We start from the raw sequence: 44,503 nt of genomic DNA, 5'->3' as shown, positions 1-44,503 counted from the left end.
ATATTTCTTTTTGAGTTCTTCGATCGCTCCTTCTTTATCACCCATCCCGGTTCACCTCCTTTGGTTTTACTTAGTATAAGGAACTGGTCTTACTTTGTCCAAAGGAATTAGGGGGCCGGAGAGTTATAAGGGCGTGATTAATCTTTGTAAGCTTTTGTCACCGGTGAATTAATCATTATACACCCGCCATTAATCTTCAGAAAGGTTATCTCGGGGCCGGGTTCCCGATACTCCACTCGTCCGTTATTTATGAAATAATATAATCATCCGGCCAGAAACCATCGGGACTACTATGCAAAAAGAGGAGAGAACTATGAAAAATGCCATTCGAAAACAGCTTTTTGAAAGTGTAGATACCAACTATCAAAAATTTGCGGCTTCACTGATACCAAATGTCGATAACGTGCTGGGTGTAAGGCTGCCGGAACTTCGAAAAATCGCCAAAGAAACAGCCAAAAAGGACTGGCGCACATATCTTGAAGAAAACGAAGATGAATACTTTGAAGAAACGATGCTTCAGGGCATGATTATTGGATACGCAGACGCCGAAGTGGAAGACAAGCTGTATTACGTTGCAGCTTTCGTTCCCAAAATTAATAACTGGTCCGTATGTGACAGCTTCTGCTCCAGCCTTAAATTCACCAAGAATAATAAAGAGCGCGTCTGGAAGTTTATTCAGCCGTATTTAGTTTCTGAAAGAGAATATGAGGTGCGTTTCGGCGTTGTTATGCTTTTGAATTTTTACGTGGAGGAGAATTATTTAGATAGTGTCTTAAATCACCTGGACCAGATAAACCATGAAGGGTTTTATGCAAAAATGGCCGTGGCCTGGGCGGTATCGATTTGTTACATCAAATTTCCGGACAGCACCGGGGAATTTTTGAAAAACAATACGTTGGATGATTTTACGCACAATAAATCTTTGCAGAAAATTACAGAATCCACGCGTGTCAGTAAGGAAACGAAAATGTCTATCCGGAAAATGAAACGGCGCTGAAAAAGAGGTTATCGTTCAATTCATGAAAATCTCTTCAGAGAATACGTATAGGTAAAATCAGGCGAAAAACGCAGGCGGGGCATTTGGAGCTCCGTCTGCGTTTTTAGCATTAAAAATTAATAGCAAAATAAAAAAAGCTCAAGAAGCTTATCCGTACCTAATCATATAACACATATCTTAAAATATACCAAAATCGAATATTATGACGGTTTTTCCTTTCGTGGCGGGGTTTTAAGAGTGTTTAAGAAGCCTGGTGATCAAAAATTAATTATAAAAAATTAAGGTGCCGAATGCAGGGCCCTGGTTTATCCATACTATAGTAGCGTGCGAGCCGGAGACTGCAGGGAAACCATTATTTACTTATGTTCTGCTCACCCATTAACACGAAAAATAAAATATACCAAAATCGAATATTTAGTCAACTTTTCCTATTATGACAGTGTTTTAAGAGTGCTCAACGAAGTTTAAGGCCAAAACATTTAAAAATTAAACGGTAAATCTACTGCCATGCAAGTTTCCTGATTTAAGAAATGAAGGTAAGAGCGGGCAGATAGTTCATTAACATAAAAATAAAAATATACCAAAATCGAATATTATACCGATTTTTACTGGTGTGACGGTATTTAAAGGGGATTTAAGGAAAATCATAGCTAAAAAAATTTATAAATAAATTTAAACAGTAATTATAGGACGCTCGAAAGTCCACAGATCCAGAGAAGAAATGGAGACTGGGAAGCATTATTTGTCCGCAAAATTTCACCTCTATATAACACAATAAAAGAAATATACCAAAATCGAATATTAAGTCGGTTTTTCCTGTCATAGCGGGCATTTAAGGTGTTTAGAGAACTTCATAACCGAAAAAAATATTTTCAAAAGAAATTTAAATCAGGGATGTGGCTTCCTTAAGATTCTTGCTGAAAATACAGATACTGTGAGAGTGGGCACTTATATTTTCGCCTTTTAACACAATAAATAAAATATACCAAAATCGAATATTATACCGATTTTCCTTGATGTGAAGGTATTTAAAGAGTGTGCAGGGGGATTCGATCTGTAAATTTTATAAAGAAATTTAATTAATAATTAAGGGACTCTCGAAAGTCCATAGTTTAAGACTGGAAATGGAGACCGGGTGGCTGTGAAATTTTTATCTTCATAACACAAAATAATAAATATACCAAAATCGAATATAAAGTCTATTTTTCCTGTCATGACAGTGTTTTAAAGTGATTAGAGAAATTTGAGGCTAAAAATATTTAAAAATAAACGTAGGATCTACTGCCCTGTAAGCCTCTTTATATCAGAAGTGGAGGCGAGAGCTGGTGCAGAGAATTCATTAACATAAATATAGAAATATACCAAAATCGAATATTATATCAATTTTCCCTGGTGTAACAGCGTTTTAAAGTGTTAGTGGAGATTGACGAAATAAAAAATTAATCATAGGGCACTCGGGGGTCTGTAGTTAAAGAAAAATGTTAGGGTGGGAAATCTCAGTTATTCGAAAAAAGACTAAATATTATAACATAAAATTATAAATATACCAAAATCGAATATTACGCCGATTTTCCCCTCTGTGGCGGGCATTCAAGGTGTTTAGGGGAACTTCATAACCGAAAAATTTTTAAAAATAAATATAATTGAAGGATGTGTCTCCTTGAAAATATGGCAGCGGCAGCTTGGGTGATTATCTATTCGTCATTTAACATAAAACGTTAAATATACCAAAATCGAATATTTTGTGGATTTTTCCTTTCGTGGCGGGGTTTCAGGTTGTTCAGGGGATTTGTTGTTCAAAAAAAATTTATGAAAAATTTGAACGGCAAACGTGCTGTTCCCGGAATGTCCATGATGTAGAAATTCTACTGTCCGTTTTTTGGACATATCTCCTCCTTAAGCTAAGAAATAAAAGCTGGTTTTCTTTATCTATAAAAAAGTTTTTCCTTTTCACTACTCTGTCCGCAGTAAATGTGGGAATGATCATCTTTCCTTTTAAAAAACTGGTACGGAAATTGCATTATTTATTAGTGGGAACAGTGAAATATTTAATAGGAGGGGAAAAAAATGAATATTAATGATTCCATTGCGGTAGTAACAGGCGGTGCTTCCGGACTCGGTGAGGCCGTAGTGAGAAATATTATCGGAAATCGTGGCAGAGCGGCAATTTTGGATTTAAATACCGAAAAAGGAGAAAACTTAGCAGAGGAGTTAGGCGAAAACGTTATTTTTATTGAAACGGATGTGACAGATGAAGATAGTGTTCAGCAAGCTTTGACACAAACGATAGACAAGTTTGGATCCATTAACACAGTAGTAAACTGTGCGGGACTCGGCGTGGCGAAAAAAGTGTACGGCAGGAAGGGAGTGCACGATCTGCAGTCATTTACTAAAGTAATCCAGGTGAACTTAATAGGAACTTTTAATGTAATAAGGCTGGCAGCGGAACATATGGCAAATAATAAGTTACTTGAAAAGGGGAAAGAAGGAGTAATTATTAATACGGCATCTGTGGCCGCTTTTGAAGGTCAGATCGGACAGGCTGCCTACAGCGCTTCCAAAGGTGGAATCGTCGGCTTAACATTACCAACAGCCCGTGAACTCGCTGTCCACGGAATAAGAGTAATGGCGATTGCCCCTGGAATATTTAATACGCCGATGTTTTCCTCCCTTCCTGAAGAAGCAAAAGATGCTTTAGGAGCGATGACGCCATACCCTTCCCGCCTTGGCGAACCAGCTGAGTACGCTAAGTTAGCCCAGTCCATCATCGAAAATTCCATGCTGAATGGAGAAGTAATCCGGCTTGACGGAGCGATCAGAATGCAGCCAAAATAATAATTTGATTAAAAACAGAGAGATCAATAAGTCTCTCTGTTTTTTTATTATAGTAATCGGATTCATCATAGTTTTTAATAGGAAGGCTATTTTAAAGTTTCTGGTGGAAGTAAGTGTTTCTGTACCTCTTTCTTTCTTCGACTGCCGCAGAAAAACGGCAGGTCTTAAGCAGAGTTTTTCCTGTTCTCATCAACATCGATTTAACAGAAAAAATGAACAAGTGTTATTAATTTTTCTGTATCTCATAAAGATATTAATAATTGATCGCAGTGAAGAATGGCGACTCCCGGAGGATGAAGCGCAGTCTGAGGATCCACTTTTGCGAAAGAATTTTTTCGCGAAAGTTAGCTGAAGACAAGCCCTCGGGAAAGCGTCCATTGGAAACGGAGATCTCTTCACCCACTCGTGTCGTGCATTTCCAGATGTACAAAGAATTCTCCCTGTAAATAATAATTTAATTCTTACCGGAAAAGCTGCAGAAACATTCTAATGAAAGCGATTTCTTTGTTATAATATGGTAGGAGAGAAGTTGCAAAGGAGGGTGGTAATGTGGCTGACCTGAAAGAAATAATGACACCCGTTCATCGTACAATAAATAAAACGGCTTCCTTGAATGAAGCGGTGGAAATAATGAATGAAACAAAGTGGAATATCATTCCTGTGACGGACTCTGATGGGAAGCTTGAAGGGGTTTTTACAAAAAGCAGACTGTTTCAAATGGTACTGGAGGAGAAAGCACTTACTGAACCCATTGGAGCGTACATAAAAAAAGATACAGTTACTATTTCCCATACTGCTTCCTATGAGTATCTGAAAGAAATAGTGGAAAAAAGCGAGGTAGGGACAGGAATTGTAGTAGACAGCGACGAGCGTGTGATCGGCCTGCTGAGAAAAACGGATATGGTAAAAGCACTGCTCCGCTCTTCCAACATGCTGAAAGAGCAGCTGGAAACGATTTTAGAAAGCTCACAGCTTGGCGTAGTAATGACTGACGGAGAAAAGAGAATCATTTATGTGAATGATAAATTTTCCTCTATGAGTAAACAAACGAAAGAAGATCTGGCCGGTCAGTCTTTTCCTGTTCTTTTCCCAAAGGTAAATACAAACATTGAAAATTCAAGTTATGTACCGAAAGTGTCTGTAGGAGAAGACCAGACAATGCTCCGGCTGTCCAGATATAAAACAGTAACCGGGTCAAAAGGGATGATCGCGCTGTTTCAGACTACGACGGAAGTAGAGCAGATGGCGGAAGAACTGCAGACAGTGAAAAATTTAAAACAGACGCTGGATACGGCTATTGATTCGGCTTATGACGGCATGCTGATGATTAACACTAAAAACAAAGTGACGATGGCCAGTCCGCCGCTTTTGGATTTATTTAATTTAAACCGGGAGCAGCTGCTCCACAAATCTATCAATAAAGTACTGCCACAGTTAAATTTAGGTACGGTTTTTAAATCAGGAGAAGCCGAGCTGAGTGATTTCATGGAGATAAACGGGATTAAGTATATCATTAATAAGATCCCAATTAAGCAGGACGGAGAGATAATAGGCGTCTTAGGTAAAGTGATGTTCCGGCAGTTAAACGAAGTGAGTGCATTACTGAAGAAAATAGAAAAGGTCGAAAATAAGGCAGCCTATTATCAAAAACAATTACAGCAGTCAGAGACGTCCCGTTTTACGTGGGATCAAATTATCAGCAATGATCCATATGTAGAAAAATTGAAAAAAAGTGCAGATAAAGCAGCGAAAGGACGATCCACTGTTTTAATACGCGGTGAAAGCGGCACGGGAAAAGAGCTGTTTGCCCACGCCATTCACAGCAGCAGTGTACGGAGGGACGGGAAATTTGTCATCGTCAACTGTGCAGCGATACCGGAACACCTCCTTGAGTCAGAGTTTTTTGGATATGAGGACGGAGCATTTACAGGTGCCAGGCAGAAAGGGAAAATCGGAAAATTCGACCTGGCGGATGGGGGCACACTTTTTCTGGATGAAATCGGTGACATGTCCTATGGGCTGCAGTCGAAATTACTGCGGGTGCTGCAGGAGCGTGAATTTTACCGTGTAGGTGGAACGGAGCGGGTGCATGTAGACGTACGGATTATTGCTGCTACAAACCGGCCGCTCGAAGAAATGGTGGAAACGGGCGAATTTCGTGAAGACTTATACTACAGATTAAACGTTATTTCTCTGCAGATCCCTCCTCTGCGGGAACGTAAGAACGATATTCTTTTATTAACAGAAGTATTAATGGAAAGTTTAAACCGCATGCTTGGCTCCAGTATTACCGGAATAGAGGAAGAAGCGCAGCATGTACTGATCAATTATGACTGGCCGGGAAATGTAAGGGAGTTAAGAAACGTGTTGGAACGGGCGATGACGTTTGCGGAAAACGGCAAAATACAGGTGGAAGATATCACGGAATACATCGTTGATAAAGTAAAGCAGGCAGGTAATGGGGATCCATCCATCAAGATGGCAGCATCGGCTGAACGTACTGCGGTTGAAAAAGCAATTTTTGCAGCGGACGGAAATAAAACAAAAGCAGCCCGTCTGTTAGGTATCAGCCGTTCAGGTTTATACGAAAAACTAAAAAAATACCAATTGCAGTAAAGTGTCCATATTATGGACGCTTTTTTTCTTTGTTGTTTTATTTTACTGCAGTATAAAACAGGGAGCAGCAAATTATTAATGGCGGGAGTCTCGGATGATTTGAGTGAAATTCCCGTTAACAAAGCGGAGTCAGCCGGCTGAGTGTCCGTGAGAAAACGGGAGGATTATCATTTCAAATTATTGGCATAGTACTTGCATAATAAATAATATGTATCCGCTTACATTTGAACTCTTTCGTAAAAATATTGATAACAATGACAAACTGAAAGGAGGCAGACGATTGGACATTGGCTCCTACTTATCAGTAAACGCCCGTAACTTTGGTGAAAGACCTGCTCTCAGCTGTGAAGGAAGAGACTACAGCTATTTTCAGTTTAACGAGGAGGTGAATAAATTAGCCCATGGACTGCTTCATCATACAAATATTAATAAGGGTGAAAAAGCCGCCTTACTCATGAAAAACTCGGATTACTTTGTCTTTGCCTATTTCGCACTGGCTAAACTGGGAGCGGTCATCGTACCGGTGAATTTCAGGCTGACAAAAGACGAAGTGCAGTATATTTTTCAGCAGTCTGAAACCGCTGTCGTTATCGGCGATGAAGCATTCGGTGAATTGATTGAGGAAGCATCCAAAAATACAACGATCCGCTCGATCATTACGACAGGAAAACCGAAAGTCCCGACTCATCTCTCCTACAGTTACGTTTTATCGAAGAAAAAAGAAAATCCGGAATTGGAAGTTGCTGAAACGGATGACCTGGAAATTTTGTATACGTCCGGCACAACCGGGAAACCGAAAGGAGCATTGTTTGATCACCGCCGCATATTTAATGTCGGTTTAACGATGATAACAGGGATGGAGATTAATCAGCATGACAGGTTTCTGCATATTGCACCGCTTTTTCATTCGGTTCAGCTGAATCTGTTCCTCGTATCAGGGGTAATTTTAGGGGCCTATCATGTTATTCACCGGGACTTTGATCCAATTAAAACACTGGAAGCGATTGAGGAGCATAAAATCACTCATTTCTTTGGCGTTCCGGCGATGTATAATTTTCTGCTGCAGGTTCCGAATGCACAACATTACGATTTGTCGTCGATCAAGCGCTGCGGCTATGGAGCGGCTCCCATGGCCCCGGAAATCATCAGCCGGAGTATGAAGCTGTTTCAAACAGACCGATTCTTTAACTTATGCGGCTTAACCGAAGCGGGCCCGGGAGGCATACTTCTCGATCCTGAAGGACACAAAAAGCACCTCGGCAAGGGTGGGAAGCCTTTTTTTATGACGGAAGCACGGGTCGTTGATGACACGGGGGAGGACGTGAAACCCGGGTCAGTCGGTGAATTTATTCTCCGCGGGGAAACGATTATGAAAGAGTACTACCGGAAACCGGAAGAAACGAAAAAAGCATTGAGAAATGGATGGCTTCATACAGGGGACCTGGCTGTTAAGGATGACGAAGGATTTATCACGTTAGTCGACCGGAAAAAGGATATGATCATTTCCGGTGGGGAAAATGTATATTCTATCGAAGTGGAAAACGTCCTGTACGAGCATCCTTATGTAATCGACGCAGCCACGATCGGCCTCCCCGATGAAGTGTGGGGGGAAGCAGTGACGGCTGTTGTTGTCCCGAAAGAAGGAGCCGTTATTGACGCACAGGAGCTTAAGCAGTTCTGCAGAAAGAAACTCGCGGGATATAAAGTGCCACGGGAAATTATTATTGAACAGCAGCTCCCGAGAAACGCTTCAGGGAAAATTTTAAAATACCAGCTGCGGACGAAGTTTCAGAAAGCAGAAGCTGAATAATAGTCAGCTGTTTTGGAAAAAGCGGAGCGTGCTTTTTAAGTAAGAGAGCAATTCGTTTATTAAGCTGAAACTCTTTTATTGTAATGGGTGCCTTGAAAAAAATGAACGTCTGCTTTCGTTACCATGGAGAGGCTTTCCAAGCGGTCCGGCATCAGCTAATTCCATTCTCCTCTAGTCGAATGGAATGGATCTTCGGCTCGGCCTTGCTCGCTCTGGAGTCCCTCCATGTTCACTATAGCTTATTATGAAAAAAGACTGCTCATAATCACGCTTCGTTCTATCTGTTTGGATAGGAGAAAACCTTACTGGAGAAGGACCTTATTATTTGTCCAGGTGCAGTGATTGTACATGAGTGTTTCTGTCAAAGCTCCGGGTTCGCCTGCGGCTGTCCTCCGTTTGGGAGTATCTGTGGGCTTCCACAAGCGTCTCTGCCCGGGCATCGGTTTTAAGGAAGAAAGAACAGCGTTCATGAAAAGTAGAACTTTTCTTTTACTGTGAAAAAACGAAGCGGAAACCGGCGGACGCCTGTGGAAGAAGGAGATTGGAAGATCCCGCAGGGCGCAGCCTATCCGAAAATCTCCTCCATAGCAGGCCTGCCGGTTGATAGGGAAGTTTCCTTCAGTAATAACCAGTAAACTTTAACCTATATACATTGAACTTAATATGTATATAGACAGTATGTTTGACCTTGAAAGTAGTCTTCCTTATTAAAGTGCTATCCTTTTGAACGTCAGAGAGTTCCTGCCGGAAGAAACAGATAAGGAGCACAGGCCGCTGGAGAGCTATGGGGCGACTCCGGGGCGAATGAGGTCGAGTCGAAGATCCATCCCGCCCGACCTTAGGGAGGAAGGGATTAGCTGAGGCCGGCCCGCCCGGAAAGCTTCCCCATAGAAACGAAAGCGAGTCGTTACAGAAGCGATACCTGATTATTAAGTTCAACATATTTAGCTGCTATTTGAATCGAAATCGAATGAAATATTGTCGCACTATGTTGTTTAACTTTACTAACTTATTAAAAGACAGATTGGAGATAGGAAAATGGAGCATGCTTATTTAACGGAAGACCACGATATTTTCCGGAAAGGACTGCGTAAGTTTTTAGAACAGGAGGCATATCCTTACTATGAGAAATGGGAAGAGCAGCGTATGATTCCTCGTTCTTTCTGGGAGAAGATGGGGGAGCAGGGGTTTCTTTGTCCCGATATAGACGAAAAATATGGCGGTTCAGGTGTGGACTGGGGCTTTTCAGTAGTTATTAATGAAGAACTGGAGAGGGTCGGAACGAGCATGATCGGCCTCAGCCTTCATAACGACATTGTCATTCCCTACATCACGAGTTACGGGACAGAAGAACAGAAACAGCGCTGGCTGCCGAAAAGTGCTTCCGGCGAAGCAATCACTGCCCTTGCCATGACCGAGCCTGGTACAGGTTCTGACGTGGCTAATATAAAAACGACAGCTATTCTGGAAGGAGATCATTACCGATTAAACGGCCAGAAAACTTTTATAACGAATGGTATTCATTCCGATTTAGTTCTTGTTGCCTGTAAAACAGATCCGCAGGCGGAACCAAAGCATAAAGGGGTGAGCCTGCTTATCGTGGCACGTGACACTCCGGGCTTTTCCAGAGGCAGAAAATTAAATAAAGTCGGCTGCCACAGCCAGGATACAGCAGAGCTGATTTTTGAAGACTGCCTTGTGCCGAAAGAAAATTTGATAGGGGAAGAAGGAAAGGGCTTTAAATACTTAATGGAAAAACTTCAGCAGGAACGGCTTCTCGTTGCGATTTCAGCGCAGGTTTCTGCCGAAAAGATGCTTGAAATGACAAAGGAATACGTGAAATCGAGAAAAGCATTCGGACAGCCGGTAAGTAAATTTCAAAACACCCAGTTCAAGCTGGTGGAGCTGGCTACAGATATTGACATGGGAAGAGTATACCTGGACCAGCTTATCGCCAAACATATGGCAGGGGAAGATATTGTTACACAGGTGTCGATGGCCAAGTGGAAATCCACGGAAGTACTTAACGAAACGGCCGCACAGTGCATGAAGTTACACGGGGGCTACGGTTATATGGAAGAATACGAAATTGCAAGGCGCTTCAAAGACGCCCCGGTCGCAGCAATATACGCCGGAACAAATGAAATTATGAAAACAATCATCGCAAAAAATATGGGGTTATAAAAAACAAAGTAAAAGGAGATTTTTATGATGAGAGAAGCTGTCATTGTGGAAGCAGTCCGGACACCGGTAGGAAAAAGAAAAGGAACACTGCAGCATATCCGTCCGGATGAATTAGCAGCCATTGTGCTGAAAGAAGTAGTGCAGCGCGCGGGCATCTCCGCTGAGCAGGTGGAAGATGTCATTATGGGATGTGTCACGCAGTCCGGCGAACAGGCCGGGGACATAGGAAGAGTCGCAGCGCTTATAGCCGGCTTTCCAAATAAAGTGCCGGGAACAACGATCGACCGGCAGTGCGGCTCCAGCCAGCAGGCTGTTCATTTTGCTTCCCAGGCTATTTTGAGCGGCGACATGGATATCGTGATTGCGGCCGGTGTGGAAAATATGTCCCGAGTACCTATGGGATCCAATTACCAGGAAGCCCCGTTAAGTGAAGAATTAAAAAAACGTCATGAAATCATTCACCAGGGTCTGTCGGCTGAACGAATAGCCGAAAAGTGGAGCTTCACCCGTGATCAATTGGATCAATTCTCATTGGAAAGTCATGAAAAAGCTGTTCAGGCGCAGCAGGAAGGACGGTTTAAAAAAGAAATCGTACCCGTAGAAGTGACTCTTCCCGACGGCTCCACCGTGACGCTTCGTGAAGATGAAGGGACGAGAAAAGATACGTCGAGGGAAAAATTAAGCAGCCTGCAGCCCTCGTTTGATAAAGACGGCGTGATTCACCCGGGAAACTCCAGCCAGATCAGTGATGGAGCCGGGGCCGTCCTGATTATGTCACGGGAGAAAGCCGAAGAACTCGGATTAAAGCCCCGCGCTAAAATCAGTACGAGAGTCGTCGTCGGTTCAGATCCTACGCTGATGCTGACAGGGCCTATTCCGGCAACGGACCTCGCGCTGAAAAAAGCAGGGCTGGCGATCAATGACATTGACGTATTTGAAGTAAATGAGGCCTTTTCTTCGGTGCCGCTTGCATGGCTTGAAGAAACAGAAGCAGATCCGCAGAAACTGAATCCTAATGGAGGAGCGATTGCTTTGGGACATCCTCTTGGGGCAAGCGGTGTCCGGTTAATGATTTCCATGCTTCATGAGCTTGAAAGAACTGGAGGACGTACCGGTCTGCAGACGATGTGTGAAGGGCATGGGATGGCTAACGCCACTATTATTGAAAGGATCGATTAATGCTCGACTGGACAAGCTGCAATTGAATTCGTCGGAAAATTCAGTACTTATAAAAGAGGTGGGAATAAATGACATACGAAGATTTTTCAGAAGGACAGCTGTTCCAGACACCCGCGGTCTTTATGACAAAAGAAGAAATTATGACATTTGCCGACCAGTACGATCCTCAATACTTTCATGTTGATGAAAAGCGCGCAGACAAAAGTCATTTTAACGACATTATTGCTTCCGGCTTTCATACGATAGGGAAAGTCTGGGCCGAGTTTATTAAATTGGATGTGCTTGGAGAAGACTGCATCGGCGGTTTAGGAGCGGATGAGATCCGGTGGAAGAGACCCGTGTATCCGAAAGATTATTTGAAGGCGGACATTCAGGTGACCAAAATAGCAGCTGATGATCAAAAAAACAGAGGCGTTGTCACCTTATATTTTGATGTGAAAAACCAGAAGGAGAAAACAGTTTTGACATTTTTTACGGATGTCGTAGTGGCAGGTTCCCGTGAGCAGTCAAATTAAAAAGTGGAGGGGAAAATTATGTCTACAACAATTGGTACATTATTTGAGCAGACGGTCCAGAAGTACCCTGATAAGGAAGCCCTGTATTATGTTCAGAAAAATATCCGGTACAGCTACAAAGAATGGGACCGGCAGATTAACAAATCAGCCAATGCTCTAATAAAGGCCGGAGTTAATAAGGGAGACCGTGTATCGACATTTTTATTCAATACCGAGGAGCTCGCAACTGTTTACTTTGCCTGTGCAAAAATCGGGGCGGTGTTTAATCCGGTTAACTTCCGTCTGTCCGCTGAGGAACTGAAGTTTATTTTAGAAGACGCGGAGCCGAAGGTCGTTCTATTTGAAAAAGCACTGTTAAAACAAGTGGAAGCGATTCACGCGGAACTCCCGGAAACTTCCTTCTGGTTTGTAGATCAGGAAGTGCCGGATTTCGCAGCAGATTATCATAACGAAGTTGAAAGTGCCCGTGACACCCGCCCGGATATGGAGGTGAATGAAGATGACCTCTACGCCATTATGTACACGAGCGGTACGACAGGCCGTCCGAAAGGGGTGATGCACCGCCATAGGGAGATGGTGGAGCAGAGTCTAATTTTAATATCCGGTACGAAACTTACAGCGAATGACAGGGGACTCGTTACCGCGCCGATGTTTCACTGCGCAGAACTTCATTGTGCTTTCCTTCCGAGAGTCCATATCGGGGCGTCGAATGTTATCACCCATCACTTTGAGCCAAAACAGACACTGCAGCTGATAGAAGAGGAGAAAATTTCTATCTTTTTCTCTGCGCCCACCATGTGGAATATGATGCTTCAGGAAGATCTGTCCAACTATAATCTGAAGTCTTTACGTTTAGGTTTGTACGGAGCAGCGCCGATGGCACCGGCGCTCGTCCACAAAATTCATGAAAAGTTTCAAACGAGCTTGATTCAGGCTTACGGTATGACGGAAATGGGGCCTGCAGTCACTTTTTTAACGGAAGATGAACAGATAACAAAAGCCGGGGCAGCCGGGAAAGCTATTTTAAATCATGAAATCCGTGTTGTACGGCCAAGAGAAGGAGGAAGGTCTGAACCGGATGATACCGTTGAGCCGGGGGAAAACGGAGAAATCATTGTCCGGGGACCGTGCGTTATGCCGGGGTATTTTAATCGGGAAGATGCCACGAAAAACGCTCTTTACGAAGGATGGTATTATTCCGGAGACATTGGAAACTTTGATGAAGACGGGTATTTGTGGATTGCTGACAGAGTGGATGACATGATAATCAGCGGCGGTGAAAACATTTATCCCCGGGAAGTCGAGGATGTTCTCTATACGCATCCTGGGATCCTTGATGCGGCGGTGATAGGGGAGCCTGATGAAACGTGGGGGGAAAAGGTAACAGCAATCATCGTGAAAAAGGATCCGGATCTCACCGAGGAAAAGTTGGACGAATACTGCAGGGACAGTGCAGCTTTAGCCGGGTATAAAAGACCGCGGCGCTATATTTTTATGGAGGAGCTTCCGAGGAATGCGAGCGGGAAAATGCAGAAATTTCTGTTGAGAAAAAAACTGGAGGAAGCAGCATCAAGAGGATAAATGATTGAAGGGACTGCTGAGCTGCATCTTTAAAAGAGAAAGGAGCATGTACATGCTTGATGGTTTACGAGTCATTGATTTCTCCTTCTATCTGCCGGGGCCGTATGCAACGCTTCGTTTAGCAGATCTTGGTGCAGAAATTATCAAAGTAGAGCCGCCAGCTGGAGACCCGGCCCGGAGCATGGGGGGTAAAAAAGATGGTACGGGTCTTGTTTTTCTCGCAAATAACCGCAGTAAAAAAAGCATTACCTTAAATTTAAAAGACACGGACGATCAGGAAACAGCGAGAAGTTTAATTAAAAGTGCCGATGTGGTTATTGAAAGCTTCCGGCCGGGAATTTCCAAAAAACTCGGCATTGATTACCGGCGTGTCAAACAAGAGAACCCCTCCCTGATTTACTGTTCTATTTCCGGATACGGACAGTCCGGGGAAATGAGTTCTCTCGGCAGTCACGACTTAAATTATATGGCTTTAAGCGGAGCTCTGGCCCAGTTAAAATCAAAAAGCGGGGAACCAGTTGATCCTACGAATACATTTGCTGATCTGATCGGCGGCATTGCAGCGAATGAAGCCATTTTAAGTGCTCTGCTGAAAAAAGAACGTACAGGAGAAGGGAGTTATATCGACCTCGCTATTACCGATGTGATGGCTTCCTTTATGACCAATCATCTCCTGTATGATCAGGAAAAGGGGAAGCAGGACGGGATTTCCCTTCTTGGAGGGGAAGTTGTTTCTTATAAAATTTATCAAACGAAAGATGAACGTTTCGTCAGTCTCGCCGCGCTGGAAAAGAAATTCTGGATTAACTTTTGTGAAGGTGTCGGAAGAAAGGATCTGATCGGGAAACATTTAGCTTCTGCAGAAGAAAAGAACGCTGCTTTCCAGGAAATGAAAGAATTATTTGCAGGGAGAAGTTTAAAAGAGTGGACAGAATTCGGCCTGGCAACAGACTGCTGCTTAACACCGGTATTGGAAACAAAGGAGCTGGCTGATTCTGTTTACTTTAGAGGAAGAGGAAGATTCACGGATACAGAGTGGGGTCTCAAGCAGGTACTGACACAGCCCGAACCTTCCTTGAAACAGGCCTCACCTCCGCCCGAATTAGGAGAGCATTCAAAAGAAATAAATGATCTGCTGAATAAAACGGTCGTACCGTGTAAAAAATAGGGGATAGCTTTAAGAGAGCAGTTGAAAGTTTACCCAATTCAATAAAAAACACTGAGGGACAGGGTTATTCCTGCCCCTCACTTCTTTAGTGTAATTGGAAAGCATCTTACCGCCTTTTCACATTATAAATGTTCTGCTAATGTAAATAATGAGGTGATCAAATGCTCGGTATGCCAAAAGGAGAAATCCTTCTCGTTCCATGGTCAAAAGAGTGGGAGAGGGAGTTTTTACAGGAAAAAGAGAAAATCGAAAAGAAGCTTGGTGAACGTATAACCGTAGTTCATCATATTGGCAGTACTGCAGTAGAAAAGTTAAATGCGAAACCGATTATTGATATTGCTGTTGAAGTGGAAGAATTTAAGGACGGGGAAAATTGTATCAGGCCATTAGAAGAGCTCGGCTATACTTATAAAGGAACAGATATTGTGCCGGACAGATATTATTTCAGTAAAGGCGAACCGAGAACGGACCAGATCCATCTGCATGAAAGCGGAAACCCCTACTTGCAGGAGCAGCTCCAGTTCAGAGATCACCTGCGGACAAATGAGCAGGCAAGAATTGACTACGAAGAACTGAAGAAACATCTCGCTTCTGAAGCAGGAGGGGATAAGTATCAGTATAACGAAGGTGAAGACGGCGTTTATTTATAAGATTCTAAATTCAACTCATAATATATAAACTATTTCTGATTCTAATTTGAACAAATAATTACACAAGTCAGTTTTTATAAATAATAACATGCAATAAACTGATGAAAATTTGCAAGTACAGATTTTGTTAAAGAAAAGCCCCTGAAATAACCAAACACTAGTATTTGGTATTATATTTCGTTTAAATTTTATTCTGTGAACAAAATGAACAAAATGCAACTTATGTAAAATAACTGTATATTCTGTTTTTTTGTTTGTTATAATATTCTTTATATTCATATTATAAAGATAATAAATAAAGGAGGTTTTTTTATGAACCAAAAATGTAAGCGCTTTACTAAAGCGGTAGGCATTTCTGTACTTACACTTTCCATTCTCTCAGCATGTGGAGATCCACCAGAGGAACCAAATGATAATGATGGTATGGAAACTAACGAAAATACTGGTGATGCAGAAAATAACACCGTCTCAGAGAACAACGATAATAATGAAGCAGAAGTAAGCGGTGACTGGGAACCTGAAAATGATGTAGAGTACATTGCTCCGGCAGATGCCGGCGGAGGATGGGATACTCTGATAAGGACCACAGCCCAGGTAATTGATCAGGAAGATTTGGCCCCTGTTAATTTCGCTCCGCAGAACATACCAGGAAGCGGGGGGGCTGTTGGTTGGGCGGAAGTAGCTAATTACGATGGAGAACCACAGCCATTGTTCGCTGCAAGTCCACCTATTATTCTTGTTCCTTTGACGGAGACGTCAGAATACGATCATACCGACTTTACGCCGGTAGCTAATTTAATTACAGATTACTCCATAGTGCTCGTAGAGCCGGATTCTGAATACGAAACTATTAATGATCTATTCGAGGATATGGAAGAAGACCCTGGCTCTATTTCCATTGGAGGAGGGTCTGCCGCTGGAAGCATGGATCACATCTCTATTGCCGGTGCGGCAGCAGAGTATGGTCTGAACGCAGGGGATGTAAACTATGTGGCGTTTGCTGGTGGTGGAGAAGCCATGACAAACCTTTTAGGCGGACATGTGGATGTAGTAGTGACAGGAGTTGGTGAATCTACAGGACAAGTTGAATCTGGAGAACTTCGACCAATTGCCTACTCTTCAGAGGAGCCTATTGACTCTCTCGAGGAAGCTGGAGCACAAACGTTTATAGATCAGGATATTGACTATACTTTCGATATCTGGAGAGGAATTATGGGTCCTCCTAATATGCCGGAAGAAGCTGTAGCTTATTACGAGGATATGTATGCAGAAATGATGGAAACTGAAACATGGAGAGAGCAGGCGGATGATTTAGGATGGGTCGATAACTATCAGGACAGCGAAGAGTTTGGAGAATTTTTGGACGAACAGTTTGACCTTTTTGAAGATGTGTTGTCAGATGTAGGTTTAGTTGAATAACTAAATTTAAAGATAAAAAGAATCAGTCCATTTCAGGGATGTTTGGAGAATATTTCAAACATCCCTTGTTTACTTAACTTATGCTTGGAGGTGCTTCTGATGAAATTGACTAGAAAATTACGTCCCAATCAAACGATTGCTATTATCCTGTTTTTATTTTCCTGTTTTTATTTGTACGTTGCTTTTCAAATACCTGTCTATGCTCTGCCACGTCCAATAGATTCAGATCTGTTTCCTCAAATTTTGGGAGGATTAATGTTGTTACTTTCTATTGGGCTTTTCTTCGAAAAAGATGCAGAAACTGACGTCGCTGAGCAAGAAAAAACAAAAGAACATGAATCGTTCTGGGCCCGGCCTAACACCCAGATTGTTGTTACAGCACTAGTTATTGGTGCGTACATCCTGTTATTAGAGAGGGCTGGTTTTGTATTGACCACGTTCGTATTTATTTTTGGTATGACCCGCTATTATGGATATAAAAATTATGTTACTAACTTGATCGTAGCTATTGTGGTCAGTGTAGGTTTCTACATTCTACTCACACGGGGACTTGGAGTGTATCTGCCGCCAGGTCTGCTTCCAGCTTAGAAAAGGGGGGAGTCAATTATGAACGCTTGGGAAAATTTAATGTACGGATTTGAAGTAGCCCTGCAGCCGGAAGCTCTGATGTTTGTATTTATCGGTGTGCTGGCAGGAACAGTAATTGGGATGCTACCGGGCCTTGGCCCAATAAGTGCTCTAGCATTAATGATTCCTGTTACATATGGAATGGATCCCGCCATAGGTATTATTTTAATGGCTGGTGTTTATTATGGAGCAATTTTCGGAGGCTCTACTTCTTCTATTCTTTTAAACGCTCCAGGTGTAGCAGGTACGGTAGCTACTTCTTTTGATGGTTATCCTTTATCAAAGCAAGGGAAAGCCGGTAAAGCGCTGGCCATAGCTGCTTACGCGTCGTTCATTGGGGGAACCATCAGTGTAATTGGATTGATGCTGATTGCCCCGCTGCTTGGTCGCGTCGCAGTTACATTTGGACCTGCAGAATATTTTGCACTAATGGTTTTTGGTTTAACTGCTGTGGTAAGTTTGTCTGACAAATCACTTATAAAAGGGCTAATTGCAGCAGTTTTTGGTGTGATGGTTTCATTAGTGGGGATGGATTTGCAGACCGGTACTGCAAGATATACGTTTGGTAGTGTCAATCTTTTGGATGGAATTGATTTCCTCGTAGTAGCTTTAGGAATTTTTGCGTTAGGTGAAGTATTTGTTCTTCTTAAAAAAAGAACTGGTGCATCTGAACAGAATCCTCTTGGTTCTTTAAAGCTTACGCGTAAGGAAATGAGAGATATAGCCCCTCCTATTGGAAGAAGTTCTATTTTAGGTTTTTTTACAGGAGTTCTGCCAGGAGCAGGAGCTACAATTGGCTCATTCCTAGGTTATTCAATGGAAAAAAGGATTGCGAAAGATGGAGATACTTTCGGAAAGGGTAATATAAAAGGGGTAGCAGCACCTGAAGCTGCTAACAATGCTGCCAGCGGTGGTTCTTTCGTGCCTTTGCTTACTCTTGGAGTTCCGGGGTCAGGTACGACGGCTATTCTTCTTGGGGCTCTGCTTGTTATGGGAGTAACACCAGGCCCTTTAATGCTCGAGGACAGGCCGGATGTGTTCTGGGGAGTAGTAGCCAGTATGTACATTGGTAATGTTTTCTTGTTGATGTTAAATTTACCCCTTATTCCGCTCATATCTAAAATCCTTAATACCCCAAGAGCTATGCTACTCTCACTGATAATTATCTTTTGTATGATTGGAGTATACGGCCTAAGTTTTAATCCATTCGATTTAATGCTTGTTCTTATATTTGGTTTGATTGGTTTCGCGATGCGCATGTATGGATTTCCGGCGGCTCCTCTCATCTTGGCTATGATACTTGGAGCTATTATGGAAGAGAATATGAGGCGTTCATTACAGATTTCTCAAGGGGACTGGATGATATTTATTGATAAACCCGTTTCTTTTTCTCTTTTAATATTAGCAGCTGTTTCTTTATTGCTTCCTTTGATATTAAGATTTATCAAATGGGTCAAGAACAGGTAAATTATAATTTAGGTCTTGAATGCTTAAGAAAGGGGGAAATTGATTTTAATTAAGATCGGAGTCGATATTTATGGTCCGGGCTTTAATAGTAGTGAGCTGCGGTCTGGCCACTGGCTTCATTTTCGATTTTCTGAATGTACCAGCAGGGTGGCTGCTAGGGGCTTTACTTTTTGGTGTTTTTTATGGTCTTTCCCGTTCAGATGTGAAATTCGACGGACTGCCTTTTAAGCTGGCTTTAACTTTAGTAGGAGCAAATATCGGTATATTAATGGAGAGAGAGCTCTTCGGCATAATAAGTACTTATTTTATCCCTTTATTCATAAGCCTAATTCTCACATTTACAGGTAGTTTTTTTCTTGGATGGTTACTGTATAAATGGGCACCTATACTGGATAAGCGTACCGCTTTATTCTGTTGTATTCCGGGCGGAGCATCAGAAATAATCAGTATAAGTGGTGATTACGGAGCAGACAACCGAATTGTAGCGGCATTTCATACGGCGAGAATTACTTTTTTTGTGCTGCTGATCCCTTTGGTTGCAGGGATATGGTCACATGCCGATGAATTTTCTCTGCCTGAGGAAAGTTATCTATTCACGTTTGAACATTTCACATTGTTTTCTATTGTTATTGCAGTGGCAACCTTCTTAAATAATAAGTGGAAAATCCCAGCCGGAGCTCTTCTATACGCGATAATTCTTGGTTTTTTACTAGGAGAATTCGTTTTTGATGTTCGGGAAGTACCTGCTTATGTAGGTGGAATTGGTCAAGGATTGATCGGGGTTATGGTAGGAGTACGCTTTGATAGGAAAACTTTTCTGCGATTGAAACAAATTGGTCTTATTAGTGCCCGAATAATAAGCTTATTTTTAATTTTAGGTTTTCTGTTGGCATATATTTTTTATAGCCTTTCAGAAGCTTCTTACGTTATCAGTTTACTTAGCATAGTACCTGCTGGAGCTGCTGAAATGTCCGCTACTGCTTTTGCACTTGGTTTAGCGCCAACCCTGGTTGCAAGTCTACAGATAGTGAGAGTAATCAGTGTTTTTCTCGCTCTGCCCCTGTTAATAAAGATTATAGAAAGAAGTGATAAGTAACAAAATTCCTTAAAGGTGTATATAAAAGCACCCCGCCTCTTAATAAGGAGGAGATAAATATAATGAAGAAAAGACTGCGTTTGGTAAGGGAGTATTAAGCGGAACCTATAAGAAGCGGTTGGGTAAATTGAAAGCTGAGACTTAAACTGACAGGAGAAGACCTCAGTACAGCGGCTCTAATGTTCTTGCAGATTTGTACTTATCACAGGCGCACAAATACCGCTCCTTCAATTAACAAAAAGAAAGTAATTCAATCGGTAAACTCCTTTATTAATAAAACTGTGATACAATGGAGAAAGTGGATAAATAAGTAAGCGGCCTCAGACCCTGCAGTTTAGTTTTTTGTTTCGATCGAAACATCTTAACTAAGCTGTGGGGTTTTTTCGTGAGTTCATATGGAAAAATATATATTTAATGTAATTAATTTGAAGTAGTGGAATAGATGTTAAAGAAAACAGCTTTAATATACTGCGAGGATAATTTTGGGACGATGGACGGAAAGACGGCGAACGGGCTGATCAGAAGTGCCGGCAACTATACAATTACAGGTGTTATAGACAGTACGAAAACCGGTCAGGATACGGGAGAATACCTGGAAAAGAAAGTGAATTTTATTCCTTTCTTTCAGAATCTGCAGGAAGCAGTCGCCCATCTGGATGCCGTGCCGGATCAATTTATTATCGGGATGGCACCATCTGCCGGACTGTTGAAAGCTGAGGAAAGAAAAGTCGTTATGGAAGCGATGGAGCTCGGGATGAATATCGTCAACCCGCTTCACGAGTTCTTCACGGAAGATGAAGTGTTCATGAATCAGGCCCGAAAGTCCGGAGTGGAAATACAGGATATCCGGAAGCCGCCGGCGAAAAAGGATATGCATTTATTTTCCGGACGCAGTCTGGATATCGAGACGCCGATTGTAGCTGTCCTAGGTACTGATGGTGCGGTAGGAAAGCGGACGACTTCTGTCCTTTTAGAAGAAGCGCTGGAAAAAGAAGGATTGAAAGTCGCGTTCATCGCGACAGGCCAGACTGGGCTCATTCAAGGAAAAAAATACGGTGTAGCGATCGACGCGATTCCTTCCCAGTTTATGACGGGAGAAATTGAACATCAGGTCTTAAGAGCGTACGATGAAATGCAGCCGGATATTATGATCGTAGAAGGACAGGGTGCACTCAGCCACCCGGCGTACATCAGCTCATGTGCGATTATCCGCGGTTCCCGGCCGGGCTCGGTCATTATGCAGCACCCGCCGAAAAGAGAGAATCTCGGAGATTTCAGCTATATACCTATGCCGACGCTGGAAAGTGAAATTGCCTTGATAGAAAGCTTCTCTACTGCAAAAGTAACGGCTGTTTCGATTAATCATGAAAACATGACAGATCAGGAAGTACTTCAAACCATTTCCGATTATGAAGCAAAATACGCGCTGCCAACAACAGACGTACTTCAATTCAGCTGTGATAAGCTAGTCGAAACAATTTTTAAAACATATCCCGAGCTGGAAAAAAAGCGGTCCGCCGTTTACAGTAATTGATCCATCTGTCAGCTCCGAGAGTAGAAGTGGACCTTTCTAAAGTTGCCTATAATGCGGAGCGTGTCGTGCAGCTTTATCATTCAAAAGGCATCCAGATTATGGGGGTCACTAAAGGTGCGGGTGGTTCTCCAGAGGTGGCCGGAGTTTTCTTGAATGCCGGAATAAAAATGCTCGCTGATACTAAGGTGAAAAATTTAGCGGATATGCAGAAAGCAGGTATTAAAGCAGAGTTCGTCCTCTTAAGAACCCCGGGACTGAGCGAAGTGGAGGCGGTGGTAAAGACCGCTGATATTAGTATGAATACAGAGCTCAGCGTATTGAAAGCTCTCTCGAAGGTTTCTTTAAAGCAGGGGAAAATACACCGTGTCGTTCTGATGGTGGAAATGGGGGATCTTCGCGAAGGGATCATGCCGGAGGATCTGGAAGATTTTATCCGGGAGACTCTGGCGTTCAAAGGAATTCAAATCATCGGAATAGGCGCTAACTTTGCCTGTTTCGGCGGTATACGCCCTACGGGTGAAAAAATGATGGAGCTTTCCCGTCTGGCCGACAGGATGGAAGCATTGTTTTCGCTTCATTTCACCTGTATTACCGGCGGAAATTCCGGCAGCTATCAATGGTTTATGGAAACCAGGGATACCGGGAGAATAAATAATTTACGAATCGGCGAATCCATTTTACTCGGATGCGAAACGCTCGACAGGAATGAAATCCCCGGTCTTTATAATGACGCTTTTATATTGATCGCAGAAGTAATCGAAGTAAAGACGAAACCGTCACGTCCTTACGGTGAAGCCGGACAGAACGTGGACGGGGAGTATACCGATTTTAAGGATCAGGGGCTGATGCAGCGGGCCATTCTTGCCGTCGGATCACAGGATGTTCTCGCCGGAGGGCTGAGACCGGTCATCGACATCGATATTCTCGGTTCCAGCGGTGATCATTTAATTGTTAATGCAAAAGAGGAGCCGCTTCAAGTAGGTGATGAAGTCACCTTCCGCCTCAACTACAGCGCGCTGCTTTCCTTAATGACTTCTTCCTACATTTTCAAAAACTATATTATCAGCAAAAAATCTCATTTAAAAATACTTCCTTCTGGATAGGGCTTCCTGATCCAGAAGGATTTTTATGTGGAAAGATTCCAGCATGCGAATACCAAAGAAAAGAACAAGGGTCAGTTATATTTTGGTACTATATTGATAAACAACTAAAAGAGAACGGATGTGAAAAATATGTTCAGCAGTGACGAAAGAGACGCTTTGTATAAAGTTATCTACAACAGGCGGGATATCCGCACCTTTCTGCCTGATCCTGTGCCTGAAAATAAAATCAATAGAATACTCGAGGCCGCTCACCATGCACCGTCTGTAGGTTTTATGCAGCCGTGGAATTTTATTTTGATTTCTTCCGGGGAAATAAAAGAAAAACTCGCCTGGGCAGCTGATAAAGAAAGGCGTGCGCTGGCTATTCATTATGAAGAGGAAAAAGCATCAAAATTTCTCGGTTTAAAAGTGGAGGGGCTAAAAGAAGCGCCTTTGACGATATGCGTCACGTGTGACCCGACGAGGGGAGGTTCCCACGTATTAGGGAGAAACTCCATCCCGGAAACAGATATGATGTCCACAGCCTGCGCGATCCAGAATATGTGGCTCGCAGCCTGTTCGGAAGGACTCGCCATGGGGTGGGTCAGCTTCTATAAGAAAAATGATATCCGGGACATTTTAAACATTCCGCCCCACATCGACCCTCTGGCTCTTATATCGATAGGGTACACCGACAACTATCCGGAAAAACCGATACTGGAAACCGCAGACTGGGAAAAAAGGCGTTCCCTCGACCATCTTATTTTTGAAGATAAGTGGGACCAGCGCTGAAGTTTGCTTTTCACTTTAGTTTCTCCTGGCGCATTGTTTTTTTAGTGGAGAGTGGATATCGATCATTGGAACAGCTTCACCGGTCTGGAAATTTCTCATACAATGTAAAGATATTGACAAAATTCTAAATTTTCTATATATTTAACAGCTGAGTTAATAGTTGGCGTGGAAAATTTAAGAGGCTCATTGAATTACTGCTGACATTCTGGCAGTGAATTAGTGAGCTTTTTTCATGCAGACTGTAAATTTTATTATATTGGAGGGATTTTATAATGATTAAATATGTCGGACCATTCTTTTTAGTAATCATTTTCTTCATTGCATTTCCCGGTCATCTGCAGGCGGAAGTTTCAACAGAAGAGTTTTTACTTGAGCAGGGAGCACCGCCTCCGGGAGCCAATCTTGCAAACTGTGAACCGGATTCAGACAAGCTTAACCCGGTAGTTCTTGTTCCAGGGACGTTTGAAAGAAGTTCGCAGAATTGGCTTACTCTTGCACCTGAGCTTGCTAAGAAAGGGTACTGTGTCTATGCGATGAATTACGGATTAACTCATGCGGGACCTTCCACTGGTGATATTGCAGATTCAGCTTACGAGTTAAAAGAATTTGTAGATAACGTTTTACAATTAACTGGTGCAGACAAAGTGGATATTATTGGGCACAGCCAGGGCGGAATGATGCCGAGGCAATACTTAAAATTTTTAGATGGGGAAAATTATGTGGAAAATTTGATTGCTTTGGTTCCTTCCAATCATGGAACGGCAGGTTTTTTTGGCTTAGAACGGCTCAATTCAGGGACTGCTGATGTTACTTCCTGTAAAGCCTGCCAGCAGCAGCTTACTGGATCTGAGTTTCTGGAAAATCTGAATCAAGGGAATGAGACACCAGGAAATGTCTCCTACACAGTCATTTCTACAAAAACAGACCAAGTAGTTATTCCATATACATCTGCGTTCCTCGACGGACCGGATAAACATATATCAAATATTACCATTCAGGACTACTATCCATTAAATCCTGCCGGCCATCAGGAAATTGTTTACGATCGATTATCGTTTGCTTTTGTTTTTGATGCACTGGAACACGAAGGCCCCGCGGATCCTGAGCGGGCAGTGAAATAGTCGAAATAAATATGCTCGCAGAACTGATAAACAGCAAATGAAAAGGGAGTGGAACGTATGACAAATCATAAACCGGACTTACAGCTAGATCATACAGTACACTACGTCAATGACCTTGAACAGCCGAAAGCTCTTTTTCAGAAACATGGCATCACCGTGTTCCACGGCGGATCCCATAAGCTTTGGGGCACGCACAACGCGCTCGCTTATTTCGGGCTCACCTATTTGGAATTTATCAGCGTGGAAAGTCGGGATGTTGCAGAGAATCCGCCGGAGCCGAACCTGATTGCTCAAAGTGCTCTCACGTATCTTCCGGAAAACGAAGCGCTCACCCGGATCGCCATCCGGACAGAGAATCTGGACGCAACAGCCGAATCCCTGAGGGAAAGTGGCCTCGATGTCTCTCCAATAAAAGAGGGAAAGCGCACGGACAGCGAAGGGAAGCTTATTGAATGGCGCATGCTCACCATTGACGGTGGTTTTCAGGGACTGCTTTATCCTTTTTTCATTGAATGGAAAGACGCCGGCCCTGACCGCCTGGCTGCCCTGCAGAAAAAAGGGCTGACGACACATCCAGCCGGAGAAATCGCCCTTCAGAAAGCTGTCTTTGAAGCAGCCAATCCGGAAGAAAGCGTTGATCACTGGCACGACCTGTTTGGAATCGAAAAAATCTCCCCGGTGGAACTGAAGCTCGGCGGCAAAAAGCTGCTTTTTCAAAAAGGCTCAGCCGGAACACTTATAGAACTGCATTTCCATACAGATAATCCCGACCTCGCCGGAACGGTTATCACCCTCGGAAGCGGCCGCTATGTTTTCACAGATGGTTAAACTGTAGATCAACTGCGCCGCAAGGGAAAGACAGTTTTTGAACATTTTAACTTGCAAAAAACCACCGCTGGATAAGGCGGTGGTTTTTTATTTGTTTATGAAGGAAGGATCCACTTTTTTGTTTTCCAGAGCTCACTTACGAGTGCTTCTGATTCACCGGTATTGGCATTAATATAATAAACTTTCTTAGAACGGTCCGCGTAGACATTTACCTTCCAGAGCGGAAGATAAACGAGTTCGATACTTTCTATTTCATGCCTCGGTTTTTTAAGAATATAGCTTCGGTTAATCTGTTTCTGCTGAATATCAGGTACGTATTTATCGAGCGCCTCCTGCCTGGATATAGTCGGCTCTTGAAGCTGGCGGGAATAAACGTCTGTATGGTTTAATTCCGGAACTTTGGAAAACAGGCCGCGGTACCCCGAGACACTGTCTATAAACAGCATATTCGGCATCACTTTTGAAGGGAAAGGTTTGCGATCGGCGATCACAAGCAGTTTTACGGTCCACATCGGATGAAAAATCAGTTCCGGATCTTTCATTTGTTTTTCGATGGAAGCAGGAGACACTTCCCGCTTCCACTTGTCTGACAGTTTGAGGCTTTTGTAAATATAAGAAGCGAGTTTTTCTTCCTGTATTAAATTCCCGTTTCCTATAAGCTTTACTTTTTCCGGCAGTTCTTCACTTGCCTCCATCAATACACCACCTGCTTTCGTTTAGGAATATCCGTGATAGCGGTCGACTTCCGCCTGCATTTCTTTAGAAGGGGCTTTTGTCAGCAGACTGACAACAATAACAAGAATCGCGGAAACCGGCAGGGCTACAATAGGTTCAGCGACGAGCGCAAACGGAAGAGCAATCATGATGAGAAAGGCGATGCCTCCCCCGATCATCCCGGCGAGAGCACCTGCAAGGTTTGCTCTTTTCCACCAGATACCGAGTACGAGCGGGAAGCCGAAGATGGAAACGAGCGCACCGCCGACCCAGCCGACCATGACGGCAATCAGCTGCGGAGGATCGATCGCAAAATAAATACCGACAAAACTTGCGAGCATCATCACGGCAAATCCAAGCCTCGTAACGGTTTTTTCGGAAGCGTTTTTATTAATATATCCTTTATAAATGTCATGCGCCACACCGGCTGATACTGCGAGCAGCATCGCGTCCGCGGAGGACATAATTGCGGCAAGCAGTCCTGCGAGAAGGATTCCGGCAAGAATAGCCGGCAGGTAATTCTCAATCACGGAAATAAAGATCATGTCCTGATTATCGAGGGAATCGACAATGCCGAGGCTTGCTCCGGCTGAAGCGATGAAAAAGCCGAATACAAAGACAGATAAATAAAGAAAACACGCGCCAAGAGCTGAACGTCGGGCTGTTTTCGCGTCCCGCGACGCAAAATTACGCATCACCGCAGACGGAGAAACGACACCGAACCAGAGAAAAGCGAGAAACAACCCAAAATAGGACATCAACGGCTGGGTCACTGATCCAAAGTCCGGGTCGGCAGCGAGCGCATCCTGAACTAAGTTTGCAACACCCTGATGTTCAAAGAAAATCACGACGGCTAATACAAACAAGCCGACGACCATAATAGCTCCCTGGATAAGATCTGTATATGTAATGGCCCACATGCCGCCGAGTGCGGCATACAGTGTGAATCCTACCCCGAGAAGAATAACAGCAATTTCATAATCGATTCCTAATACATACGATCCGATCAGCCCGGAAGCTGTCAGCTGGGGCACCATGTAAAAGGTCATCGTGACGACAACGACTCCGGCTGCTACTAGCTGCGCGGGCTTTCCGAAGCGGAATTTAAAAAACTCAGGGACCGTTTTTACACCGGAACGGCGGATCTGTGCGGATATTAAAAATAAAGCAAACGAAGGGATGGCCACAGCCCCAAATCCATAAGCAAACAGGAAAGGTACGCCGAGGGCGACCCCGGATCCAACAGCACCCATGAGGGAACTGGAGCTTGCTACTGCAGCAAAGAGTGCAAAAGAACCGACGAAACTGTTAATGTTCCTGCCGGCGGTCCAGTAATCATCTTCGGAAGAGTGGGCTCTTTTTGCAAAAAAGATTCCGATAACGGTCATAAGAATAAGATACAGCGTCAGGATAACCGCTTCCATTATCAGCATAATTTAAGCTCCCTTCCCGTTGTCTTTTTCAATTTTTTCAACCCAGATAACGTGTATCAGCGTCAGCAGCAGCCAGATAAAAAAACAGAGGAACATCAGCCAGGCGACAAGGGAAATGCCCATCCAGTACGTATCAGCCGGCCACCAGATCCATACGATGGCAGAAATAAAAACTAAAATGCCCGTCATAATGATTCCGGGATCTTTCCATTTTGATTTGGTAATTTCCTTCAATTGGTCCATCTCCTCTGCTCGTTTTATTTTCTGTTTTCGTAAAGTGCTCTTACTGTAACGAGATCGAATATGGCGTCACCAACAGATTTGAATATAATCAGCTTATCATTGGGCTGTTCAGGAAAGTAATTTTTTGTGATCAAATCTTTCAGCGTATAGGAAAAGCTTTTTTCCCGGCCGAGTTCCTGCGCCTTCAGCATATCTCCCGATTCCCTGAAAGCACCGTCCGCATCCACGTGGATTTCGTCCGCGTTTTTGAGAATACTATCGGGAATTTCCTGCATGTCCGGGCGGAAAGAACCGACTCCCACGATTAATTTCCCTTTCCAGAGGTCTTTATCCCATTCCGGCAGGACCGGCGTTTTTGACGTCGTTGCTGTCACGATAATATCCGATTGTTGGACAAGTTCTTCTACACTTACCGCTTCTATATGTACATGAGGAAACGCCGATGCCGCTTTTTGAATAAAATCTTCGGCCTTTGCTTTCGTACGGTTAAAGACGTAGACTTTCTCAATGTTTCGGACTGCCAGTGCCGACTGCAGATGGCTCCATCCCTGTGTGCCTGTACCGACAATTCCTAAGTGAACGGCTTTTTTATAAGCCAAGTATTTCATTCCAAGTCCGCCGAGTGCACCTGTCCGCATACTCGTGATCGGCATTGCGTCGCATAAAAGCAGCGGCTCCATCGTACTTCTGTCGTAAAGCGCCATGATGCCGTGGATCGTCGGTTTGTTTAGTTTGGAATTGCCGGGCGCGACACCTACGAGTTTTGTCGCATAGTAATTTTTATAATAGGACGGCATGAGCAGGTTCGTATTATCCCCGTCTTCAATATGCATCCGGTCCGGAGAGCGGATATTACCATCGTCCTTATCGAGATAAAATGCCTCGATCGATTGAATCGTTTTCTCCATTGTTAGTTGTTGTCTTACATCTTCTTCCGAAAGAAATTCCATACAAAGTCCTCCTCTTCATGATATAGACATAACTATTGCATAGTTAATGCACAATTTCAAATTGTGAAATAATTTAGTCGGAGTGTTGATATTGCTTGTATTTCTTATGTGAATAAAGAGCTGTCCTCTAAGGATAGGGGAGACGAATTAGTCAGGATTGTTTCTTATTTGAGAATGAATCAGACGACGAGATTCAATCGAATGAAAATTTATTACAAAGTGTATTCATTATTTGTATCCATGACTTGTGAATTACAGGGAAGTATAAAGAAGTTGTAGAGAGAAGGCGCTGTTTTATGAAAATGTTCAGTTAGTTCCGCAGGCCGTGCTTCCGAAAGATCTGCAATGTTTCAGACAGTTCTTATAAAAGGAATAGCTGAATAGCTCAGAAAAAAGAGGAGGTTTTTCTTATGAGTAAAACGGCAGTTATAACAGGTGCAGGAAGCGGATTGGGGCAATCCACTGCTGTAAAGCTTGCGGAGAAGGGTATTAATATTGTCGTGGTGGATATCAGTGAGGGTGGTGGACAAGAAACAGTTGACTTAGTAAAACAGGCCGGAGCGGATGCATTCTTCGTCAAAGCGGACGTATCTAAAGTGGAAGAAGTGAAAAATTACGTCGGGCAGGCAGTAGAGAAATATGGAACAATCGACTACTTTTTCAATAATGCCGGCATTTCCGGAAGCGGGAAACACTTTCTTGAAACAGAAATGGATGAAATCAATCAAATAGTTGGTATCAATATGCTCGGCGCCTTGTATGGTATGCATTACGTAACTGATGTGATGGTTAAAAACGGTGGAGGATCCATCGTTAACACGTCATCCAGTGCCGGTGTAATCGGTCAGAGTACAGTAGTTACGTACTCTGCGACAAAACACGGAATAGTCGGTATGACGAAAAGTATGGTCGCTGAATATGCAAAAGACGGGCTGCGTGTTAATGCCGTGGCTCCCGGCCCGACAGAAACACCGATGGTCAAAAAATATTTTGAAGACAACCCGGAAATGAAAGAAAGTGCCGAGCAGGGTATTCCTCAGAAGCGTCTTGGTACGTCAGATGAAGTGGCTGAACTCGTCACTTTCCTGCTTACATCTGATGCCCAGTATATTAACGGGGAAGTTATCCGCATTGACGGCGGATTTACGAATACAAAATAAATTTTTATGAGAAGCTGTCCTAACTTAAATGGGGCAGCTTCTAATTATGTGTAAAGATCAGCCGGACCTGCACCGTTTTAATTTCTCACTGCAGGACACTCTGTTCAGGAAATATTCGGTACATATGGAGAAGGGGGTAAAAAGTTATATTATTCTGTCAATTTAAGTGATATTAGGATAAAATGGAAAAGAGGGGTCCGGGATTTCCTTACGAGGAGGAAGACGAATGAGTAAAATACTGCTTGCTTTCACGCTGCTTGTATCCTGTTTTCTTTTCGCTCTGCCGGCAGGAGCTGATTCGCATTTTGAATACGAAAACGATTCTTTCCGTATCCAAAACGTGGAAACTGACGGCCACACGATCCATATTGAAGGAGAAGCCCGTGTTTTCGAAGCCACTGTATCTTACGTTGTCGTAGAAGATGGAGAAGAAATAGATGAAGGTTTTACGACAGCCACTGCAGGAGGACCTGAGTGGGGAGAATTCCATCTGGCGGTTGAAATAGCCGAATTGGAAGAAGGAGAAACACGCCATCTTACTGTCGTCTTATTTGAAGAAAGTGCTGATGATGGCAGCCGGGTGGACGAGCTGGAAATCCCGGTAACAATCGGGGAGGAAGAGGGGGATGAACTTCCCGCCACTTCCACAACATATCCTGCTGCAATGGTAATTGGTGCCGTGATGTTAATAGCAGGAACGCTCATGCTTTCCCGCCGACGTGCCGTGAACTAAAATTCGGGAAGCCGGACCCCCTTTTTTGTTGAAACCGCCGAATGAGTTTCTATTATCTTGATTTTATAACTGTAATGAAACTATAGAAAAATTATCTTTAAAAGAAGCAGCTGGATTTACTTTTTTTGGCAGGTGGGAATTTATGAAATGCATATTATTTTTAATTGTTTTATTTCTATTGGCAGGGTGTAATACCGAACCTCCTGAAGCAGAAGTAATTGTGAATGAAAATACGGAAATATCAACCTTTCGCGGCACTTACCACTGGACAGAAGGTGCTGCAGAATACGATGTCCCACCTCAGTTGGTCGACTCACAGAATATGGAGCCCGTGGAAATGGAGGGCGGTGCAGTTGGCATCGTTACGTTTGATGATGGTTCAGACCCGGCAGTAAGTGTGCGGGAATGGCATAGGAACGAACCAGCAGCTGAATTAGATGTAAGAGACAGGGAAGTCACGTTTCCAGAAGAACCTGGAATGTACATATTAGAAATTTCAGCAGAATGGGAAGGAGAGTTTGCGAAATCTTCCTCCTATACGTTCTATGTTGAAATTGTGCAGGCCTGATGAGGTATTCAGCCGCCCAACGAATATCAACTGTCTCAGCGATAGAAGTAATATTAAAATGTAAAGAACTAAAAGAAGCTCTGCTCAAGAAGCGCTTTTTTTGGCTTTTAAGTTTTTATCTGTGCAGATAGAATTTTGTTCACTATATGAAGCTTATAAATAAGCTATGTTAAAGTTCGCTGACGGCTGGAGAAACACTTCGTTTCCAACCGGCTTGCCGTGGAGGAGATTTTCGGGTAGGCTGCGCCCTATCCTCCAATCTCTTTCTTCCACGGACCGGTTTCCGCTTCGTTTTTTCACAGAAAAAGAAAAATTCTGCTTTCATGAACGCTGCTCTTAATTCCATAAAACCGATGTCCGGGCAGAGACGCCTGCGGAAGCGCGAAGATCCTCCCGGACAAAGGGACAGCCGCAGGCAACCTTCACAAACAACCCGGAGCTTTAACAGTTCCTGAAAATAAAAACGAACGATATGGAGGAAGTGCTTTCTCGTCCAGCAAAAAGACCGAAAGTAGAAGACGGAGACGCCCGGAGAATTCTGTGCAGGTTGAAAATAGACTTACGCAGGATTTTTTGTACAAGTCACATGAAGGCACGTTTTACTCACCATCTATATTTCACAGCTTCAGATTTTATAAAAAATCCCTTTCGATTTTAGTCATATTTTTATTTGTTACTTCTTTTATATATAAATGCAGCTTTCTTTTATCACTTTCCTTATACTTATGAAGATTTTCGATCATCAAATCGAAACCCTCGAAATAATCTCCCTTGTACTCGTAATTATGATAATGCATCAGCAGTTCTTCATAATCCAGTGTATCCATCGTGTTTGCTATCGCCAGCTGAATCGCCTCCCACGTTTTCAATTCCTGCTTCAGTAAAAGAGCAGGGTTCGCTTTACCTGTCTTGTTTATGTCTCCCTTAATGGATTCAACCATATCTTCAGTTTCCAGCAGATGAAAAAACAATTCCTTCTTTTTCATATCTGGCAGTTCGTTGAGAAATTTGGATTTATATTTATTTAATCGGTTTTTCCTGTAGGAAGCTCCGCCGGTCTCCAGTTTTTCCTTCTTTAAGCTCCTTTGCTTCTCAAGAAGATCTTTTGTCGTGTCCGGAAGCTTTTTAAGTCCGGCAGTTACTGCACCAATAATTACAGCCGCCTGCTGCGGATTTTCTTTCATGTATTTCATTACACTTTTTAAAATGGGCTGAATAGGTGGGACAGGCATCAAACATTCCTCCTTTAACTCTTAATACTTCCCTATCTTAAATATTCTATTCGATAAACATATTCCCCTTTACTAAAGATGGTACTCAGCGTGAAAATCGCCGGTTATTGATGAATTTTCTTCCCGGAAAATAACTTTTAATAAAAGTCAAAGAAGGTCAAATAATATATTGACCTTCATTGACCAAAGAGTTATACTATAGTCAGTAAAGGTCAAAGTTGGTCAAACAACCCCTTTAATAGACGAAAAAAGGAGGAATTGAAATGAAATGTCAGCATTGTCATCAAAACGAAGCGACGATTTATTACCGTGTCAATGTGAATGGTGAGGAGCAGTCTGCCCAGCTCTGCAGCAGCTGTTATGAAAGCTTAGCGAAACAGGCACAACAGGGAGGAAGCCATTCTTTTTCTCAGCCGCAGAGTGGATCTTACTCTCAGGCAGCTCCCGCTCAGGAAAAAGAACAGAGCGTACTCGATTCGTTCGGCAGAGACCTTACTTCCCAGGCGAAAAAAGGCTTAATTGATCCAGTTATCGGCAGGGACGATGAAATGGAACAGGTGGCGGAAGTATTAAACCGCCGCAACAAAAACAACCCGGTACTCATCGGGGAGCCAGGGGTCGGAAAAACAGCTATTGCCGAGGGTCTCGCGCTGAAAATCAACGAAGGAGACGTACCGGAAAAACTTCATAATAAGAAACTGATTTCTCTTGATGTGGCGTCCATGCTTTCCGGAACAAGCTACCGCGGACAGTTTGAAGAAAAAATGAAGCAGATCGTCAAAGAACTGGAAGACGACCCTTCTATTATTTTGTTTATTGATGAGATCCATCAGCTTGTCGGCGCCGGGAAAACCGAAGGCTCCACCGATGCCGGAAACATCTTGAAGCCGGCACTTGCTGCAGGACAGATTCAGGTTATCGGCGCGACGACATTCCAGGAGTACCGCACGATAGAAAAAGATGCCGCATTGGAACGCCGTTTTGAACCGATTACTGTCAACGAGCCGAAAGTGGAGGACATGATTGCGATCCTTAAAGGGCTGGCACCGAAATATGAAGCGTATCACGGTGTCCACTATCCGGAAGACGTACTCGAAGCCTGTGCCCGCCTGTCCGACCGTTACATTCAGGACAGAAGAATGCCGGACAAAGCGATTGATTTAATGGACGTATCCGGTGCGAAGCTGAATCTTCGGCACGGTACCGGAAGTAAAGAGGAGCTTGAACGGCGTTTAAAAGAAATTGAGAAAGAAAAACAGCAGGCAGCAGAAGCAGAACAGTATGAAGAAGCAGCACGCCTGCGTCAGGAAGAGTTGAAGCTTCAGGATAAGCTGAACGATCAAGATAAGAAATCCGTACCGGATGTGAAAATTACGGATCTGCAGCAGATTATTGAAAAGAAAACAGGTATCCCAGTACAGAAGCTGGAAGCTTCCGAGCAGAAAAAACTGCAGAACCTGGAAGAGAGACTCGGCTCCCGTGTCATCGGTCAGAAAACAGCTGTGGAAGCTGTGGCAAAAGCTGTCAGGCGCGGCAGAGCAGGTTTCCGCCGGGAAGGGCGTCCGATCGCTTCCTTTTTATTTCACGGCCAGACCGGTGTCGGTAAAACAGAACTGACACGTATTCTGGCTGAAGAAATGTTCGGCAGCCGGGAAGCGATGCTCCGGCTCGATATGAGTGAATATATGGAAAAGCATACGGTATCCAAACTGATCGGGTCTCCGCCGGGCTATGTCGGTCATGAAGAAGCCGGTCAGCTCACAGAGCAGGTCCGCCGCCGTCCGTACTCCATTATTCTGCTTGACGAAATGGAAAAAGCTCACCCGGATGTACAGCATATGTTCCTGCAGGTACTGGAAGACGGCAGGCTGACAGACAGCCACGGCCGTACGGTAAGTTTTAAAGATACGATTATTGTCATGACAACGAACGCCAATCCGCTGGATGCCTACTTTAAGCCGGAATTTCTGAACCGTCTGGACCGCGTTGTTGGCTTTGAAGCACTTGAAAAAGAAGATTTGAAGAAGATTGTTACTCTTATGCTTGAAGAAGTTAAAGAGCACAGTGAAGCCCAGGAAGTGGAAATCACCTTCACAGAAGAAGTGGTCGAGTGGCTCGCCGAACACGGATACGATCCGAAGTATGGCGCCCGGCCGCTCCGCAGAACGATCCAGGAGCATATCGAAGACAAAATTGTCGATGAAATCATTGCCAATGAAAAACTTGCTTCCATCGAAGTAAATGTGACAGCCAATGAAATAACTGTACAGGTACACTAATCAACACCTCCTCTCCGGTTTTAACGGGGAGGAGGTGTTTTTCTATTTGCTACAACCCCCCGGATGTTAAAGAGTATAAAGAGTGCAGCAGTAGGTAGCTGTCGAGGAAGAAAACACAGCTGCTTGTTAACAAAAAAGATAAAGTGCATGGTAATTAATGTTAAAATAGTAACAGTACACCTTGAAGGAGTGAGAATGAATATGGAACTGGACTTTTTCTGGCTCGCTGTCGGCCTCACAGCAGCTGCCTATTTTATCGGAGACGGATTGAAAAACTTTAAAAACCCCAAATCGAAAAGCATGATGGATTACATGTCCGATTATGATCAAAAAGAACTTATTCACGAAAAATACGTTCATCACACGCTTGGTATTGATAAGAAAGATGTACAGTCGTTAGTGATAGAGCATAAAGATATTCCACACATCGTTATTAATAACAATGTCTACTATCCAAAAAAGCGGTTACTCGAATGGGTGGAGAAGCTCGATAAGTAAAATATCAGTTTTAGACAAACTGGTAATTTTCGTATACACACACGGAACATTAAAAAATTGTTTGAAAAACAAAAAAAAATGGAGCATGGTTATTTTATGCCATGTTCCGATTCTTATAATAAAAATTAAAGGTCTTCCTAAAAAAATATATCATTCAATTTTAATTTTCATTAGATTCTATTTCGTTGTCGATAATATACTTTACCATCCTGAAATTATAGCCCCAGTCGTCAAAGGCTTTTTCCATAAGTTTATGTTCTGATTCTGACGTTAGTTCTATTTCTTTTAAATAATTGAAAGCTTCGAGCTGCTCATCCATTACATATTCCTGCATGGCATTATTATCTTCCCAGTCATTTTCTGCCTGGACTTTGATCTCAGCTTCGGCGTCGCTGTCGGAAATTGTGGAAATAACATTCCCGAAAGTGACGTTGTCCCCGATATTATTTTCTTCTTCCCGTACTGATTCAGATGAGGAGGGGACAGGTTCTTCTTCAGGCAGATCTTCTTCTTCAGCATTTTCCTCAGATTGTGAAGCGACAGCTTTTTCCAGTTCCTCCTTTTCAAGTTTTGTATTCTCCAGTTCCTCCAAAGTTTCCTCCAGCTGTATCTCGAGCTGCTTTTTTTCTTCCAGCAGACTCTCGATTTCTGATGACTCATTCTGATTTTCTGCATTTTCCTCTTCTGTACATCCGCTGACAAAAAGTAAAGAGAACCCCAGGAAAAGAACTGCCCATGTTTTCATAAAACCCTCCAGTTATATAATAAGAGAATTTAATATTTAAAATATAATAGAAGAATAAAAAATAGACAAGTAAATAAGTGGATATACAGAATATATAAACTGTTTCTAAGCCCCTGTATCGTTTCAAGTCTTCCAGAGCGGTGGTAAAATTTCAGAAAAAAATTTAAGGCAGGGGAAAAGAACTCCTGTAAAGAATAAGAGTGAGGAACGAATTCTTTAGGCGTGCGAAATTGTCTTTATGATAAATGCTTGGATGAATACATTAAAAGCACACGTAAACGGAGAGGCGGGTATTGCAGATGAAAAAAGCAAACGTGCTCCTCGACAAAGGAGCGGTTATTGCAGAAGTGGATGAAAGGATCTACGGGTCGTTTATTGAACATATGGGACGGGCTGTTTATGGAGGTATTTATGAACCGGACCATCCGGAAGCCGATGAGCAGGGATTCCGTCAGGATGTACTGGCTCTCATCAGACAGCTGCACGTGCCGATTATCCGTTATCCGGGAGGGAATATGGTATCTGCCTATAACTGGGAGGATGGAACGGGGCCGAAAGAAAACCGGCCCCGGAAGCTGGATCCTGCCTGGCAGGTGATAGAAACGAATCAGGTCGGTACGAATGAATTTGCCGATTTTGCAAAGAAAGCAGGATCCGAAGTTATGATGGCCGTAAATCTTGGCACGAGAGGGATCGACGCTGCCAGAAACCTCGTGGAATACTGTAATCATCCCGGGGGATCCTGCTGGAGTGATTTAAGGCAGAAGCACGGATATCCGCTTCCTCATCATATAAAAACGTGGTGTCTCGGAAATGAGATGGACGGACCATGGCAGATCGGACAGAAAACAGCCGGAGAATACGGGCGCATAGCAGCAGAAACTGGAAAAGCGATGAAGCAGATCGATCCTTCGATCGAACTCGTCACGTGCGGAAGCTCCGGAGCAGGGATGCCGACGTTCCCGGAATGGGAGGCAGTTACTCTGGAGCATACATATGAAACTGCTGATTATATTTCCCTGCATCAGTACTTCGGCAATGAGGAAAATGATTCCCAGAACTATCTGGCAAGCACGATAGAACTGGAGCGTTTCATCCGGACAGTCACCTCGGTATGTGATTATTTAAAAGCAAAAAAGCGCAGCCGGAAAACGATGATGCTCAGTTTTGACGAGTGGAATGTCTGGTATCACTCGAAGGAGGCGGACGAAAAGCAGGAGCTGTGGCAGACGGCACCGCCGCAGCTTGAAGACCGCTATAACATGGAGGATGCGCTGCTTGTCGGAGGGGTTCTTATCACTTTTTTGAAGCATGCTGACCGGATCAGGATGGCCTGCCTGGCCCAGCTCGTTAATGTGATTGCCCCGATCGTAACGGAAAACGGGGGAGGGGCCTGGAAGCAGACGATCTATTATCCGTATATGCATGCCTCGGTTTTCGGGAGGGGCGTTTCGCTGCAGGCCGTCGTTTCCTCTCCAGCTTTTGACACGAAAGAATTCACGGATGTTCCTTACGTCGATACAGCCGTTGTCTGGAACGAAGAAAAAGCAGAGCTGACAATTTTTCTTTTAAACAAACATCTCAAGGAAGACGTAGTCGTCCGTTATTCTCTGAAGGATTTTACACATTACCGCGTAATCGAGCACCTCGTACTGGAGCACGGGAACCTCAAAGTGAAAAACACACTGGGGAAGGAAAATGTTAAACCCCACCGGAATGGTCAGTCGGAGTGGGCCGGGACGGATCTTCAAGTAAAAACAAATAAAGCTTCCTGGAATGTCGTACGCCTGCAGCTCTCTGAGTAAAATCATTCTCTGGACATTCCGTTGATCGCTTACGCTCATTTATACAGTTTATTAAGTTATGGTTGTAATTGTAAGAATGTTATGAAAATAATAGAAGTAAGGAGTTTCCAGCTTGAAGAAACAGCTTGAAACCCTTTTATTTCAAACAGATCGATAAGGAGGAGCTGGATGACAAATAAAGTTGTGGAAGTATCCGTTGAAAATCACGTCGGGATAATAACGTTGAACCGGGCGGAAGCAGGAAATGCTATTAATCTGCAGCTCGCACAGGAACTCATGGAGGCAGCTATTTTTTGTTCGGAAAGTGAGGAAGTTCGAGCAGTCGTACTGACCGGTGCAGGAAACAAATTTTCCGTCGGCGGAGATTTAAAAAGTTTTGCCGAAAAAGGGGAGGAAATCGGCTCCCATCTTAAATTCGTCACCGCCTATCTTCATCAGGCAATCTCTCATTTAGCCGGAATGAACAAACCGTGCCTTGGAGCTATTAACGGAACCGCAGCGGGGGGCGGTATGAGTCTTGCTTGCTCCTGTGATCTCGTTTATGCTTCAGATCATGCAAAATTTGTAACAGCTTATAATCAAATAGGATTATCACCCGACGGTTCCGGAAGTTATTTTCTTCCGCGGCTTGTCGGAGTAAGACGGGCTATGGAATTGTTATATACGAACCGCGTATTGGAGGCAAAAGAAGCAGAAGAGTGGGGGCTCATCAACCGCACGGTTCCTCAGGAGGAGCTTATGTCCACCGTCCTCGACCTGGCAGAAAAACTGGCGAAAGGACCAGTAAATGCTTACGGAGCAACCAAAAAACTGCTGTATCATTCGCTTCAGGAAACACTTGAAACCCAGATGAGTAAAGAATCGCTCTCCCTTGCTGAAAGAGCCGGAAGCAGCGAAGGGAAAGAAGGTATTTCTGCTTTTCTGGAAAAGCGGGAAGCGGATTACTTTCACAAATAGCCTCCCGGAAACTGTATTATTTTAAATTAAGTTTAAAAAGAGAGGAGGGACCGGTCTTGGCCAATTACCAAAAACTGCTGGAAGGAATTTTTATGTGCGGGCAGGAGGATGTGAAAAGTGCCGCAGAGGAAGAACATGCCGCAGCGATCATCGATCTTCGGGCAGAAACAGTGGAACCGGTCATGCACGATGATCGTATTGAGTGGATTCACATTCCATTAGTGGATGGAGTCCCCAATCAGACGGAAAAGCTGAAAGAAGCAGTGAACGCTGCATCGGCATTCCACAAAGAAAGGAAAACTGCAATCCTGCATTGAAAAGGTGGGAAAAGCCGCACAGGTAGTGTGGCAGCCGGTGTATTACTGGAGCTCGGATTCGCAGAAACAGTGGATCAGGCAGTGGCCATGGTAAAAGAAATCCGCCCGGAAGTGACTATTCATCCCGAGTTCAAAAAAGATCTGGAGAGACTGTTTGGAACATAGTCTGATATATAAATTCGTACTAAGAATATGGAGAGCCGTTCTTATCAATACACCTAAGCATCGTCAAAGCAGTTCGTCTATTAGGAAAAAGATTGAAAGCTTTCTTTTTTCATCCTTTTGGAAACCGAAAGATTTTCCTGCGATAGTCCACCCCTTACATCAGCCAGGAGCTTTATAAAAAAACAGACAGGGAAGCATTGGGCTCCCGTGTCTGTTTTTTGAATTAAAGTACGTTTATAACTAAGCCGATGGACGCGTAAATAATGACGGTGAAGTAAACGCCGGTCATATGCACGAGGGAAAATAAAAACATTTTGTTCGCCCAGCCTTCAATATCTGTTTTACGGGAACCGAAGATGCTCAATCCGAGCCATAAAAGCCCGAGAAGAAGGGAAACGAGTGTCAGTCCGAGACTCAGCGGCAGAAACAAAAAGCTCGAGAGCACAAGCAGAACTAAGTAAACATTCGTCTGTACGTACGTGCGCTTTGCTCCTTTAATTACCGGGAGCATCGGTATCTTTGCCGCTGTGTAATCCTTCTGTTTGCGGATGGCAATAGCGTAAAAGTGGGGCATCTGCCAGATGACCATTATGAGAAACAGGGCCCAGCACGCCGGATGCCAGATATCCGGGGCAACAGCCGCCCAGCCGATTAACGGGGGCATGGCTCCGGAAATGCTGCCGACTTCAGTATTCCAGATCGTATGACGCTTTGTCCACATCGTGTAAGGAATGACGTAGAAGACGACTCCTAGAAGACCTAAAAAAGAAGCAAGCGGGGAAGCGAAGTACAGAAGCATCAGGCCGATGACTAATAATAATACAGCCACAGTTGAAACTTTTTTCATCGAAATCGAGCCTGTTACGGTCGGACGGATTTTCGTACGGGCCATCAGAGCATCGATGTCACGGTCGTACATATTGTTGAACGCTCCCGCGGCTGCAATAATCGAGGCCGTTCCGAAAATAGCAAAAACGATATTCCAGGTATTCTCCACGAAACTGTATTGATACGTAAATAAAGCGAGCATGAGACCGGCAATCATTGGAATTAAATTTGATTTAATGATCCCGGTTTTGACAACCTGTCCCCACAACGCTTTTTGTAATGGTTTTTCCATAATAGTTTATAGCACCTCTTATACTCCTTAAAGCTGATAAAACCATCATATCATCTTTTTACAAGAAACACATTGGAACAATTTGCAACAATTTCTGCCAGAATGAGAGCAGACATATATTTTTGCACTCCTGGAATAAATCGCAGCTGTTTCTAATTCGATGCTGGACTGGGAAAAGTTTCGAGAGCGGATTATTTTTCTTATTAATGATGAAAACGAAAAGGATTTTCTTCTCATTAATAAAATTTTATTATTACTCCACAAGTAAATAGTATATCAGGTGGCTGCTGATAAACCCTTGACCAGAAGTGAACCTCTTCTGCCCTCCATATCGTATTGCAACACATAAGAATCCCCCCAATTACGCCTGCTTATTCAAGTGTTCCTGAAGGAAAAAAAGAATAGTTTTTAAAATTCATATTTACTTCATAATTATTAATTAAGCTGAAAGAGTGTCCGCTTAGAAGCATGACTGATTCCTGATATAGATGAACATCAATCGTATAAAATCAGGCCGTTAAATATTTATATAGAACGAATCAATTTCATAATATATTTTTAAGTTATTTTAAAGAAGATTTTTCAATTTATAACGTAACTATTTGTATATAAAACCGGATGATTGCAACAGCAGACGGGGACTCCGTCGGGAAGGAGTGAAGTCTGAAGTGAAATTCATTCGCAATATTCGAAAATCCCTGTCCTAAAGCGACTTATGAAATTGATTCGGAACATATAAAAATACTTTCATTTAAAAACTGATACATAATCAGGTTTCCTTAGTGACTGAAAAATAACTTCAAAAAAGCGTTAGAGCCTCTATTCTATAAAGGCAGCCATATAAGCTGATGGTTTTCATGTGATTAACAGCTAATAATTAAAACGTAAACAATTTCCGCTTCTCCAGCGGGTGAAATACGGTCCGCATGTGCAACAGGAAAAAGGGTAGATGAAAGGGAAGCAGGGGGTAGTAAAAGATTGAATGAAACAAAAATAATTAAAGAAATTTATTGGCTGCGAGCGCTGGCTTGTTTGGCAGTAGTTGTGGGGCATGCAATCAATATGACCCTGGAAAATTATAGTTACTCCCTTTCCCCAAGAGAAGAACACTTTTTAATTGGACTGCGCTTTATTTCTTTTTTCGGCACCCCGGCTTTTATATTTATATCAGAAATTCTGCTTGCCCATTCTTACCCGGATAACCTGCCGAAGGGTTTTCTTTGGAAGAGGGTGAAGTTTTTAATCATTCCTTTTGTTTTCATGGGAGGAGTGTTTGCTTTTATAACATCGGAAAGCTTGGTTGAAGCAGTGGAACGTGCCGCTATGAACATTTTTTTAGGAGGTTATACTGGTTACTTCGTATTAATTATCTTTCAATTTTATTTGCTTCACCTTCTGCTCCATAAATACTTGGAAAAAGCTTCCCCTTTGTGGATCATCAGTGGGGCATTTGTAGTCAATACGCTGTATTTGGGTTTCTTTCACCTGACTGAGGCTCCGGATATTATACTTGGTGAATATATTTGGAACCGCGGCTATTGGCTTCCTTTTCTGGGGTGGATTTTTTATTTTGTAATTGGATACTACGGGGGTAGGAACTACCGGTTTTTTATTCAAAAACTTCTTCCTTGGAAACATTTTATTTTAGTGGGGGGAATGGTTAATCTTCTTGTTATTTTTGTATTGACCAGCAGTGATATATTGACAGTCGTTTCTTCTAAACGAGTGGATTATCTCACTTTTACACTGATGATTGTTATGACAGTGCTCCTGTACACTCAAGCTGTTAAAAAGGTTCCTTATATGATCCAGCTTATGAGTAAGTATTCTTTTAATATATATTTACTGCACAACGCATTTTTGTATATGTTCCCTCCAATCGAAGGGATGGCACCTTTCGTCTACTTTCTGCTGTCAATCTTCGTCAGTATAGGATTATCTATATTAGTAGTAAAATTCGCGGCCCCTTTCCGGTGGAGTCCTTATTTTATTGGTAAAACAATTCCAATAAAACAACATTAGTCATTGCACGCTCGATACGCTTAGAAAACAGCTGAAGGTGGAATTAAATGTTTTATCAACTAGTGGAGCAGCTCAGCTCATTTTTCAGAGAGCCTTTCATGAACGCCGCTTCCAGTATGGAAGGCATCCCGGTATTGTTTGCCCTGATGCTGGGAATAGTGGGGGCGGCGGCACCGTGCCAATTCTCCGGCAATGCCAGTGCGATTACCCTTTACGGCTCCAAATCTCTTCAAACGAGAATTTCCTGGTCGAACACTTTCTTTTATACTCTTGGAAAGATCACTGCTTTTACAGCTTTAGGAAGCATTGTCTGGATAATCGGACAGGAATTTCAAAGGGAGTTAACGCCTTATTTTCCCTGGATGAGAAGAATATTAGGTCCTCTTCTCATATTGATTGGACTTTATATGCTTGGGTTATTTTCGATGCAGTGGACGATCAGGTTATGGAAAAAACATAAAAAGCAGAATCCTGAAGATAGGAAAAGTGGAAACTGGGGTGCTTTTATGCTTGGTTTTAGTTTTTCTCTGGCATTCTGTCCTACTATGTTTATCTTATTTTTTATTTTACTCATGCCGGCTACTTTTACCACATCTTACGGCATAGTGCTGCCCGGTGTGTTTGCCATAGGGACATCGATCCCTTTTCTCGCAGTGATTTTTCTCATTTGGTATTTCGGGGCTGGCGGACTCATTTTAAAAAAAGGAAGAAAATTAGGACGGGTAGTACAGCAGTTCGCTGGAGGAATAATGATATTTATTGGAGTGGTCGATATTCTGACGTTTTGGTAATAACCGTAATTATCATGTAGAGAAAGGGAAGGCGGCGATGGAGTACACAATTTTCGTGAGCCGTAGGAATACATCTCTAAATACAGGTTCTACTCCCTGCATCCGGGGCCCTCATTAACTAAGTTAAAGAGAAATATGATTTCTTATATAATTCATTCTTTATTTATTGACAGCTTAGAAACGGTGGTGCAGAAGTAAACATAGGCGGCGAAGAAAGGAGGTACATATGAGTGTTACAGAGACCATAGTACATTTGCCGAGTCTCGAAGAGGGAGATTATATTTATACGTTTTTACTCATGAGTGCAGCTTTTATCGTTGCACAGATAATTATTATTTTGCTGAAAAGCAAGGATAAGAAACTGAAGAAGGCACAGGAGGAAAATAAACAGAAAGAATATAAAAAAAATAACGAAATGCATTTTAAATAAAACAAGCATTTTTCAGGTGCCTCATTCTTTCTACTGGAGTGTGATTCAATGACCCGCTGATTTAATCCGGAAAAACCTGTTTTTATACGTCACTTAGTCTCAGGAGCTTTCTCCCTGCTTCTTGTCTACTTATTTTATCTCTCCTATACTTTCTGGGGAGTCGATCCTGCTCTCTGGCCGGATTGGGGGGGTGATCATCCTTTTTGGCGTGCCTGGGCTCACGCCGCATTTGTGCTGCTGTTTATTACGCTCATTATCTCTCCGACAGCAGTTCTCTGGCAGCCGGCTGCACGTTTTCTGATTTGGAGACGTGAAACAGGAATATGGTTCGCCATTCTTGCTTCCGGGCATGCCTATGCGATCCTGGATCGTTGGGCGCAGTGGGATATGGCAGCGTTGTTCGGTTTCCAGTATGCAGAAGAAATAGGCAGTTATATTCTATTAAGACCTGAAGTCGGAATTATGAATATTATGGGCATGATGGCAGCTCCTATGATCATTCTCCTGGCTCTTACCTCATTTGACAAATCTGTTCAGCTGCTCGGAATCTCTACATGGAAATGGCTCCATAGAGCTCTCATACATGTTATTTTTTACATTGTAATGGTACGGGGCATTTTATATTTATTTTATTTTTTTCAGGTGACTCCCCCCGACTGGTCCCCCTACCCTTCGATCTGGTTTTTGTACGTATTTCTTGGGATGGGGCTGACTGATGCTACTCTAAAAACTGGACACAGCTAATTGGGGGAAAGCATGTATAATGATCTGTACATGGAACCCACATTAGAGGAGTGTTCAAGATGGTAAAACGAAAATATGATAAAGAGTTTAAACTAC

At 43.2% G+C, this 44,503-nt stretch carries 39 protein-coding genes and 1 pseudogene; 33 read left to right on the top strand and 7 right to left on the bottom strand.

The window, feature by feature from the left end; genetic code table 11:
* Positions 1–313 precede the first annotated feature (313 nt).
* The 20 genes and pseudogenes from C6Y45_RS13760 to C6Y45_RS13660 all read left to right on the top strand — a co-directional run bounded on the left by C6Y45_RS13760 (position 314) and on the right by C6Y45_RS13660 (position 25,501).
* A complete protein-coding gene (locus tag C6Y45_RS13760; RefSeq protein WP_107585809.1) occupies positions 314–997 on the top strand; it encodes a DNA alkylation repair protein in 684 nt (227 codons plus the stop codon).
* Positions 998–3,064: 2,067 nt separating this feature from the next.
* Positions 3,065–3,832, top strand: coding sequence for a 3-hydroxyacyl-CoA dehydrogenase (locus C6Y45_RS13750; protein ID WP_107585807.1), 768 nt, complete (start codon positions 3,065–3,067; stop codon positions 3,830–3,832).
* Between the two features lie 549 nt (positions 3,833–4,381).
* Positions 4,382–6,448 (top strand): sigma-54-dependent Fis family transcriptional regulator, encoded by a 2,067-nt coding sequence (locus C6Y45_RS13740; RefSeq protein WP_170098745.1) that lies wholly within the window; start codon positions 4,382–4,384, stop codon positions 6,446–6,448.
* Between the two features lie 280 nt (positions 6,449–6,728).
* The gene (locus C6Y45_RS13735; protein WP_107585805.1) at positions 6,729–8,258 is read left to right on the top strand and encodes a class I adenylate-forming enzyme family protein; all 1,530 of its coding nucleotides are present in this window, start codon (positions 6,729–6,731) and stop codon (positions 8,256–8,258) included.
* 494 nt (positions 8,259–8,752) lie between these two features.
* Entirely contained in the window at positions 8,753–8,893 is a 141-nt protein-coding gene (locus C6Y45_RS17645) for a hypothetical protein (RefSeq protein WP_160058394.1), read from the top strand.
* Between the two features lie 403 nt (positions 8,894–9,296).
* The gene (locus C6Y45_RS13730) at positions 9,297–10,442 is read left to right on the top strand and encodes an acyl-CoA dehydrogenase family protein (RefSeq protein WP_107585804.1); all 1,146 of its coding nucleotides are present in this window, start codon (positions 9,297–9,299) and stop codon (positions 10,440–10,442) included.
* Positions 10,443–10,469: 27 nt separating this feature from the next.
* Positions 10,470–11,621, top strand: coding sequence for a thiolase family protein (locus tag C6Y45_RS13725; protein WP_107585803.1), 1,152 nt, complete (start codon positions 10,470–10,472; stop codon positions 11,619–11,621).
* A 68-nt stretch (positions 11,622–11,689) separates the two neighbouring features.
* The gene (locus C6Y45_RS13720) at positions 11,690–12,136 is read left to right on the top strand and encodes a MaoC/PaaZ C-terminal domain-containing protein (protein WP_107585802.1); all 447 of its coding nucleotides are present in this window, start codon (positions 11,690–11,692) and stop codon (positions 12,134–12,136) included.
* An 18-nt stretch (positions 12,137–12,154) separates the two neighbouring features.
* Positions 12,155–13,717 carry a fatty acid--CoA ligase gene (locus C6Y45_RS13715; RefSeq protein ID WP_107585801.1) on the top strand — a complete coding sequence of 521 codons (1,563 nt, stop codon included), beginning with the start codon at positions 12,155–12,157 and terminating at the stop codon, positions 13,715–13,717.
* 52 nt (positions 13,718–13,769) lie between these two features.
* Positions 13,770–14,885, top strand: coding sequence for a CaiB/BaiF CoA transferase family protein (locus C6Y45_RS13710; RefSeq protein ID WP_107585812.1), 1,116 nt, complete (start codon positions 13,770–13,772; stop codon positions 14,883–14,885).
* Positions 14,886–15,046: 161 nt separating this feature from the next.
* Positions 15,047–15,563: pseudogene (locus C6Y45_RS13705) on the top strand (GrpB family protein).
* 284 nt (positions 15,564–15,847) lie between these two features.
* Complete coding sequence (locus C6Y45_RS13700; protein WP_107585799.1) at positions 15,848–16,954, top strand: tripartite tricarboxylate transporter substrate binding protein; 1,107 nt, start codon at positions 15,848–15,850, stop codon at positions 16,952–16,954.
* A gap of 99 nt (positions 16,955–17,053) precedes the next feature.
* Positions 17,054–17,542, top strand: coding sequence for a tripartite tricarboxylate transporter TctB family protein (locus C6Y45_RS13695; protein ID WP_107585798.1), 489 nt, complete (start codon positions 17,054–17,056; stop codon positions 17,540–17,542).
* Between the two features lie 18 nt (positions 17,543–17,560).
* Entirely contained in the window at positions 17,561–19,048 is a 1,488-nt protein-coding gene (locus tag C6Y45_RS13690) for a tripartite tricarboxylate transporter permease (protein WP_107585797.1), read from the top strand.
* Between the two features lie 70 nt (positions 19,049–19,118).
* A complete protein-coding gene (locus tag C6Y45_RS13685; RefSeq protein ID WP_107585796.1) occupies positions 19,119–20,144 on the top strand; it encodes an AbrB family transcriptional regulator in 1,026 nt (341 codons plus the stop codon).
* A 442-nt stretch (positions 20,145–20,586) separates the two neighbouring features.
* Entirely contained in the window at positions 20,587–21,678 is a 1,092-nt protein-coding gene (locus tag C6Y45_RS13680; RefSeq protein ID WP_107585795.1) for an N-acetyltransferase DgcN family protein, read from the top strand.
* Complete coding sequence (locus C6Y45_RS13675; RefSeq protein WP_107585794.1) at positions 21,675–22,781, top strand: alanine/ornithine racemase family PLP-dependent enzyme; 1,107 nt, start codon at positions 21,675–21,677, stop codon at positions 22,779–22,781. Before C6Y45_RS13680 ends, C6Y45_RS13675 begins: the two co-directional genes overlap by 4 nt.
* A gap of 129 nt (positions 22,782–22,910) precedes the next feature.
* On the top strand, positions 22,911–23,552 hold the full coding sequence (gene bluB, locus C6Y45_RS13670; RefSeq protein ID WP_107585811.1) for a 5,6-dimethylbenzimidazole synthase: 642 nt from the start codon (positions 22,911–22,913) through the stop codon (positions 23,550–23,552).
* A gap of 272 nt (positions 23,553–23,824) precedes the next feature.
* On the top strand, positions 23,825–24,673 hold the full coding sequence (locus tag C6Y45_RS13665) for an esterase/lipase family protein (protein WP_107585793.1): 849 nt from the start codon (positions 23,825–23,827) through the stop codon (positions 24,671–24,673).
* A gap of 57 nt (positions 24,674–24,730) precedes the next feature.
* The gene (locus C6Y45_RS13660; RefSeq protein WP_107585792.1) at positions 24,731–25,501 is read left to right on the top strand and encodes a VOC family protein; all 771 of its coding nucleotides are present in this window, start codon (positions 24,731–24,733) and stop codon (positions 25,499–25,501) included.
* Between the two features lie 95 nt (positions 25,502–25,596).
* Here C6Y45_RS13660 and C6Y45_RS13655 read toward each other — a convergent pair whose 3' ends face one another.
* The 4 genes from C6Y45_RS13655 to C6Y45_RS13640 are packed head-to-tail and all read right to left on the bottom strand — an operon-like array spanning position 25,597 to position 28,841.
* Positions 25,597–26,196, bottom strand: a complete 600-nt coding sequence (locus C6Y45_RS13655; protein ID WP_107585791.1) for a hypothetical protein — start codon at positions 26,194–26,196, stop codon at positions 25,597–25,599.
* A 21-nt stretch (positions 26,197–26,217) separates the two neighbouring features.
* Positions 26,218–27,648: a sodium:solute symporter family protein gene (locus tag C6Y45_RS13650; RefSeq protein ID WP_107585790.1), complete on the bottom strand. Its 1,431-nt coding sequence runs from the start codon at positions 27,646–27,648 to the stop codon at positions 26,218–26,220.
* Between the two features lie 3 nt (positions 27,649–27,651).
* Entirely contained in the window at positions 27,652–27,882 is a 231-nt protein-coding gene (locus C6Y45_RS13645) for a hypothetical protein (protein ID WP_245922663.1), read from the bottom strand.
* Between the two features lie 23 nt (positions 27,883–27,905).
* Positions 27,906–28,841 carry an ornithine cyclodeaminase family protein gene (locus C6Y45_RS13640; RefSeq protein WP_107585788.1) on the bottom strand — a complete coding sequence of 312 codons (936 nt, stop codon included), beginning with the start codon at positions 28,839–28,841 and terminating at the stop codon, positions 27,906–27,908.
* 410 nt (positions 28,842–29,251) lie between these two features.
* Between C6Y45_RS13640 and C6Y45_RS13635 the strand changes: the two genes are divergently transcribed.
* The 3 genes from C6Y45_RS13635 to C6Y45_RS13625 all read left to right on the top strand — a co-directional run bounded on the left by C6Y45_RS13635 (position 29,252) and on the right by C6Y45_RS13625 (position 31,302).
* A complete protein-coding gene (locus C6Y45_RS13635) occupies positions 29,252–30,001 on the top strand; it encodes an SDR family NAD(P)-dependent oxidoreductase (protein WP_107585787.1) in 750 nt (249 codons plus the stop codon).
* A 226-nt stretch (positions 30,002–30,227) separates the two neighbouring features.
* A complete protein-coding gene (locus tag C6Y45_RS13630; protein WP_107585810.1) occupies positions 30,228–30,734 on the top strand; it encodes a Gmad2 immunoglobulin-like domain-containing protein in 507 nt (168 codons plus the stop codon).
* Positions 30,735–30,876: 142 nt separating this feature from the next.
* Positions 30,877–31,302, top strand: coding sequence for a hypothetical protein (locus C6Y45_RS13625; protein WP_107585786.1), 426 nt, complete (start codon positions 30,877–30,879; stop codon positions 31,300–31,302).
* A gap of 632 nt (positions 31,303–31,934) precedes the next feature.
* Here C6Y45_RS13625 and C6Y45_RS13620 read toward each other — a convergent pair.
* Positions 31,935–32,534 (bottom strand): hypothetical protein, encoded by a 600-nt coding sequence (locus C6Y45_RS13620; RefSeq protein ID WP_107585785.1) that lies wholly within the window; start codon positions 32,532–32,534, stop codon positions 31,935–31,937.
* Positions 32,535–32,797: 263 nt separating this feature from the next.
* On the opposite strand from C6Y45_RS13620, the gene C6Y45_RS13615 reads away from it, so the two are divergent.
* Both C6Y45_RS13615 and C6Y45_RS13610 read left to right on the top strand, forming a co-directional pair.
* Positions 32,798–34,813, top strand: a complete 2,016-nt coding sequence (locus C6Y45_RS13615; protein ID WP_107585784.1) for an ATP-dependent Clp protease ATP-binding subunit — start codon at positions 32,798–32,800, stop codon at positions 34,811–34,813.
* 147 nt (positions 34,814–34,960) lie between these two features.
* Positions 34,961–35,311, top strand: a complete 351-nt coding sequence (locus C6Y45_RS13610; protein WP_245922662.1) for a MerR family transcriptional regulator — start codon at positions 34,961–34,963, stop codon at positions 35,309–35,311.
* Positions 35,312–35,471: 160 nt separating this feature from the next.
* Here C6Y45_RS13610 and C6Y45_RS13605 read toward each other — a convergent pair whose 3' ends face one another.
* Positions 35,472–36,056, bottom strand: coding sequence for a hypothetical protein (locus C6Y45_RS13605; RefSeq protein ID WP_107585782.1), 585 nt, complete (start codon positions 36,054–36,056; stop codon positions 35,472–35,474).
* A 299-nt stretch (positions 36,057–36,355) separates the two neighbouring features.
* On the opposite strand from C6Y45_RS13605, the gene arfA reads away from it, so the two are divergent.
* From arfA to C6Y45_RS17795, 4 genes are all read left to right on the top strand, one after another.
* On the top strand, positions 36,356–37,861 hold the full coding sequence (arfA, locus tag C6Y45_RS13600) for an arabinosylfuranosidase ArfA (protein ID WP_107585781.1): 1,506 nt from the start codon (positions 36,356–36,358) through the stop codon (positions 37,859–37,861).
* A 168-nt stretch (positions 37,862–38,029) separates the two neighbouring features.
* Complete coding sequence (locus tag C6Y45_RS13595) at positions 38,030–38,818, top strand: enoyl-CoA hydratase/isomerase family protein (protein ID WP_107585780.1); 789 nt, start codon at positions 38,030–38,032, stop codon at positions 38,816–38,818.
* 56 nt (positions 38,819–38,874) lie between these two features.
* The gene (locus C6Y45_RS13590; protein ID WP_107585779.1) at positions 38,875–39,135 is read left to right on the top strand and encodes a hypothetical protein; all 261 of its coding nucleotides are present in this window, start codon (positions 38,875–38,877) and stop codon (positions 39,133–39,135) included.
* A gap of 27 nt (positions 39,136–39,162) precedes the next feature.
* Positions 39,163–39,300: a hypothetical protein gene (locus C6Y45_RS17795; protein WP_170098743.1), complete on the top strand. Its 138-nt coding sequence runs from the start codon at positions 39,163–39,165 to the stop codon at positions 39,298–39,300.
* A 223-nt stretch (positions 39,301–39,523) separates the two neighbouring features.
* Here C6Y45_RS17795 and cyoE read toward each other — a convergent pair whose 3' ends face one another.
* The gene (gene cyoE, locus C6Y45_RS13585) at positions 39,524–40,420 is read right to left on the bottom strand and encodes a heme o synthase (protein ID WP_107585778.1); all 897 of its coding nucleotides are present in this window, start codon (positions 40,418–40,420) and stop codon (positions 39,524–39,526) included.
* A 978-nt stretch (positions 40,421–41,398) separates the two neighbouring features.
* Here cyoE and C6Y45_RS13580 point away from each other — a divergent pair.
* The 4 genes from C6Y45_RS13580 to C6Y45_RS13565 all read left to right on the top strand — a co-directional run bounded on the left by C6Y45_RS13580 (position 41,399) and on the right by C6Y45_RS13565 (position 44,407).
* Positions 41,399–42,442, top strand: coding sequence for an acyltransferase family protein (locus C6Y45_RS13580; protein ID WP_107585777.1), 1,044 nt, complete (start codon positions 41,399–41,401; stop codon positions 42,440–42,442).
* 47 nt (positions 42,443–42,489) lie between these two features.
* A complete protein-coding gene (locus tag C6Y45_RS13575; RefSeq protein WP_107585776.1) occupies positions 42,490–43,233 on the top strand; it encodes an urease accessory protein UreH domain-containing protein in 744 nt (247 codons plus the stop codon).
* 226 nt (positions 43,234–43,459) lie between these two features.
* Positions 43,460–43,663 carry a hypothetical protein gene (locus C6Y45_RS13570; protein WP_107585775.1) on the top strand — a complete coding sequence of 68 codons (204 nt, stop codon included), beginning with the start codon at positions 43,460–43,462 and terminating at the stop codon, positions 43,661–43,663.
* Positions 43,664–43,894: 231 nt separating this feature from the next.
* A complete protein-coding gene (locus C6Y45_RS13565) occupies positions 43,895–44,407 on the top strand; it encodes a ferric reductase-like transmembrane domain-containing protein (protein WP_245922661.1) in 513 nt (170 codons plus the stop codon).
* Positions 44,408–44,503: the final 96 nt, after the last annotated feature.

The sequence above is a fragment of the Alkalicoccus saliphilus genome, from assembly GCF_003044065.1.
GTDB classification, from domain to species: domain Bacteria; phylum Bacillota; class Bacilli; order Bacillales; family Salisediminibacteriaceae; genus Alkalicoccus; species Alkalicoccus saliphilus.
This window is presented reverse-complemented; position numbering and strand designations above follow the sequence as displayed.

Excerpts from the sequence above, each read along its gene's own strand:
- C6Y45_RS13695 (WP_107585798.1), top strand. The coding sequence starts at position 17,054 with ATGAAATTGACTAGAAAATTACGTCCCAATCAAACGATTGCTATTATC.
- arfA (WP_107585781.1), top strand. The coding sequence starts at position 36,356 with ATGAAAAAAGCAAACGTGCTCCTCGACAAAGGAGCGGTTATTGCAGAA.
- C6Y45_RS13660 (WP_107585792.1), top strand. The coding sequence starts at position 24,731 with ATGACAAATCATAAACCGGACTTACAGCTAGATCATACAGTACACTAC.
- C6Y45_RS13710 (WP_107585812.1), top strand. The coding sequence starts at position 13,770 with ATGCTTGATGGTTTACGAGTCATTGATTTCTCCTTCTATCTGCCGGGG.
- C6Y45_RS13665 (WP_107585793.1), top strand. The coding sequence starts at position 23,825 with ATGATTAAATATGTCGGACCATTCTTTTTAGTAATCATTTTCTTCATT.
- bluB (WP_107585811.1), top strand. The coding sequence starts at position 22,911 with ATGTTCAGCAGTGACGAAAGAGACGCTTTGTATAAAGTTATCTACAAC.
- C6Y45_RS13635 (WP_107585787.1), top strand. The coding sequence starts at position 29,252 with ATGAGTAAAACGGCAGTTATAACAGGTGCAGGAAGCGGATTGGGGCAA.
- C6Y45_RS13730 (WP_107585804.1), top strand. The coding sequence starts at position 9,297 with ATGGAGCATGCTTATTTAACGGAAGACCACGATATTTTCCGGAAAGGA.
- C6Y45_RS13575 (WP_107585776.1), top strand. The coding sequence starts at position 42,490 with ATGTTTTATCAACTAGTGGAGCAGCTCAGCTCATTTTTCAGAGAGCCT.
- C6Y45_RS13760 (WP_107585809.1), top strand. The coding sequence starts at position 314 with ATGAAAAATGCCATTCGAAAACAGCTTTTTGAAAGTGTAGATACCAAC.
- C6Y45_RS13650 (WP_107585790.1), bottom strand. The coding sequence starts at position 27,648 with ATGCTGATAATGGAAGCGGTTATCCTGACGCTGTATCTTATTCTTATG.
- C6Y45_RS13625 (WP_107585786.1), top strand. The coding sequence starts at position 30,877 with ATGAAATGCATATTATTTTTAATTGTTTTATTTCTATTGGCAGGGTGT.
- cyoE (WP_107585778.1), bottom strand. The coding sequence starts at position 40,420 with ATGGAAAAACCATTACAAAAAGCGTTGTGGGGACAGGTTGTCAAAACC.
- C6Y45_RS13715 (WP_107585801.1), top strand. The coding sequence starts at position 12,155 with ATGTCTACAACAATTGGTACATTATTTGAGCAGACGGTCCAGAAGTAC.
- C6Y45_RS13655 (WP_107585791.1), bottom strand. The coding sequence starts at position 26,196 with ATGGAGGCAAGTGAAGAACTGCCGGAAAAAGTAAAGCTTATAGGAAAC.
- C6Y45_RS13620 (WP_107585785.1), bottom strand. The coding sequence starts at position 32,534 with ATGCCTGTCCCACCTATTCAGCCCATTTTAAAAAGTGTAATGAAATAC.
- C6Y45_RS13750 (WP_107585807.1), top strand. The coding sequence starts at position 3,065 with ATGAATATTAATGATTCCATTGCGGTAGTAACAGGCGGTGCTTCCGGA.
- C6Y45_RS13700 (WP_107585799.1), top strand. The coding sequence starts at position 15,848 with ATGAACCAAAAATGTAAGCGCTTTACTAAAGCGGTAGGCATTTCTGTA.
- C6Y45_RS13690 (WP_107585797.1), top strand. The coding sequence starts at position 17,561 with ATGAACGCTTGGGAAAATTTAATGTACGGATTTGAAGTAGCCCTGCAG.
- C6Y45_RS13605 (WP_107585782.1), bottom strand. The coding sequence starts at position 36,056 with ATGAAAACATGGGCAGTTCTTTTCCTGGGGTTCTCTTTACTTTTTGTC.
- C6Y45_RS13720 (WP_107585802.1), top strand. The coding sequence starts at position 11,690 with ATGACATACGAAGATTTTTCAGAAGGACAGCTGTTCCAGACACCCGCG.
- C6Y45_RS13680 (WP_107585795.1), top strand. The coding sequence starts at position 20,587 with ATGTTAAAGAAAACAGCTTTAATATACTGCGAGGATAATTTTGGGACG.
- C6Y45_RS13595 (WP_107585780.1), top strand. The coding sequence starts at position 38,030 with ATGACAAATAAAGTTGTGGAAGTATCCGTTGAAAATCACGTCGGGATA.
- C6Y45_RS13640 (WP_107585788.1), bottom strand. The coding sequence starts at position 28,841 with ATGGAATTTCTTTCGGAAGAAGATGTAAGACAACAACTAACAATGGAG.
- C6Y45_RS13610 (WP_245922662.1), top strand. The coding sequence starts at position 34,961 with ATGGTAATTAATGTTAAAATAGTAACAGTACACCTTGAAGGAGTGAGA.
- C6Y45_RS13615 (WP_107585784.1), top strand. The coding sequence starts at position 32,798 with ATGAAATGTCAGCATTGTCATCAAAACGAAGCGACGATTTATTACCGT.
- C6Y45_RS13630 (WP_107585810.1), top strand. The coding sequence starts at position 30,228 with ATGAGTAAAATACTGCTTGCTTTCACGCTGCTTGTATCCTGTTTTCTT.
- C6Y45_RS13570 (WP_107585775.1), top strand. The coding sequence starts at position 43,460 with ATGAGTGTTACAGAGACCATAGTACATTTGCCGAGTCTCGAAGAGGGA.
- C6Y45_RS13725 (WP_107585803.1), top strand. The coding sequence starts at position 10,470 with ATGAGAGAAGCTGTCATTGTGGAAGCAGTCCGGACACCGGTAGGAAAA.
- C6Y45_RS13685 (WP_107585796.1), top strand. The coding sequence starts at position 19,119 with ATGGTCCGGGCTTTAATAGTAGTGAGCTGCGGTCTGGCCACTGGCTTC.